Origin of the sequence: Nocardia sp. NBC_00403, from assembly GCF_036046055.1 — a bacterium.
GTDB lineage: Bacteria > Actinomycetota > Actinomycetes > Mycobacteriales > Mycobacteriaceae > Nocardia.
The window spans coordinates 4,995,237-5,050,998 of the sequence record NZ_CP107939.1; the positions used below are offsets into that span (position 1 = coordinate 4,995,237).

Here is a 55,762-nt window from a genome sequence, read left to right on the forward strand (position 1 = left end):
GCCCCGGCCGCATCACCGACATCGTCGCGACCGATGGCTGGAGCCGCGACCTCGCCGCCGCTGGGAACGATGTGCGTTCCAGCACCGCGTTTTTCGATGCGGTAGCGGCGGTCCGCGCGGCACTGCGCGAAGGCCACGACGCCGACGCCGCAGCGGCCGGACGGGACCCGCGATGAAAGCGGCGCTCTCGGCCGGTGCACTACCACTGCGGACGGTGCTGCCGCCGTTGGTGTTCGGCGTCGGTGGTCTGGCGCTCTGGCAACTGCTGACCGTCGCGGCAGGCGTGCCCTCGTTCCTGCTCCCCGCTCCGACCGCCATCGCGCGCGAGTTCACCGACAACTTCGGCCGCATCGTCGACGCCGCGAGCGCGACCGGGAAGAACGCGCTCATCGGACTGTTGCTCGGTGCGGTGCTCGGCATCGCCGCCGCAATGTTGGCCGTGCGCTTCCGGCTGGTCGATGGTCTACTCACACCGCTGGCCGCCGCCGCGGCGGCGGTGCCGATCGTCGCGCTCGCGCCGTTGCTCAATTCGATGTACTCCACCACCACCGACACACCGCGCCGCATCGTCGTCACCATCGTGGTGTTCTTTCCGATGTTCGTCAGCACCGCGCGCGGACTGCGCCAGGTTCCGCAGGTTCAGTCGGATCTGATGGCTTCCTACGCGGCGGGCGGCTGGCGGATCACCCGGACCGTCCGGCTGCCCGCGGCCATGCCGTACCTGTTCACCGGTCTGCGCATCGCCGCACCCGGAGCGGTGATAGCCGCGATCATCGCCGAATACTTCGGCGGTTTGCAGAACGGCCTCGGCAGCCGGATCACCTCTGCCGCGGCCAATACCGCATATCCGAGGGCCTGGGCCTATGTGGCGGGCGCCATGCTCGTCGGCCTGCTCTTCCTGGCCGCTGTCCTGCTGCTCGAACAACTCACCCGACGACCCCGCAACACCTTTTGGAGAACGAAATGACACCCACCCCCAGGCGATTGCGCGCCTGTCTGGCGCTGGCAGCGCTGGCCGCCGCGGCGCTGGCCGGCTGCAGCACCACCGAAAACGGCTCGACGACGACCTCCGACGGACTGGCGAAGGTCCGCCTGCAACTGCAGTGGTTCAAGCAGGGGCAGTTCGCAGGCTACCTGGCGGCGGTCGATCAGGGCTTCTACAAGGAGCAGGGCCTGTCGGTCGAGATACTCGACGGGGGCACCGACATCGTGCCGCAGACCGTACTCGCTCAGGGCCAGGCCGATTACGCCATCGCCTGGGTGCCGAAGGCGCTGGCATCGCGCGCGGCCGGTGCGGGCATCACCGATGTCGCACAGGTCTTCCAGCGCTCGGGCACCAAACAGGTCTCCTTCAAGTCCGACAATATCGCCGGACCGGCGGCGCTGCGCGGCAAGACCGTCGGAAACTGGGGCTACGGCAATGAGTTCGAGCTGTTCGCCGGCATGACCAAGGCGGGCATCGACCCGGCCAAGGACGTCAAGCTGGTCCAGCAGCAGTTCGATATGAATGCCTTCCTCGCCAAGGACCTCAACGCCGCACAGGCCATGTCCTACAACGAATACGCGCAGCTGCTGGAGACCAAGAACCCGGCAACCGGAAAGCTCTACACCGCAGACGATTTCGCCACGATCGACTGGAACGATGAGGGCGTCGCCATGCTCCAGGACGCAATCTGGGCGAACAGCGAAAAGCTGAAGGATGCCAAGTATCAGGACCAGACGGTGAAGTTCATCGCGGCCTCGCTGAAGGGCTGGGCCTTCTGCCGTGACAATGTCGACAAGTGCCGCGACATCACCGTCGCCGCGGGCAGCACGCTGGGTGCCACGCATCAGCAGTGGCAGATCAACGAGGTGAACAAATTGATCTGGCCCTCGCCCGCCGGCGTGGGGCTCATCGATCAGGCCGCCTGGGATCGCACCGTGAAGATCGCCAAGGAAACCCGTAACCAAGAGGGCGCCACGGTCCTGAAGGAGGATCCCGACGCCGGTGCTTTCACCAACGAGTACGTTACGAAAGCGCTGGACTTGCTGAAGTCCGGTGGAATCGACGTCACCGGAACGAGTTTCGCGCCGAGCCAGGTGACGTTGACCGAGGGCGGTAAATAGGTGGCGCGTCGGCCGAAGCCGAGCGCCGACGATCGAACGATGGATGCCGAAGGGCAAGAGCGGAGCGACCGGAGATGACTACCGATCACGTCTTCTATCCGTGGATGGCGCAGGGTGGCGCGAATCCGACGCCGATCACCGGTGCGTCGGGCTCGTGGTTCTGGGACGACTCCGGCAAGCGATATCTCGACTTCTCCTCCCAGCTGGTGAATGTGAACATCGGCCACCAGCATCCGGATATGGTCGCTGCGATCATTGCGCAGGCCCAGAAACTAGCCACCATCTCGCCGACGGTCGGCAACCAAGCGCGCAGCGAATTGGCCGGACTGATCGTCGAACGCGCACCCGGTGACCTGAACCGCGTGCTGTTCACTACCGGCGGTGCGGAGGCCGTCGAGCACGCGGTGCGGTTGGCGCGCAGCTTCACCGGTCGCACCAAGATGCTCGCCGCCTACCGCTCCTATCACGGCGGCACGGGTGTCGCCATCGGCTTGACCGGTGAGCCGCGGCGCTGGGGCGCGGAGCCGACCAATGTCGACGTGGTGCGATTCTTCGGGCCCTACCCCTACCGATCACCGTGGGACACGAGCACTCCTGAAGAGGAGACCGCCGCGGCGTTGAAGCATCTGCGTCAGGTGATCGAGCTGGAGGGTCCGCAGCACATTGCGGGCCTGATCTTGGAGACGGTGGTCGGCACCAACGGTGTGCTCGTCCCGCCGCCCGGCTATCTGGCGGGGGTGCGCGCGCTGTGCGACGAATTCGGCATCGTCTACATCGCCGACGAGGTGATGGTCGGCTTCGGCCGGGTCGGGGAGTGGTTTGCGGTACAGGCGTTCGGGGTCGAGCCCGACATCATCACCTTCGCCAAGGGCGTGAACTCCGGCTATGTCCCGCTCGGTGGTGTGCTGATCGCCGAGCGGATCGCGCAGCGCTATGACGACCAGGTGTACCCCGGCGGGCTCACCTATGCGGGTCATCCGCTGGCCTGCGCGGCCGGGATCGCCTCGATCGAGGTATTCGAGCGCGACGGCATTCTCGACCACGTGCGGTCGGTGGGAGCTGACGTGCTCGGAAAAGGCTTGGCGGAGTTGGCCACTCGTCACCCGAGCGTCGGTGAGGTACGTGGCCTCGGCTTCTTCTGGGCGCTGGAATTGGTGCGTGACGCGGATACCCGGCAGCCGCTGATCCCGTTCGCGGCCGCAGGCGACACCGCCGAGCCGATGGCCAGGGTGACCGCCGCCGCGAAGGCGCACGGACTATGGCCGTTCAACGCCGGCAATCGTTTTCAGATCGCGCCGCCGCTCACCACCTCGGCGGACGAAATCCGCACCGGCTTGGAGATCGTGGACGAGGTGCTGGAGGTGGCCGACGAATACGTCGGCGCATCCTGAACGGGTGTCAGTGCGGGGTCAATGCCACCACGACCCCGCCCTGCTGCCATGTCTGATAGATATCGGCCCGCACAGGTGTGCCGTCGGCGGCGAAACCGATGCCGTTGAACTTGGCATTGGCCCGGTTATCCTCGGCGATGATCTCGAACAGCCGCATCACATCCGGCTCGGCGGTGTAGACCACTGGATCGAACGACTGTGGCTTACCGCCGAGCGATACCTCGATCGGGCCGCCGGACTGGAGGTTCTTGACCCACGGTCGCAGCGCCGTTCCGATCAGGAGCGCGCCGTCGTGCCGGGTGTAGGCCACCGGTACGTCGTAGACCTTCCCGGACTTTCGCCCGACGACGTGCAATGTCGCAAGCCGCTTTCCGACGCCGCGTGAAAGTCCTGGAACCCGCAGCAGCGTTCGAATGAGTTTGTTGATCGCGCCTTGATAGGACGGGATCGGCTCCGGACCGGTTGTGGTCGGTGTGCCATAAGGATTTTCGGGTTTCGATTCGGCGCTCATGGTCCCAGTATCGAATCGGTTCGGACAGCGCGCCAGCGGACTCGACCGTCCGGTAGTCCATCCGACGGCCTTTTCCCGCTACATTCGATGCGTCCGACTCGGAACTCCTTCAGGAGCTGGCGTGACCGACACCGAAGATCGTCACGAGCTCGACACCGCGCCCGATGGGCGCCCGCCGCTGGCGACCACGAGCATCGCCGTCGTCGCCGCGGTTTCGGCGGGTGTGCTGCTGTTCTCCATCAGCCGCTACGACTACTTCGGTGACGAGCTCTACTTCCTCGCCGCGGGACGGCGGCCGTCTTTCGGTTATGCCGATCAAGGTCCGGTGCTGCCGATGCTGGCCCGGCTGATGGACACCATCGCGCCCGGGTCCTATTTCGTGTTGCGGCTGCCGGTGGTCGCACTGACCGTGCTGGCGACCGTGCTCTGCGCGATGATCGCCCGCGAGCTCGGTGGTGGTCGCGGCGCGCAACTGTTCGCCGCTTTCGCCTACGTCACCTCGCCGTTCCTGCTGTTGCAGGGCAAGATGCTCACCACCAACGCCGTCGACACCGTGCTGTGGGCGATCATCACCTGGCTGGTGGTGCGGTGGGTGCGCACGCGGCGCGACCGGCTGCTGCTGTGCGCGGCGCTGGTGACGGCAGTCGATATGCAGGTGAAGTGGTTGATCCCGTTCTTCTGGATCACCGTCGCGGTCAGCGCGCTGGTCTTCGGTCCGCGCGAGTTGCTGCGGCGGCCGCTGCTGTGGCTCGGCGGGCTGATCGTGGTCATCGCGACGGTGCCGACGCTGATCTGGCAGGCGCGGCACGACTGGCCGCAACTGGAAATGGGCATGGTGATCAGTGGTGAACAGGGAATTCTGGGTGGCAAGGTGATGTTCGTGCCACTCGCCCTGCTCACCGCGGGATATCTGGGCACAGTCCTGCTGGTGTACGGCGTGTTGGCCCTGCTGTGGCAGGTCTCGCTGCGTCCCTACCGGTTCCTCGCGGTGAGCCTGCTGTTGCTGTTCGCGATCTTCCTGACGATCGGCGGCCGTGTCTACTATGTGGCCGGAATGTACGGCGTAATGTTCGCGGCGGGCGCGGTCGGGCTCACCGAACTGGCCACGCGGTTGCGGCCTGCGCCGCGACGCTTGCTGACCGGCGGCGGCATCGCGCTCGCCGCGGTGGCGATGGCCTACATGCTGATGTCGACTCCGTGGCGGGACGCGGCACACGTCGATCCGCCCGTCGACGATGCCGAGGCGATGATCAATATCGGCGTCTACGGCGAGTTCGGCTGGCCGGAGCTGACGACGGCGGTCACCGATGCCTACGATTCGCTGACTCCCGACGAACAGGCCGGGGCCATCGTGGTGACCGATACCTATTGGCAGGCAAGTGCATTGGACCAGTTCGCCCGTGACCGGCTGCCCCCGATCTACAGCCCGAGCCGCGGCTACGGCTACTTCGGCACGCCGCCCGACACGGCGACGGTGGTACTTGCCGTCGGCGTCAACGAAGCCTTCCTGCGCTGGAACTTCGATCAGATAGCACCCGTCGGCAAGGTCGACAGCAGACTCGGCTACGAAGGCAACACCCAGAACGTCACCATCTGGAAGTGCACCGGGCTGCGCCACCCGTGGTCAGAGGTGTGGCAGGTTTGGATGCATCTGTGAGATCGTGGGGTACCGGATTTCGTTATGCGAGCTCGACCACCGGCCCCAGAACTACCCACGAAAAATGATCAAAGGCGACGCCGACTCGCCTGCCGCCGTCGCCTGCGACCCACATGGGTGATCCGTCGGGCCGGCCCTCGTGCCGGTACCAGTCGAGGAAGCCCTCGTGTGCGATTCCATAGATCTGGCCGTTGGCATCGTATGAACCGAAGACCTCGGTGTAGAACTGCCATCCGCTGCCGATCCGGCGGCCACCCTTACCTCCGGTCCAAGTGGCTGATTCGTCGGTCCAGCCGTCATGGCGATACCACCCCACATCGCCGTTTGCCGTAAATCCCATGCGGGTATCGCCTGTTCCGTCGCCATGAAGTTGCTATCGGTGGCCAAGGGGTGTGACCCGTCCGGACGCAACTGTGAAGGCGATAGTGTGCGTTCATGACTTCCGGGCAGACCGAGATCTGGCACAACCCGCGGTGCACCAAGAGCCGCAATGCCACCGCGTTCCTCGATGAGGCGGGCGTCGAATACACGGTCCGGCGTTACCTCGACGATCCGCCGACGACCGAGGAACTGCGCGCCGTGCTGCGGCGGCTCGGCGCGGAGCCGTGGGACATCACCCGCACCGGCGAGCAGATCGCCAAGGATCTCGGCATGTCCGGCTGGGGTCGCGGTGCGGCCGACCGGGAACGCTGGATCGAGGCGCTCGCCGCGAATCCGAAGCTGATCCAGCGGCCGATCGTGCTCACCCCTGACGGCGGCGGCGTGGTCGCGCGAGACGACGCCACCCTGCGATCGCTGGAGTGACACCGACGACGGTGTGACGCAGGGATCTCCGGCCCTGACGCGCCCGTGATCGCCGCCTCTCGGCCGTCGTCCGGACGCGGTAGGGTCGGCGAATATGAAGGTACAACTGCGCCATAACCCCGCGTCAACCATCGCGAGATGCTTCCTCGCGGGTGGTGAGCCGATGCGGGTCGAAAGCGGCGCCATGGTCGCGCATTCGGCGGGAGTCACGTTGCAGGCCAAGGCCGAAGGCGGGATTCTGGCCAGGTTGAAGCGCTCGGTGCTGGCGGGTGAATCGTTCTTCGTCTCCACGTTCACCGCGCCCCCGCAGGGTGGTTGGGTCGATGTGGCGCCCGCGCTGCCCGGCGACATGCTGAATCTGCAGATCACGCCGGACCGCCCGTTCTTCATCAGCCGCGGCGGCTGGATCGCGAATTCCCATGGCGTGCAGGTGGAAAGCAAGTGGGGTGGCTTCGCGAATCTGTTCGGCGGCGAGGGCGGCTTCGGGCTGCGCGCGCACGGCGACGGCGAGATCGTGGTCGGCGTTTTCGGCGCGATCGACGTCATCGATCTGCAGCCGGGAGAACCGATCACCATCGACACCGGACACGTGGTGGCCTACGACCTCGCGATGAACTTCACCATCCGCCGAGCGGTCTCCGGGCGGTCGATCCAGTCGCTGAAATCCGGTGAGGGCTTCGTGTTCGATTTCGTCGGACCGGGCCGGGTGCTACTGCAGACTCGCAATCCCGGCGCGTTTGCCGCATGGGCGGGATCGGTCGCCTCGTCGAGCTGAGCAGGCATTTCACGACCGGGTTACCTCCCGGACATCTCCCTCGTCGAGACTTCCAGCTTCGTCAATGTTCCACACCACACGAAGCTGGGAAAGAAATATGGAATTGCTCCAAGTCGTGGCCATGATCGTCGAATCCATCCTGAAGGTCGGCAGCGGCAGCGCCGGCTGATCTGCCGCGGCAGATCAGCCGACGTCATCCCGGCGGCCGTGGGATCCACCGTGGAGGTGGCTCCCTCCGGCCGCCGGGACGACCGGGGGAGTCAACCCAGCACGCCCTTGACGAGGATGCGCGTGTCGGGAACGAAAGGCCAGGTCGGGTCGGCCAGGTGGGCGGCAAGTTCGGCGTCGGTCCACCACCAGCCGTCGGCGATCTCTTCGGGCTGATGCCGCAGGGGACCGTCGTAGCGCAATTCATAGGCGAACAGATGGCAGCGCATCGGCCGGCCGTGCCATTCGCCGTCCCAGGAAGTCGTGCGCAGCAGCGGCAGGGTCGTACCCGCCGGCAGCGTGATGCCCAGCTCCTCGGCGAGTTCGCGGACCGCGGTCTGCGCGGGTGTTTCGCCGGGCTCGACGACGCCACCGGCCAGACAATCGTGCATGCCGGCGAACACCATTTTGGTGTCGGTGCGGCGGTGCACATAGATGCGCGTGCCGTCGCCGGATCGAACGAGCACACCAGCACTGGCGTGCCAGATTCCGTCACGGTAGACCGTGGCGCGATCGGCTGCACCGACTACGCTTCCTGCCTGGTCGTAGATCGCGATCATCTCCGAGTTCGATTGAGCTGACACCGGTCGAGAGTAACGTGAGTGCCGCACGCCACCTGGAGAGAGGATCGCCCCGATGGTGCTTCCGCGCGCACTGGCGAATTTCAACCGACACGTCACCAATCCCGCGGCGAACCGCCTCGCAGGCAAGGTTCCGCCATTCGGCGTCGTCGTGCACAAGGGTCGAAAATCCGGTCGCGCCTACCGAACTCCGGTCTGGGTCTTCGAAAGCGACGGCGTCTACCGTATCGCGCTCACCTACGGCCGTGATGTCGATTGGGTCAAGAACATCTGCGCCGCAGGTGCTTTCGAGCTGGAGACCAAGGGAAGGGTCCTCTCGCTCGTCGACCCGGTCGTCGAACACGACGCGTCGGCGACCTGGGCGCCGGTCGGCGTACGGCAGGTGTTGAGCACAGTCTCGGTCGTCTACCACTTGCAGGCGCGCACGGCCTAGCCCATAGCAAGGACCTCGAGTGCGCCGATAGTCCGCCTGCAATGCTTGACGTTGGGCAATGCGTGGACTCTCGCGCAGCAGCACCTCGTCTACCGGCGGCTAGACGCCGAATCGGCCTCCAAGGCACGACAAGTCGCACACACGTCTGCACCGTGCCGGGGGTGCGACCTACAAGGTCGTCCGCTACGGGGACGACTTCGTGGTCCTGGTCCACGGCAATCAACAACATGCCGACCCTGCCCGAACCGAGGTCGCCGAGATTCTTGCGCCGACGGGTCTGAACCTGTCGGAGAGAAAACCCGTGTGGTGCACATGGATTCGGGGTTCGACTCCTGGGTTCGCGCATCCAGCGTCGAACCGAAGCATGAACGACCCGATAGGTACTGGCATCGAACCACGCGAGTGCAGTTGCAGGATCAGCGCGGAAACTTCTCCACACCACTGGCGGATCGATCGTCCGCTCGGCCACCGAGGTGCACTCCAAACACGCTGCAAAGGACGAATACTCGCCGTTCGGCCGCGGCAGCCCCGATGGCAACGCCTCGGCGTTGAACACGTCGAGTTTGGATCTGCCATGAGCTCTGAATTCAAGGTTGACTTGGACCATCTCGATGAGATCGTGGCACGTCTGTCAGGGCTCGCTGGGTTCATAGGCGAGCATCTCGACGAGATCGACGACCGAGTCGCGACCTTGACCGGCAGCGGCTGGGAAAGCGTTGCCGCCCAGGCCTACTCCGAGGCACACACCCAATGTGTCGCTGGTGCACGGGAATTTGTCGAAAGTATGCGCGATATGAGTGATGCCGCCAGGGCAGCGCACGCCAGATTTCTCGAATTTGGTCATTCTGAGACTCGGCACTCGTGTGTCAGTTGAGCGAGCTGCGGATTCGTCAATCGTGTCAGTAAGTCTCGTCACGGCATGTCAGTGATTCCCCAGCGCTTCCCGAGCCGGGCTCCGTGTGGCCGGAATGTCAGTAGGTGATTCGTCACAACTGACACCGCAATCGCCGAGGAGGATGTGCCAGGTTTCGATGTCACCTTCTACTGGTGCCGCCTTGCGGGCGAAAAGGCGTCGAAGGGACTGTACTGGTGGTGAGCTTGGACAGGCCCCTCTCAGGATTCTGGCCCAGCTGGGTGCACCCAGCTGGAGGAATGACGCCTCGTACCGGGGATGAAGCTTCATCCTGCCAGTGGGTCGGCGGAGTACTGTGTGGCTGTCCACGGTGGCGCGCCGGTTGTGGGCGTGAGCGTCACCGTGATCTCGGTTTTGCCGGCGGTTGTCGACTCCGGCAGCAGGTAGGCGTCTTCCAGCCAACGGTGGATATCGTTGCTGCGGGCTTGAAGCCAGGTTCCGGCGGGTTTGTCGTCGACGAGTACCTGGGCGGACTGGTTGCCGGCGATCTGGTCGGAGATTCGGCGCAACACAACGCCGTGGTTGTCGGGACGTATCCGCAGCCGGAAGGTGACCCTGCCGCTTCCCACCTCGACCGTGCCGGGTACCGCGACCGCGTCCTCGGTCCCCTCGTACTGGCTGACCAGGTGGTACTGGGTGCTGTCGGGGTCGGCGTACGCATGCTGGGCACGACTGGCCGGATCGGCGAGATCGATGCTGTCGCTGCCGGTCGTCGCGGCGTCGGGCTGGGTGTAGAGGAAGGTGGTGGAGCTGTAGTCGGCGTCGATGAGGTCGCGTTTGCCGTGTTCCATCCCGAACCGTATCCCGGACCGATAACCGATGGCGTCGGCGAGCATCACCCGGTAGGTGGACAGGCAATAGTCGGGGCAGCCGGGACCGGCGTCGCGGTGGGCCGGCATCCCGGTGAATGGGGCGGTATAGATCGTGCCGCCGACCGGGAAGTGATCGGGCTCGGCCGGGTTGTCGGGATACCACTCGATATGCGCCAGGTAGTACCAGCCGCCCTCGTAGAAGTCCTCGGTCCCGGTGCCATACAGCTGCGGCGAACGCAACCCGTCCACATAGACGCGGTCGGCGCCTTCGAGGAAGGTGGGGACTGCGGGCGAGAACGAGGTCGGGGTGCGGGTGCCGCGCATGGTCTCGTTGACGCCGACGACCTTGCCGTGCCCGTGTTGATCGGCGAATATCCAGTCTTTGCCGGACGTGGTCGGCTCGGCGCGAGAGATGGTGGTGAAATACCCGACGCTACGGTTGTCCAGCGCCTTCGCCCAGCGGGGATCCGGCGCGGACGCGACGTCGGTCTGTACTCCGGTCACCGGATTCTTCGTAGTGTTGACCAGGCTTACTTTCGCGTCGTGCCCGTACGGCATCGGCCACCAGCTCGACATCCAGCCGTTCGGATCGGCCGCGAACAGCAACGACCGCACCGGTGCGGCACCCAATCCCGAGCCGAAGAATTCCCCGACCGGGGCATCGACGGTCTGGTGCCCGTCGAACGTGATCCGCAGCTGCAGACCGGCTCTGACCTCGTCGCTGTCGGTCGGCAGGCGCAACCGCAGCGCAAGGATACTGCCGGATCCGGTGGGCGTGGCGACTGGAACCTCGGCGCCGGGTGGGAGGTCGACGGTGTGGATGTCGTTGTGAGTGTCCGGCATCGCGGGTTTGGGGTCGCGGGTCCCGGCCGCCCGAAGGAGCGTCACCACGTCGTCGGCGCGGTCGGACGGATCGAAAGTCCGCACCCCGTTGGCATCCGGAAAATGACGATAGTAGACGTGGTAGTACTTCAACTTCGCTTGGACACTGATGCGCATCGAGTCGCGGTACGCCATCGGCACTTTGAGATACACCCCGCCCGCAGCCTGCTCGGCATTCGCTACAAGCGGGAACACGTATGGGGCGCCGAGCCGGCCGTCCACCACCGACTGCAGCGGCGCGTCCAGCACGGTTCGACCGTCGAGCTCGATCTGGATGTCCCCCATGGCCGATACATCACCTCGAACACCGTTGACATCATTGGTGAACCAGATCGAGGAGATCTCGCCCGCGCCCGCGTCTTGGGCGATCACACATCCCGCACCGCCGGTGCTCAGACATCCCCCGCTGCCGTTCTGATTGCCGGTGTACGCCTCGTACGTGCCGCCGGAACGATCGAAACTGGAGAACTCGAGTGTCCGAGATCCGCCCGGTAGATTCGGCAGTCGATCCAGCCGGCGGTAGGTGTCCCAACCGACCAGCGGCGCTTCGGATTCGGTGTGTTCCGCTGTTTTCGGGTCGGGCGTGCCGACGCTCGGTGCACTGCATCCGGCCACCAGCACGGCCCCGACAGCAGGCCCAGCCAATACACGCCACCACCGACTCCGCCTCGACATCATTGCCATACCTTTCGCTACTTCCTTCCGACGCGTCAACGTGAGCGAAACAACTTCACTTCGACCACAAGAGTCGCCCCTGCGGTACCACCACCGTCGGGAAGCCACACCGTGCGGGCGCCGCACCCCGACAATCACAGCGGCACAAAGCGATCCGACATTCTGGTGTGCAGTACCACAGTTGAAACCACAGAGCCGAAAGATCTGGGGCGCGTATAGTTTCGTCGCCTGCGGGTCCGTCGAGCGACCTCCATGTGCGGCTATTTGACCGCCCCCTCCACAAGCCCGGAGATGAACTGCTTCTGCGTCAAGAGAAATACGACGAAGATCGGGGTCGTCGCCATGGTCAGGGCCGCAAACAACTGCGGATAGTTTGTCTGTCCCATCTGCTGGCTGAAGTTCAGTAATCCGACCGGGATTGTTCGGACGCTGTCGGACTGGGTCAGTGTGAGGGCGAGAATGAATTCGTTCCAGGTGTTCAAGAATGTGAGGATGACAATCGTGGCTATTGCGGGGCGTGACAAAGGCAGGCATATCCATACGAATATCTGTCCTAGGTTGCAGCCATCCAACCGTGCGGCCTCGTCGAGTTCGGCTGGAAGGCCCTGAAAGAACGAAGTCGCGAACACCACAGAAAAGGGAAGCGCACCAGCAGCATACGGGAGGATGAGTCCCCAATAAGTGTTGATGATGCCGAGATTCGCTTCGAGCTCGTACATGGGGATGATGAGCAGTTGCAGTGGCATGAACAGGGTGATGATGAACAACCCGAAGATCACTTTGCCCCCGATGAACCGGGTCCTCGCCAAGGCGAAGGAAAGAGGAAGCGAGAGAACGAGGACCAGGAGCACGCTGAACCCGGTCACGATCACGCTGTTCAGCAGATAGCGGCCGATGTTGCCGACCGACCATGCATCGAAGAAGTTCTGGAAGTCCCAGTTGGAGGGCAGGCCCCAAAGGTTCGCGAAGAAGGTGCTCTGCGTTTTGAACGCGCCGAGTACCATCCAGACCAGCGGATAGACGAATAGGGCGCACAACAGGATCAGCGCGACTGCCCTGGGCATTCCGAATATAAATCTGCGCTTACGACGGGTTTTCCGCGCCGGTTCATTCGCAGCGGTCGCCAGGCCCGCGGCGGGAACGGCGACACCGGTGTCGACCATCAATTCGTCCCCTTTCATGCGTTGTAATCCGAACGAAGCAGCCGGATCTGGATGAGGGTGACGACGGCCACGACTACGAACAAGACTGAAGCAAGGGCGGAGGCGAACCCGTACTGCTGCACGTCGAATGCCTGTCGATACATGAATGTCATGACGGTGTCGGTGGATCCGTCTGGACCGCCTTTCGTCATGACGTAAACGAGATCAAAGACATTGAAGCCGCCCGCGATTGCGATGATGAGGTTCAAACCGATCATCGTGCGCATGGACGGCACCGTCACGTGGAAGAACAAGGCGATTCGCCCCGCACCATCGACCTTGGCTGCTTCGTAGAGTTCGGGTCGCACGGCCTGAAGGCCGGCGACGAATAGGATGACGTGATAGCCCAGCCACTTCCACACGTCGACGGCCATCACCGAGCACAGAGCCAAGCCGGGCTGTCCGAGCCACGGCGTGGTGTGCGGCAAGCCGAGCGCGCCGAGCGTTCCGTTGAGAAGGCCCTGGTTTGGGTCGAGAATGAAGGTCCACAGTACACCGACGGCCACGAACGACATCAGTACCGGTATGAAGATGACGGAGCGGAATAGGGCCACACCACGAGTACGTCGTGCAACGAGCAGCGCGATGAGGAGCGCGAGCACGACCTTGGCGACGCCCGTTCCGATCGCATAGATCGCCGTGTGCTCGAGCGTCTGGTATGTCTGCGATGATGTGAAGACTTGTTTGTAGTTCTGTACGCCAGCGAATACCTTGGGGCCGAGGCCATCCCAGGAGAACAGGCTGTTCGCGAAGGCGTTGACCAATGGCCACAGCATGAAGATCGCGAAGAGCGTGAGCCCGGGCAGCGCCATGATCAGCGCCCAGGGGTCGAAGTGGAACCGGCGGGACCGCCGCCGTGGTACGTGCACAGCTTGCGTCTGCGCTGCCATCGGTTCTTCCTGAGGTTGTCGGTGTCTGGGGTTGGTGCCGACCAGTGAGGGTCGGAGCGGTATCGACCTCGGCAAGGCGTCGCATCACGTGTGTACGGTCGACGAGAACGGCAAAAGGTGTGCCCGGCGCAGAAGGTCGGCAACCATCAGCGGTCGATCGAGGCGGTCGTGGAGCGGGCACGCGGCGACGGTGCGGAGGCCGTACAGACCGTTTTGAGACGACTGTGCGGACTCGCGCAGCAGTGCATCAATTGAATTTCCATCCGCCTGACTTGGCTTGGGTGAATGCGTTCTGCACGTCTTGCGACGCCTGCTGCGGTGTTCTCGATCCGGAGACCACACCGACCATGTTGTTCTGGTAGGCGGCGGTCACCTGCTTGGGCCAGTACCAGTCGAGGTAGGTGCTCGCGGTCGGGACAACGTCGTTCATGAGCTGGGTCTGCAACGTCGTGGATGCCGGCGGCTTGACGGATTTCACTGTCGGCAGGCAGATGGCCTCGCCTCCGGACAGGAGCTGCCTGTCGACAGCGGCCGAAGCCATGTACGTCACCAACTTGTCGGCGAGAGTCTTACGGATCGGGTTGATCTTCCCGTATCTGGCGGCGACGACACCGGCTCCGCCGAATCCTGTCGACGTTACGCCGGGCACGAAATTCGGGAACGGGAACGCCTTGACATCCATCGACGGCGCCTGCTGCACGATGGTCGATATGTCCCAGGAACCGCCGAAGAACATCGCCGCCTTGCCCTGAGTGAACAGTGAGACCGCAGCTGGCTCCTGCAGACCCTGCCACCCGTTGGCGAAGACATCACCGGCACCGAGCCTGGCCATCTGGGCCAGGGCCTGGGTGTACTCCGTCGAATCAAACGCGGGACTGCCGGTTTGCAACGTGTTGAACGTCGTCTCCGTCGAGGTGTTCTTCGTGGTCTGCTGAAGCATCTGCATCATCCACATCGGCCAAAGGTATGTCTGGCCGCCCGGCACGCTGACCGGTGCCACCCCAGTGCCCTGCAGTTTTTTCGCGTCGGCGATGAGGTCGTCGATCGTCTTCGGCACTGTGAGTCCGTACCTGTCGAAGATCGCCTGGTTGTAGACGAACGCCGTCACGTTCACACCACCGACCCCGACCGCGTAGAGGTTCTCGTTGATGGTGAAAGGCGCGTAAGCCGCCGGAATCAGGTCACTGGTGTCGACGTCACCTCCGAGAGAGCCCACGAGCCCGCGGCTCTGCAAGTAGCGGATGTCCTGCCCGTTGGCGAGCAGGACATCGATTTGGCTCCTGCTGTTGACGGCGGGGGTGAACTGCTGGATGAAGCTCGAGCTCGGATAGCTGACGACAGAGATCGAGACGCCGTTCTCCTTGCCGAACTCGTCGAGGACCTTCTGGTAGTTCGGGTTCCCCGGATCTGTGCTGTAGACGACGAGGTGCTTGGCGTCGCCGTCCGATGAGGAACATGCTGTGACACCGATAAGCGCGGCAACGCTCGCGACAAGCGCGACCACCGCACGGAACCTGGATATGGCCACTTCTAACTCCAGCATCGGGGGAGTGGAACTGTTCGATAGCCCATCCGGCAAACGTTTGCCGAGATGTGTGCTCTATCCCAACACGGCTTGCGGAAGACGGCATGTCCAGCCTTGGGAACACTGGCGGGTCAGCCGGTAACCGTGCGCAACCTGCTGGAGTCGCGGATGACGAGCTCGGGCTCGAGGACTGCGTGCAGTGGATCGTCGTCGCCACGGACGCCGGCGACGAGATCTGGCACGGCGATCTCGGCCATGTCGTCGACCGGCTGCCGCACGGAGGTGAGCCCGCTCGCCTGGGCGATAAGCGTGTCGTCGAAGCCTGAGATCAAGATGTCGCGGGGCACGGACAGGCCCTGCGCCGTGAACTCCTGAAGTGCGCCCAGGGCGATGAGATCGTTCGCGCAGATCACGCCGTTCACTTCCGGCCAGAGGCGCCGTACCTTGTGGGCAGCGTCGCGGCCCCACTCGACAGTGAAATCTCCGACCAGGACTCGTCCTGCCGCTGCGGGATCCTTGTCGGGCGCGATCTGCAGAAACGCCTCCTGACGTTCCCATGAGGTGGCGACGGAGGGATCGGAGCCGAGGAACGCCAGATGGATGCGGTTCTGGGCCACCATATGATCGACGAGGAGTTCAATCGCTGCACGTTGATCCATGCGCACATACGCCTTCTGCTCATCGACGACGCGGTCGAGTTGGATCACCGGAACTGTCTGCGCCGCCATGTCGATCGTTGCTTTGCTCAGAAATCGGTGGCTCGCCGAGATCAACAGTGCGTCGATCCGTTTGTCGAGCAGAAGTCGCACACTTTCGGCCTCGAGGTCGGCGCTGTTCCGCGAGTCGACCAAGAGAAGACCGAAGCCGGCGCCACGCGACCGTTCCACGACAGCCTGCACGAGCGACGGGAAGAACGGATTGGTGATGTCGGGGACCACGAGGCCGAGGGTTCCGGTCTCCTGCCGTCTGAGGGACCGGCCGACAGCATCCGGACGGTACCCGAGCAGCAGCGCGGCCTCCTTCACACGCGCGGCCACATCGGGGTTCACACGACGGGCGCCCGTCAGGGCTCGCGACACGGACGACGTGGACAGGCCAGCGACCCGCGCCACGTCGTGGATCGTCACCCTACGTTGCAGCGTCATGACACTACCTTTCTGTCGCCCGGGCATTGTCACGAGCGCTTCGGTAATACTACTGTGCCGAAGCACATAGGAAAACGTTTGCCCAATGCAACCAGGCCGCGAAGGAGCCACCGTGGAACCCGAACGTCGCTCTCCTGCGGGCACGGTCGTCGCAGTCACCACCAGCCAGTTCCGGAGTCAGCTGCGCGACCGCTCGCGGACTCGTGCGATGCGCAAAGGCCGGCGTCACCGCGGGGCGTGCGACCGTCTCGCCAGTCGCTGTGGTCCGCGGCGGAAGCCAGTTGCGCGGATGGCTGCTCGGCAACATCTTGGCGACCATCGGCGTGGTCGTGCAGGATGGGAAAGAAAGATATGAGCGGCGATATCCGCGGGCTGGAGAGCGACTCGACGAGGGTGGGAATAGCCGCGGACACTGGGGCGCTGGTGGCGTACGTCGATGTCGGCTCAGGGTGGAGCGTGGTCGGACGGGAGCCGCTCGGTATCTCGTTCCGCCTGCTCCTACCGCTCGAAGGACGACGAAACAACTCCGTGTTCGGCGTCCACCAACGACCGCCGTCTATCGAGGCGGATGGAACGTCGATCGAGCTGCGCTGGAACGGCGTGCGGTCGCAGTTCGGCGGAGAGCACGACATCCGGATCGTGCAGCGATACCGTCTTGATGGCCGTCGGCTCACGGTCGAGACAAACGTCGACAACAGATCGGACCTGATCGTCGAGAACGTCTTCTCGCCCTGTATCGGTGACCTCCGGCCCGCGCCGGGTGACACCCGGCTCGAATCGATCGGTCATGACTACGGCGCCGGGAGCCGACAGCGGCTGTGGCCCACCTATGAGAACAACGTCGGCTATTTCGGAGTCGATGTGCCGACTCAGCTGTCGGAAGGCAACTACGGAACGCCGGCCGCGCCATACCGACTCATCCAAGGAGATGCTCACGGTCTGTACCTGGGTGTGGCGAACAGCAGCACCGAGCTCGTCGCCTGGCATTCCGAGCTTTGGCCCGGCTACGGTGACTCGCTCGAGGCGACTGTGCCCGAGACCGACGAGATCGACGGTCATCCCGTGGCGATCACCTACGCGGCAGTGCATCTGCCGTTCATCCGTCCGGGAGAATCGCGCGATCTGACACCGCTGTTCCTGGAGGTCTATGACGGCGACTGGCACGTGGGAGCCGATATCTACAGGAAATGGCGAGACATGTGGTTCCGACGTGCGTCCGCGCCCGAATGGGCGCGGGAGCCGCACTCCTGGCTGCAGATTCAGATCAATTCACCCGAGGACGAACTACGCCTGCCGTTCGAGCGGCTCGTCGAGGTGGGGCGTGAATGCGCCGCAGCCGGTGTGGCCGCGATCCAGCTCGTGGGGTGGAACGACGGCGGCCAGGATCGCAACAACCCGTCGCATCAACCGGAGCCTCGGCTCGGCGGTTTCGACGCCCTCGCAGCCGCGATCGCCGAGGTACAGACGCTCGGTGTAAAGGTCATCCTGTTCGCCAAGTTCAATTGGGCAGACCGGTCGACGGCCGCATTCCGTGAGCACTTCATCGACCACGCCGTCAAGGATCCGTACGGCGACTATTACATGCACCCCGGATACAGATACGAGACGGTCACGCAGATACTCGATATCAACACCCGACGCCTGGTTCCGATGTGCTTCCTCTACGAGACCTATCTCGAGGAATGCGCGCGACAATTCCAGATCATCGTCGACTTGGGCGCTGACGGGATGCTTTTCGACGAGTGCCAGCACCACTCGCCGACACTGCTTTGCTTCGACGAACAGCACGGCCATCGCTACGGTGCGCCGACATACGCGAACGATCGTGAGCTGATTCATCGCCTCGACACCCAAGCGCCAGAGGATTTCCTCTACGCGGGCGAAGGGATCTACGACTGGCAGTTCGATGCGTACACGGTCTCCTATCACCGCAGCGAAGACCGACACCATCTCCCACTACATCGCTACACCCAGCCGCACGCGCAGTTCATGACCGCTGTCACCGGCTTCAACGACCGCAACATGATCGCTCAATGCCTGCTGTACCGCTACATCGTGAGCTATGAGCCGTTCAACTTCAAAGGGCGGCTACCCGACTTCCCGAGCACCGTGGCGTACGGCGGTCGAATGGATGCATTGCGTCGAGAAACGCGGGCCTGGACGTGGGACGGCCGCTTCACCGACACCGTCGGAGCAAGTGTCACGCACGCGAACGGGCGAGCGCACCACCCGTACACGGTCTTCGAGGCCGAGGACGGCAGCCACGCGGTTGCCGTCGCGAACTACGACCCCAGCCCGACTTCTGTCACTATCCGCGTCGACGGATACGACGGGCTGCTCTTCGCCAAGGCAGTCGACACCGACGAATGGCTCGAACTCAGCGGTGGACGGTTGAATCTCGGTCCTCGCTCCGCCGCGGTCGTTCTGCCGCGGGTGCCGTAACGATCAGCACGAAATGTCTGCCGTCGGTGACCAGCCGTTACAGGGTCGTGACACCCGGCAGCAGAGCATTGCGTTCCCGCAGCCAGCCCACCGCGCCCGCGAGCAGGACCTTCGGGCCGTCGCCGGTCATCCACCCCTGATCAGCGATCCACTCCAGCAGCTCGGCCTCGACCTGCGCGAACGAGACCACCCCGCCCTGGGCTGGGTCTCCCAAGCGTGTTCGAACCTGGTCTTCTCCCGGTCGATGTAGGACTTCACGCACGACGGATCCGCGATCTCCAACTGCTCGGCCAGATAATCGACCAGCTCACCAGGAACATCGAGCGGATCAGGCAAAAACATCCCCAAGTACCGAACAGTGACCAGCTGAAGCGCGAATCCCAGGCGATTCGAATCCCGCCGGCGGCCCGCGATCAGCTCCCGATCCTTTGTTGTCGAGATAAAAGAACTGCTCCAGCTCGACCCTCGACAGCACACCGAACTGGCCGTACCCGGCCCCGCCCTCATCACCCACAAAACCGACATGCAACCACCACACGCCCGCCAGCACCCGCCGATCCAGCGAATTAACCTCCACAGCAAAGCGTTTCGGTCGCCAGCACCCGCTAGCGCCAGTTTCCGTTCAACTGGACCCCTCATGCCGAAACGCGGTGGTGCCAGCTGCGGGTCGCGCCACGTCAGGATCTTGTCGTTGATCGTGAGTATTCCGGCGCCGAGGAAGACATGATCGGCCAACAGCATGGAACTGGTGAGGTGCGAGCCCAGCGAGCGCCCGTGCCGAGGTGGTCCGCGCGCTGTCGAGCCGCGTACTACGTGCAGGCGCGCCCGGCTGGCCCCATGCCGCCCCACCCGGGAAGTAGGGCGGCGTAAGTGCTTACCGTCGGCGTCGGTTCGGCTTAACGCCTGGCTTGGGAGCGGTGTTTGCCCGCGCCGCTGCGACTCGTCGTGCTTCGGTGGCCGATTCGGCGTCGAGCCGTCGGTAGACGAGGTGTTGCTGCGCGAGAGTCCACGCATTGTTCGACACCCAGTACAACAGGATCGCCACCGGCAGCAGCGCGCCACCGACGATCGCGCCCGCGGGAAACACCCACAGCGACAACGTGTTCATGAGCGGCAGCTGGTTCGTGCTGGGGTCCTGCCGTGTGATGGCAGCTCTGGCGGTGAAATGTGTTGCGACAGCGGCGATCAGCATTAAGGGAATCGCGACTAGAGCAACGGTTGAGGCGAGGCCGACTGTATTGGCCAACGTTGCCGACATCGGTGCACCGAACAGTTTGGCCTGCATGAAGGATTGCACGTCCGCGGCGGTGAACATGTAGTTGGGTGTGACGGCATTCTGGGCAGCCGTCATCGGGGCGGTAGGCGTGAGGAAGGGCAGGTGCCCGGTCGTGCCGGTGCGGTCGAAGGACCGCAGCACGTGGAACAGGCCGAAGAACACCAGACCCTGTCCGAGTATCGGCAGACAGCCTGCGAGCAGGCTGACACCGTGCTCTTTGTGCAGCTTCCGGATCTCGATCGTCTGCCGTTGCCGGTCGTCGGCGTATTTCTTCTTCAACGCCGTGATCTGCGGTTGCAGGCGCTTGACCGCGGCTTGGGTGCGCGCTTGTTTCAGGAACGGCAGAAATAGCGCCGCGCGCAGGGTGACGACGAGAAATACCACCGCAAGGACCCAGGAGAGCCCGCTGTCCGGGCCGAGGATCACGCCGAATGCGGTGTGCCACATCCAGAGAATGGCGGACACGGGGTAATAGATGAAGTCGAGCATGACGGAATACCTGACTGCGAAACGTGCGAGCGCGCACGGGAATGGGAATGGTCAGCCGGAATGCCGACGACACCACGCACCGGGTGCGAGGTGGACGTCAGGCGTCGGCGAGACCGGGCGCTCGAGGTCGCGGCCGACCCGCAGTGTCAGGATTGCTCTGGCGCAGAAAGGAACCCCGTCGCCGGCGTTGCGCGGAAGGCGGCGGGCCGGATCGGGCGACAAGTAGCGGCAGCCTGCGGGTGGTCTGCAGCGCGATGAGCGCGAAGACCACCGAAGCCGCCACCACGCCGAGCAAGGCCAGTGAGCCGTGCTCGTTGGTGGGTGCCACGATCAGCGCGAGCGCGGGGAGGACGACTGCGAAAACCGCAAACGTCGAGAGCTGGACCCGCGCGAACATTCCCCGAGCGTACCCGGTCGGTGTTGCGACATCGCGCTGTGTGCCGAATCTTCGAGCGCGTCGTGTCGGCGAACACATGCGCCGAAGTTATGGTTCGCGGGAGCTCCACACAGGTGTCGAAGGTTTGACCGGTGATTGGAGGGGTGCGCATTGAGTTACGAATCTGGCCCCGACGAATCGACTCGCGGTGGCGGCGCCGAATATGGGGTTCCTTTCACACGTGCGGGAATCTCGCAGCCCGTTAGTCGGCAGCGGATGCCGGAAGCCGTCCGTTCGGCCCAGGTGGCCGCCTGGTCTCTCGGCGCATTCGGAGCCGCACTCACGACCATTGCTTGGCGAGCCGAGAACGTCGAATTGGCGGGCGCCATGGTATTCGGATATTTCTTCGCCTGGCTGCTTGCCGTCGTTGCGTTCGTATTCGGTATCTTCGGTCGACCGGTCCAGGTGATCGGTGTCGCTCTCGCTGCGGTCGAAGCCTTCGTATGCCTCGGGCTGGTGGCGATCGGCCCGTTGACGGGCTTTCTCGGTCTCGGCCTGTCGGTCACGGTCCTCGTGCTGCTCTGCAAAGGCGAATCCACGGCCTGGTTCACCCGGGACCGTTGATCCCTAGGGCTACGGTTCGTCGCCGAGATCCCAGTCGACGTGGCTGCCCAGCGCCGTAGGGGGCAGACCGAAGATGCGGCGACAGGCGCGGGTGAGCTGGGCGCTGTCGGCGTAGCCCGCGGCGCGGGCAGCAGCGGTCAGGTCGTCGCCGGATCGGACCCGGGTCACGGCGACGTGCAGGCGCAACCAAAAGATGTAGGGACGCATCGGGATTCCCATCTGTTCGGTGAACAGATGTGTCAGCCGGGTCGCCGAAATACCGAGCCCGCGGGCGACGTCGGTGCCACGGACCGGGCCGTTGCGAATCAACGTGGGAAGCAACCCGAGCGCTTCGGTCACCGCGGCATGCCGTGCGGGGTTGCCGCTGTGGTGCTCGTCGTGCTGGAGATCTCGGACGACATCGGCCACCATGTCGGCCAGTGCCGCTCCCGTTGGATCGACCGGCAGTGAGTGGGCGCTGTCTGCCCAACCGTAGGTGTGCGCCCTACGGTCGGCGGCCGCGCCCGCGGCGGTCTCGGGATCGAGGTAGATCGCCGTGCCGCGCTCGGCGCCCGCGGCGATCCGGTGCGGCGCGTCGGCGGGGACGATCACGTGGGTGCCCTGATGGCGAATGCCGCTGGCGTCCACCACGATTACCGGGGTACATGCGGCGACGATCTGCACGGCGTGATGGGCATGCAGTGTGGTCGGGCCGATCGAACCGCCGAAGGCGAGCACGCCGGCCCGCAGCAACGCGCTACCTTCGCTGCGAGCGTCGCCGGGTGGGCCGACGGCAGCGCTCGCGGATCGAGGTGAGGTCGAGGTAACCAGAGCCTTCATCATCGGATGCTCCCGGCAGACTGCGAATCCCGGTTCGGATCCCCCGCCGAGACTATCCCGGGCGCACGGCGGTTGTCAGGATATCGGCGACTCGATCGAGGAACTCGGTGACCACAGGCCGGGCCACGGGGGTTCGGGAACCGGGTGCGCAACGCGAGGCCATCGTCGCTGCGGGTGAACCACAACTGCACGTCGTCCAGCGGTGTGCTGCGGCTGAATTGCGCTGCGTTGCGTGGACGGGACCGAATGGTGTCGCATCGTGAACCTCCGTACGGCGCGAAACTGTACGGCGTGCAGGCATTGTCGAGCCTGGTGGCGAGCAGTGCACGGAGCTCGTCCCGATAACCTGCCCGGACGGCAGGCTGTGCGCCGAGCCGGATATCGGTGTCGGGCACCAGATGCACCGACACCGCCCGGCCTCCGCAGGCGAACCGAAGCAGCAGTGCAGTGAGTCGTGGCGCGGGATTCATGCCGCGAATGCGGCTTCGGCGCGGTCGCATCGATCGGTCCCGCGACGCCGAAACCGGCGGCCGGCCAGGGGGTTGGCCGCTGCCTAGCTGCCTCGACACCTGTGCAGGCAATTGCTCGCACACCGACCCGACGAATGGTCACGGGGCGAAGTCGGCGGACTCCAAGCGGCGAGCCAGGCGGGCTGCGGAGAGAGTCATGGCGTCTGCGGGCCGATGCGGGTCCAGGCCCGTGAGTTCGTGGACACGCGAGAGGCGGTAGGTGACCGTGTTGCGGTGCACGCTGAGCTGACGTGCGGTGGCCAGCTGATTGAAGCCGTTGTCGACGAACACTTCGAGCGTCTCGGCCAGCATCGGCTGCGCATCCAGCGGCGCGAGCACCGAGGCCAGTCCCGGTCGGGCCGTGTCACTCGCTGCGACGGTGTACTCGAATTGCAAATGTTTTCTGCGGCACAGTATTTCACGGCGCACTAGGCAACGGCCGAGTTCCGCGAGCACCCGCGACTCGGCGAACATCGCGGGAATCTCGGCACGCGACCGGGCAGCGCAGACACCCACCCAGTACGGCGGCGGCTGTCCGGGAAGCTGGGCGGGCATGCGCGCGGTGAGGGCGGTCAGCGTCGCCGCGCCGTCATCGCCCGGTAGTAGCGGAATGAGAGCGGTCCAGCCGCCCGCGTCCAGGCGCAGGAACACCCCGGGGATGGCCTCGACCCGGTGCCGCAGTGCGGCTGTGGGCCCGCCTCGGGTGCCGCACAGGCGGAACACCGCGACGAGGAAGGCGTCGGCTACCGGGATCACCGGGTCATTGGCCCATTCGATCGGGTCGCGGCCGGTGAGCAGGGCATCGGCGATGCCGCGCCTGCGCTCGAGCAGCTCCCAGCGCGGATCGTGCGAACGCTGGGTGGCGCCGCCGGCAATGCGCCCGGTCACCAGCGTGACGTACTTCAACAGCACCAGCGACGCGTCGAGCAGTAGCTCGCGCTCGGCCGGCGGGGCCGATTCGCGCAGCCGCTCCCAGAGAAAGGACGCGCCGAGCCGGTAACGGTCGAGCACCTCCGGCAGCGGTGTGCCGTCGCGCATCCGCTCCATCGCGAGCTCGACGAGCCCTCTGGTGTCTTCCTCGGACGGCTCCGCGCCGCTGCGCAGATACTCGAAGAACAGGTCGACATTCAGCTTCGTTCCATGGGCGAAGTCGGTCTCGACCAGGGATTGCGGCAGCTGCTGATAAGGCGGGAGCACGGTATAGAACCCGTCGATCATCGACGCGACCCTGCGGTGCCAATCGTCGAACACCGGCATGGTCCGGGGCGCCCGCAGCCGGTCGGCTCCGATGAGCGGGGCATTGCCAGGATCGCTCATCTACTCCTCCGGGTCCGCGCTGACATCAGTGCTGTCCTCCGTCCCGGACTACGTCGAGTACAGGGACTCGATCGTATCCGTGTAGCGGGTGGCGATCGGGATTCGCCGGAGTTTGCCGGTGGCGGTCAGAATGTCGCTGCCCGGCTCCCACACCTCGGTGAGCACGAGGTATTTCTTGATCTGCTCCACACGGGAGAGCTTGCTGTTGGCGGCCGCCACGCCTCGTTCGATCGCCGCAAGCACCTCTGGGTTCTTCGCCAACTCGGCGACGGTGGCTGCGGCGAGCTGGTTGCGTTGCGCGAACGCAGTGGTCAGATCGGGGTCTAGGCAGATCAGCGCGGTGTTGTAGGGGCGCTGCTCGCCGATCACCACGACAGTGCCCGCCAGCGGGCAGTTCTCGGTGACCGTGTTCTCGATATTGGACGGCGACATGTTCTTGCCCGCCGCGTTGATGATGAGTTCCTTCTTGCGGTCGACGATCGAGAGGTAGCCGTCGGCGTCGATGATGCCGATGTCGCCGGTGTGCAGCCAGCCGTCGGCATCCACCGTCTCCGCGGTCTTTTCCGGGTCGTTGCGGTAGCCGCGCATCACCATCTTGCCGCGGATCAGCACTTCGCCGTCGTCGCCGAGTTTCACCTCCGCGCCAGGCAGCGGCCTGCCGACGGTGCCGATCTTGACCCGCTCCGGCCCGCTCAGCGTTGCTCCCGCGGTGCATTCGGTCATGCCGTACCCCTCGCACAACGGCAGACCGAGACCGAGGAAGAATTCGTGCACCTCCGGCGGAATCGCCACCGATCCGGTGACTGCGACGCGCGTGCGATCCAGGCCGAGGCGAGTGCGGATGGGGGCGAGCACCAGGAGCTCGGCGAGCCGGTGCCAGAGTCGATCCAGCGGGCCGAGGGTACGGCCGTCGGAGATTGCGCGAGCCTTTGCGCGGCCGACGCCGATCGCCCAGAGCACCAGTCGGCGCTTGATCGGGCGCTCGGCGTTGAACCGATCCTCCAGAGCACCTTTGACTTTCACCCACACGCGCGGTACGCCGAGGAAGACTGTCGGATGCACCTCGGTAAGGGCATCCGCCACCTTCCCGAAAACGGCGACGGTGGTGATCTCGCCGCCCTCGAGCATGGTCAGATAGTGTGCGAACCACCGGTTGGCGGCATGCGCGTCGGGCAGGTAAGAGATCACCCGATCGTCCGGTCCACCGCCGCCGAATTGTTCGATGACACGGGCGTTTTCGATGAAGTTGGTGTGGGTGAGCTCGACGCCCTTGGGTGGCCCGGTGGTGCCCGAGGTATAGACGATGGTCAGTAGATCATCGGGTTTCACTGCGCGCCAGGTGGTGTCGAAATCGAAATCCGCCAGTGGCGCTGCCTCGACGGCCGAAAGCGCAGTCGTGCCGTCCGGTGCTTCGTCGACGCAGATCACGTGCTCGACCCGGTTGCCGTGCTCGGCGGCCTTGGCCGCCGCCGCAAGGATTTGTGGCACGAACTGGCGCTCGCAGATCACCACCTTGTTGCCGGCGTTGCCGAATTGGTAGGCGAGCAGGTCGATGGGGTTGGTGTTGTACACCGAGAACGGGGTGCCGCCGGTGTGCAGAACGGCGGTGTCGCACAAATGGAATTCGGGGCGGTTGGTCATCATCAGCGCGACCGTGTCGCCGGGGCGCACGCCGAGTCCGGCCAGCCCGGCGGCGATGGTGCGCACTCGATCGGCATAGGCCTGCCAGGTGATCGTGAACCCGCCGCCCATGGTGCGCAATGCAATGGCGTCGGGATACTTCGCGGCATTCGCCTGGAATGCGGCACACAGTGTGTCCGGACGGACCGCGCCCGCCGGGACTGTCGATGAAACCAAGACCCAACCTTCTGCTCACATCTGGTCGAGGCGCACCGTCGTCCTGCGAGTCGGTCGACCTCGTTGGCATCTCTCACCTCACCGCATGGCCGAGCAGTGGCACCAGCGGCAAACACCAAGACTGTTGCCCGCCGCCTTGTGCATTCGACCAAATTCATGTGCTCGACGGCTCGATTCCGCCCCGGTCACCCGGAGTTCATGAACTGGATCACATCACCGGTGACATAACGGGCGGACCCTGGATTGCATTGCGGCATGGTGGCGCGGCTCGCGGGCGGCATCCATGCCGGTGGGTGCGACTCGGGCTGGGTTCGATATCGGGATGGTGCCGGACGTGGGGTGCGTCGGAGTCGTGTTCGTTTCGCGCGCAGGTCGCTGTGTGCCGTCGAGATCAGCGTGTGGTGCGCGCAGCTACGGGCGGTGGAGTTCCACTGCGAGTGAGAGCAATTCGGCCATGTGATCGCCGTCGGTGCAAGCGAGCCGAATGGCCTCGGGGATCGGAAATGCGCACACCTCGATGATGTTCTCGGCATCGTCGGGATTGCTGGGCGCGGATTCCAGGACGACGTCGGCAGCGCACCACAGCCACGCCTTGTGCGGGTGCGGCTGCCAATCGCGGTAGGGCGCAGGATGATCGGAGGTCGCATAGTGGGCGCCGAGCCACCGGACCGAGCCCACCGGCCGGGCACCCGCCTCCTCGCGCAGCTCACGCCGCATGCACTCGTCGATGCTCTCGCCCGCCTCGCGGGTGCCGCCCGGGACGAGCCACACGTCGCGGTCGTCGCGGCACAGCACGATTTCGTTGCCGACGAAACAGACGACATGGATGTTTGTCACGAGACCATCGGGCGGCGGGTCGGTCGAGAACTGGACGTCCAGACCGCCCCACTCCCAGCGAGTGGGGGTGTGCAGCAAGGGATACCGGTCGGCGAGTGTCACACCGACGACGGTAGCTATTCGGTGCCGGTTCTGCCGATCTGCATATGAATATGGTTGAAATGCGCCTCGCGGCCGTTCTTGGCGGGCAATGGGTGCGACGCCGGGTGGTCTGGGTGCATGATGAAGCTGCTGTCGCCGATCGTGGTGGTGACGCCGGCGGGGTCCGCGCCGTCGGAGGTGTCCTGCCATTCAGTGGCGATGAAGCCGTAGACGCTGCGGAAGAAATCGGCGATGAACATATTGCCATCGGGGTCGTCGCCGAGCGGCTGCGCGTCGACCTCGTCGAGGCGGTAGTGCACGTTGCCGCCGGCGCCGGGCGGCCAGCTACCGCCAGGAGTTGCGGAGGTGGCGACGGTGCCCCAGTGCTTCGTCACGGTGATCGTGCGCATCACACCGCCGACCGGCATCGTCACCCCGGCGAAGTCGCAGGCCCGGCCTTGACCGTGGCAGTCGGTGCGCGGTGAGCCGTCGGCGTTGAATCCACCGCCGTCGAGGCCGAAATGGACCATGTCGGTCACGCCGAAGTTATTGGAGAGGAACTGGCAGAATCGCACTATTGCCAGTGCGTTTCGCGGATCGAGCCGGTCCGGTGCATTGGGCGTGTTGTTATGGTTGCCGTTGCGGATGATAACCCCGGCAACATTGCCCGGCATCAAGTTTCCGGTGCTGGGATCATGGCCCTCGAAACTGACCATGCTCGGCGACGCCGCGCCCTCGAACAAGATCAAGCCGTCGGTGGCGAGGCTTTCGAGTTCAGCGAAAGCATCATCTTTACTAATTGCGCGTGCCGGATCCGACATGACGCTCCTCCAGGTGCCGATGGAATTGATACGTCGACGCGAGATCGGTGACGCAGGGTAAGAATCCGGCGCAGTCCCGTGGAGGGCACGAGTAGCTGCGTACTCGTATTCCGGTCCGCCGCTACCCCGGCGGGCAGGCGGCGCTGGCTGGTCGCGTGGATATCCAGGCGTGCGGTTATGTGATCGGGCAATGATGCGAGCGCGTTGTTGGCTTGCCGTTCGGCCGTGATCGGCCGACCACATGACAGGCTTTCGGCGGAAGCCTTGTGCAGGCAGGTTCGGTGCGGGAATATGTGTGCCTGAAGATATGGCCGCGGGAGGTGGTCGAATGAACGGAGGCGATGCAGCGCATGTGCTGACGGCAAGAATTGTCATGGCCCTTGCCGCGGATTCCGATACCGACCAGGTGGACCGTCTGGCACGGCAATTGCGCGCGGAACTGTCCGAACTCGATGTCGATTCGGTGGCACTGGTTCGCGACGGTCTGGTGCCGTATGCGGCGAAGTCGGCCGACCCTGTCACAATCGGCGCGCTGGTTGTCGCATTGAGTGCATCCGGCGGAGTATTCACCGCGCTGATCGAGACGCTGCGTGACTGGCTCAACCGGCAGGCCGCGACCCGCAAGATATCGGTGACAATCGACGGTGACACCATCGAACTGGAGCGTGCGACGGCCGACCAGCGTGGTGCACTGATCGAGGCATTCCTGGTGCGGCACACCGCAGAAGGGCGACGGTCACCGGCCTGATCAACGAGGCACATCACCCGGGTCGGTGAGGCGGTAGGCGATTTCTACAAACCGGGTCCGCTCGACTATGTCGGCCTCGCGATCGACAGCAAGGGCCGGCTGTACACCGGATCGGCGGCAAAGGTGAATGGCCCACCGGCGAGGCTCATGGCCTACAGCTTCTGCGGCGCGAGGCAGGATTTCGCGGGCCTCCGCAACCCGAGAGCCGTGGCGGTAGACCAATCGGGTGCGATCTATTTCGGCGGCGACGATATCGTCTACAAACTGCCGCTCTGGGGCGAGAGCGGGGTGCCGACCCGCCTGCCGTTGAGCGGCCTCGTCGAGGTGAAGGGCCTTGCCGCCACCACGTACGGCGGCGTCTATATCGCCGACAACGGCGGTCCGAACATACCGGTCGAGTGGTCCATTTCAGCGGCTGACCACACTGGTCAGCGTTCGCGAGTGAGCGCGCGGTAACTGGTATTCCACAGCCACTCCACCGGCCCGCGCTCGAAGCGGCGCAGCCAGAAGTGCGCGAAGGCGACGATGATCAGCGCGACCAGCAGATAGATGCCGACCGTGAACGGGATGCGCGTATCAGGAGATACCCGGGCGGCGAGGCCGAAACCCCAGCCGTAGCACAGGATCGACGCCACCAGGTTCTGCAGGATGTAGCAGCTCAGCGCGGTGCGGCCGACGTCGGTGAGGCGGCGGCCGAGGAATCCGACACGCGGGCGGTGCAGAGAGAACTCGGCCACCAGTGCCAGGATGCCGAACGAGACGAACGGTGCCGTGCCGTATCGGGTGAACAGCAGCATGTCACCCCCACCGAGTACACCGACGATCAGATCCAGGGGAGCCGCCACCACGAGCCCGGCGATCATGAGCCGCTTGCGGATTCGTGCGCCTTCGGGTCGAAAGACTCCGGCCCGGAACAGCCGAGCACCGGCCAGGAACAGCGCGATCGACATGGGGAACACGAAGATCGCCTCGAATCGGAACATGCCCGCGTTCTCCAGCCGGAACAGCACCAGATCCCAGAACGACCCGTCGGCATAAGGATTCGGGTCGAGCGCCTGTCTCGGCCCCGAGTCCTGACGGGAATCGAATGCCATGCCGACCGCGATCGACGTCAACATCGTGAGGTGGATGCCCGCCGCGACGATCAGCCAACGACGTTGCGCGCGTGTGCTTGCCGCGAGGATGAAGGCGACGACCAGTCCGGTGAGCGCGTACCCCATCAGCACGTCGAACTCGGCGATGAATAAGAAATTCAGCAGTCCGTCGAGGAAGAGTAGCCCGGCCCGCCACGGATAGCTGCCCGGCCAGCGGCGGCCTGCTCGCGCGGCCGAACCCTGCTGGATGGCGAGTCCGATGCCGAACATGATGGTGAGCAGCCCGAGGAACTTACCCTGCGCCACCTGCTGCATGACCCGCTCGACCCACATCCAGCCGGTCGCGTCGGTGTGCAGCTCGTCGAGGTAGCCGACGAGGCCCTCGACATCGGTGAGAATCCAGATGTTCGTGCCGAGCGTGCCGAGGATGGCGATGCCGCGCAGCACATCCAGCGCGACGACTCGCGAGGGCGCGGCGGGAGTCGGTGCTGCCATGTTCGGCTCGTCCGCTTTGCGGTATTGCCCCGCGGTATCCGAGCGGGAATCGGCGATCGATTCGGTCATGGTCCGAATATCCCGTTCACCAGGTCCCGGATGGGTCCTCCGTAAGTACCACCCACGGTATGAGATCGAGGTCCGCAGGATGGCCGATGCCCTCGATCGAGCGCAGATGCCGACGACGGACTTTCGCCGTCCCGGGGACACAGGGGCCGCAGCCACATTCGTCCAAGTGCGGAGACTGTCGACGGCCTTCGGCGACTGCACACTAGGCTCGTCGCTATGCAGCGCATCATCGGCATCGAGGTCGAATACGGCATCTCCACTCCCACCGAGCCGTCCGCCAACCCGATCCTCACCTCCACCCAGGCGGTTCTCGCCTATGCGGCGGCGGAGGGTGTGCCGCGCGCGAAGCGAACTCGATGGGATTACGAGGTGGAGTCGCCGCTACGCGATGCGCGCGGCTTCGACCTGAGTCGGATGAACGGGCCTGCGCCGGTGATCGACGCCGACGAGGTAGGTGCGGCGAACATGATCCTCACCAACGGCGCCCGACTGTATGTCGACCATGCCCACCCCGAATACTCCGCACCCGAGGTCGTCGACCCGATGGACGCGGTGATCTGGGACAAGGCAGGTGAACGTGTGATGGAGGCCGCGGCGCGGCATGCGTCGAGCGTGCCGGGCGCACCGCGGCTGCAGTTGTACAAGAACAATGTCGACGGCAAGGGGGCCTCCTACGGCACCCACGAGAACTATCTGATGAGCCGCGAAACCCCGTTCAATCAGATCATCGTCGGCCTGACCCCGTTCTTCGTGTCGCGTCAGGTGATCACGGGTTCCGGTCGGGTCGGTATCGGCCAGTCCGGTGACCACGCCGGGTTCCAGCTGTCCCAGCGTGCCGACTACATCGAGGTCGAGGTCGGCCTGGAGACCACGCTCAAGCGCGGCATCATCAACACCCGCGACGAGCCGCACGCCGACGCCGACAAGTACCGCAGACTGCACGTCATCATCGGTGACGCCAATCTGGCCGAAATGTCCACCTACCTCAAGGTCGGCACCACCGCGCTGGTGCTGGACCTGATCGAGGCGGGCGAGGACCTGTCGGATCTGCAGCTGGCCCGCCCCGTCACCGCGGTGCACCAGATCTCGCACGACCCCACCCTGCGCGCCACGGTGGCGCTCACCGACGGCCGCGAGCTCACCGGCCTGGCCTTGCAGCGCATCTACCTGGATCGGGTGGAGAAGTACGTGGCACGCAGCGCCAACGACGATCCCCGGGTTCGCGACATCATCGAGAACTGGGCGATGGTGCTCGACCTGCTCGAACGTGATCCGATGGAATGCGCCGATCTGCTCGACTGGCCCGCCAAGCTGCGTCTGCTCGAGGGGATGCGCAAGCGTGAGGGCCTGAGCTGGGCCGCACCCAAACTGCACCTGATGGACCTGCAGTACTCCGACGTGCGGCTGGACAAGGGGCTCTACAACCGCCTCGTGGCACGCGGATCGATGAAACGTCTCGTCACAGAGCAGCAGATTCTCGATGCGATGACCAAGCCGCCCACCGACACTCGCGCCTACTTCCGCGGTGAGTGCCTGCGCCGCTTCGGCGCCGATATCGCTGCCGCGAGCTGGGATTCGGTGATCTTCGATCTCGGCGGGGATTCGCTGGTGCGCATCCCGACGCTCGAGCCACGCCGCGGGACAAAGGCGCACGTCGGCAAGCTGCTCGACGGCGTCAACACCGCCGCCGAGCTTGTCGAACAGTTGACCACCTGAGTGAGATCCGGTGTCGACTCGGCCGCACATCGGCTCGGAATACGACACCGTGTCGGTGTCGCTGGGTAGTGTTGAAGGACGAGCACGGACATTGCTCATGATCAGGGCCGTGCTCGGACCATGAGCCCTGGTCATGATGAGGACAGAGGAGGTCGGCTGCCATGGCACAAGAGCAGACCAAGCGCGCCGGGGGCGGCGACGAGGATGAGGGCCCGGAGGGCGTAGACGCCGCCGGACAGGAGCGCCGCGAGAAGCTGGCGGAGGAGACCGACGACCTGCTCGACGAGATCGATGATGTGCTCGAGGAGAACGCGGAAGACTTCGTTCGTGCGTACGTGCAGAAGGGTGGCCAGTGACAGCAGGTGACCCGCTGCGTCTCCACCCGGGACACGCTCTCTCGTCATTCACCGAACATCTCCGCATGCATGCACCGGAACTGTTGCCCGGCAACAGATTCGCCGCGATAGAGGGTGCCACCGGAAGCTCCGGTGGCACCGCCGCGAAGGACCTGGCTCCGCACGGGACCACCATCGTCGCGGTCTCCTATCGCGGTGGCGTGCTGATCGCCGGTGACCGGCGGGCCACCATGGGAAACCTGTTGGCCAGCAGGGACATGGAGAAGGTGTACATCACCGACACCTACTCGGCGGCAGGCATCGCGGGCACCGCGGGCATGGCCATCGAGATGGTGCGGCTTTTCGCGGTGGAGCTCGAGTACTACGAGAAGATCGAAGGCGTCTCGCTGACCTTCGACGGTAAGGCGAACAAGCTCTCGAAGATGGTGCGGGACAACCTGCCCGCGGCACTTCAAGGTCTTGCGGTGGTCCCGGTACTCGTCGGCTACGACGAGTACGCCACCGATCCGGACAAAGCGGGCCGCATCGTTTCCTACGACGTGGTCGGCGGCCGCAGCGAGGAACGTTTCGGCTACACCGCTGTCGGTTCCGGTTCGAATTTCGCCAAGTCGTCGCTGAAGAAGCTGTACGCCAAGGGAATCGACGAGGACCGCGCACTGCGCATCGCCGTCGAGTCGCTCTTCGATGCGGCCGACGACGACACCGCCACCGGCGGTCCCGACATCGTGCGCGGCATCTATCCGACGGCGATCGTTGTCAACGAGGAGGGTGCCGATCTGGTGCCGGAGGAGCGTTTGGCGGAGATCGCGCGCGGGATCGTCGCCGACCGCGAGGCCGCGGAAGAAGGGAGTGCGCAAGCATGACACTGCCGTATTACGCGTCGGCCGAACAGATCATGCGCGACAAGACCGAACTTGCGCGCAAGGGCATCGGTCGTGGTCGCAGTGTCATCGTGTTGGTGTACGACAAGGGTGTGCTGTTCGTCGCCGAGAACCCGTCGGCGACGCTGCACAAGGTGAGCGAGCTGTACGACCGCGTCGGGTTCGCCGCGGTGGGCAAGTACAACGAGTTCGAGGCGCTGCGCCGCGGTGGCATCCTGCAGGCCGACCTGAAGGGTTACCAGTACGACCGGCGCGATGTCACCGGTCGCGGCCTCGCCAACGCCTACGCACAGACCCTCGGCACGATCTTCACCGATCAGCTCAAGCCATATGAGGTGGAGATCTGTGTGGCCGAGGTGGGGTATCCGGAGCAGACGCCGACCTCGGTGCTCTACCGGATCACCTTCGACGGTTCGATCGTGGACGAGCGCGAATACGTGGTGATGGGCGGCACGACCGAGCCGATCCTCACCGCATTGAAGGCGTCCTACCAGCCCGGTCTCGACCTGTCCTCGGCCGTCGGCGTGGCCGTCAAGGCGCTGACCGCGGGGGTTCCCGAGGGTGCGGACAAGGAGAAGCGTGTACTCGGGGTGAGCTCGCTCGAGGTCGCCACACTGGAGCAGGCCCGGCCGCGGCGGGCGTTTCGCCGGGTTTCGGACACCGCCCTGGAAGGGCTGCTGGCCGGCAGTAAATCGGGCAGCAAGAGCAAGGCCGCCGCAGCGACCGCCGCGGCGGAAGCGGAGGACGCTCCGAAGTCGGAGTGATCGTCGCCTGATCCGGTCGTCGAGGCCCCCGGTGTTCCGTCCCGCGGAGCGCCGGGGGTTTCGTTCGTCGCCGGTACTTTTCCGTCGAATGTTGCGCCGACGTGCAAAATCGTTGTGAAGACGTATGCATCCGGGTTGTCCGCACTCCCACGCGGGTACATGACATGGCTGTAATGTCGATAGTGTGCAGCGACGAATCATGGGGATCGAGACCGAATTCGGTGTGACGTGCACCTTCCACGGACACCGCCGGCTCAGCCCTGACGAGGTAGCCCGGTATTTGTTCCGCCGGGTAGTTTCCTGGGGCCGTAGCTCGAACGTGTTCCTCCGCAACGGTGCTCGGCTCTACCTCGATGTCGGGTCGCATCCGGAGTACGCCACGGCCGAGTGCGACAACTTGGCTCAGCTGGTCACCCATGACAGGGCGGGCGAGCGGGTGCTGGAGGAGCTGTTGATCGACGCCGAGCAGCGCCTCGCGGAGGAGGGCATCGGCGGTGATATCTACCTGTTCAAGAACAACACCGATTCGGCGGGCAACTCCTACGGTTGTCACGAGAACTTCCTCGTGGTCCGGGCCGGTGAATTCTCCAGGATCTCCGATGTGCTGCTGCCGTTCCTGGTCACCCGTCAGCTGATCTGCGGGGCGGGCAAGATCCTGCAGACGCCGAAGGCGGCCACGTTCTGCCTGTCGCAGCGTGCCGAGCACATCTGGGAGGGTGTGTCCTCAGCGACCACACGGTCGCGGCCGATCATCAACACCCGCGACGAGCCGCACGCGGACGCGGAGAAATACCGCCGTCTGCACGTGATCGTCGGTGACTCGAACATGTCCGAGACCACCACCATGCTCAAGGTCGGCACGGCCTCGCTGGTGCTGGAAATGATCGAGGCGGGGGTCTCGTTCCGCGACTTCGCGCTGGACAACCCGATCCGCGCCATCCGTGAGGTCAGCCACGACCTGACCGGCAAGCGTCCGGTGCGGCTGGCGGGCGGCCGGCAGGCCAGCGCCCTGGATATCCAGCGCGAGTACTACGCACGCGCCGTCGAGCACCTGCGCAACCGCGACCGCGATCCCCACGTCGACCAGGTCGTCGACCTGTGGGGGCGGACCCTGGACGCGGTCGAGGCACAGGACTTCGCGAAGGTCGACACCGAGGTCGACTGGGTGATCAAGCGCAAGCTGTTCCAGCGCTATCAGGACCGCTACGGCATGGAGCTGTCGGATCCGAAGATCGCCCAGCTGGATCTGGCTTATCACGACATCAAGCGCGGCCGCGGTGTCTTCGACCTGCTGCAGCGCAAGGGCCTGGCCAAGCGGGTCACCGAGGACGAGGCCGTGGACGCCGCGGTCGACACTCCGCCGCAGACAACCCGGGCCAAGCTGCGCGGCGACTTCATCACCGCCGCGCAGGAGGCGGGTCGCGACTTCACCGTCGACTGGGTGCACTTGAAGCTGAACGACCAGGCGCAGCGCACCGTGCTGTGCAAGGATCCGTTCCGCTCGGTCGACGAGCGTGTCGACCGGCTCATCGCCTCGATGTAGCGAGCAGCTCGACAGCGGGCCCGGGTTCTCGGCACCCAGGCCCGCTTGCTGGTCTACGAAAACTCTCGTGGCCGAAGCGAACAGTGGTGGCTAGGACTCGGTCAGATACCGCTCGACCTTCTCGACTTTCGTGATCATCGCGTCGGTGACGCCGGGCCGGATGTCGGCCTTGAGCACCAGGCTGCACCGCGGCGCGACCGCGAGGATGGCGTCGGTGGCCTGCTTTACGACACGCATCACCTCGTCCCATTCGCCCTCGATCGTAGTGAACATGGCGTCGGTGCGGTTCGGCAGTCCGCTGGCCCGAACCACCCGGACCGCCTCGGCCACGGCTCGGCCGACGTCGACGCCGGTGCCGAGCGGAGTCACGGAGAAAGCGACGATCATCCGGTAAGTGTGACACGTCCGTAGCGCGCGAATAGTGCGCCGCCGCTCCGTTGCGCCGCCCGGCCCATTACCCTGTTCGGGTGGCGATATCCAAGGTCGAGCGGCTGATGAATCTGGTCATCGCGCTGCTGTCGACCCGGCAGTTCTTGACCGCGGAGCGGATTCGGGACAGCGTCGCCGGCTACGAGGAGTCGGTCAGCGACGAAGCGTTCAGCCGGATGTTCGAGCGGGACAAGAACGAGCTGCGTGACCTGGGCATTCCGCTCGAGGTAGGGCCGGTGAGCCGGTACTCCACGATGGAGGGCTACCGGATCAACCGCGACGCTTACGAGCTGCCCGAGATCGATCTGACCAGCGAGGAGGCCGCCTCCGTCGCGGTCGCCGTGCAGATGTGGGAGTCGCCGGAGCTCGCCGCAGCGGCCGAGGGCGCACTGCTCAAGCTGCGCGCGGCCGGAATCCACGTCGAGACCGATGCCGCGGTGGCGTCGGTGCCCGCGGTGCCGGCGCGGACCCGTGGCTCGGAACCAGTGCTCGGCAAACTGCTGACGGCCATCGACGCGGGGCAGGCGGTCCGGTTCGAACACCGCGGCGCGGTCAACGCGCCCTATCTCATGCGTGATGTGGAGCCGTGGGGTGTGGTCACCCACCACGGCCGCTGGTATCTCGTCGGCCACGACCGGAACCGGAACGCGGTGCGCAGCTTCCGGCTCTCGCGGATCGGTGACGATGTGACCGCCTACGGGCCGCCGAACGTGGTCAGCAAGCCGGACGGGGTGGACCTGCGTGCCATCGTCGACACCGTCACCGGCAGTGCCCCGGTGACCGGCTCGGCGACCGTGTGGGTGGCCGACGATCGCGGCCGGGAAATCCGCAGGCTCGGCCGGATCACCGGCGACCGAATGATCGGTGCACGTCACGGTGTCGTGGTGGAGCTGCCCGTCCGCTCCCGCGACTGGTTGGCCCGGTTGATCACCGGGCTCGGACCCGATGCGGTGGTGCTCGCGCCCGAGGAACTGCGCGCCGATGTCGTCGCGAGACTGCGGTCGGTCTTCGATCGCACGGAGGTGACAGCGTGAGCTCACGGTTGTCGGTTCGGCTTTCGCGGTTGCTGAACATGATCCCGTATTTCATCGCCCATCCCGGCATCAGCGCCGCCGAGGCGGCCGTCGATCTCGGCGTCACCACCAAACAGCTGATGGGCGATCTGAATCAACTGTGGATGTGCGGGCTGCCCGGTTACGGACCCGGCGACCTGATCGATCTGTCGTTCTCCGAGGAGAGCATCGAGGTCACCTTCTCGGCGGGCATCGACCGTCCGCTGCGGCTGACCTCCACCGAGGCCACGGCCTTGCTCGTCGCATTGCGGTCGATCGTGGACATGCCCGGCATGGTCGATCCGACCGCGGCGCACGCGGCGATCGCGAAAATCGAATCGGCCATCTCCCACGGTGGATCTGCCGAAGGCGTGGGGCTGGGGGAGTCGTCGAGCGCGCCGGTCGAGGCGCCCGCGGTGGCGACGGTGCGTTCTGCGCTGGCTCGCCAGCATGCGCTGCGACTGGTCTACTACTCGGCCAGTCGCGATGTGGTGTCCGAACGGGTCGTCGATCCAATCCGAATCGTCTTGGTGGACAACAACAGTTACCTTCAGGCGTGGTGCAGGCAGGCAGAAGGGGTGCGGCTGTTCCGGTTCGACCGGATCGAAGCGGCCACCGAATTGGCCGAGCAGGCACGCCCGCCCAGTCATGCGACCGAGGAGTCCGCCGCACTCGACCTGTTCCAGGACGATCCTGCGGTTCCCTTGGCTCGCTTACGGATTCGCGGCGACTACGGCTGGGTGCTCGACCAGTATCCGATGCATCGGCTGGCCGTGCATCCCGATGGCAGTCTCGAGGCGACCATGCGGTTCGCCACCCTGGATTGGATGGCGCGGTTGCTGCTCGGCTTCGGCTCGGGTGTCACCGTGCTCGGGCCGCCCGAGTTGGTCGCCGCCGTGCGTGAGCGCTCGAATGCCGCGCTCGCGGCGTACGAAGAAGTCGGATCAGAGGAAGTCGGGCCGGTGTGACCTGTCACGTGATGGTGCTCGGCGCTGGCAGTATCGGCACCTTCGTCGGCGGCAAGCTGGCGGCAGCAGGCGCGGATCTGACGTTCGTCGGCAGGCGTCGCGCACTCGATGAGATCAGCGGGTTCGGGCTGCACCTGACCGACCTCGACGGCGGCGAGGACGTGGTGGCCGCAGACGGGTTCCGTGTCGCCACCGAGCCGACGGACGTCGGGTCGGCGGACCTGGTGCTCGTCACCGTGAAATCGGCGGCGACCTCCGAGGCGGTGCGCGAGTTGGCGGGCAAGATTCGCCCTGGCACCGTGGTGTTGAGCCTGCAGAACGGGATCGGCAACGACACCGTGATCCGGGATGTCCTGCCCACCTGCGTGGTGCTTGCGGGCATGGTGATGTTCAACGTCGTCCATCATGCGGACGGTCGCTTCCATCGCGGCACCGACGGCGGGCTCGCCGTGCAGGACGATCCGGCATTGGCGCACTTCGTCGAGCTCTTCGCGCAGGCCGGGCTGCCGCTGCGCCGTCATCCCGACCTGCTGCCTGTGCAGTGGGCGAAGTTGCTGCTCAATCTCAACAATCCCATCAACGCACTGTCCGGCAGGCCGCTGCGCGAGGAACTCGCCGACCGGAATTACCGCCGCTGCCTGGCGCTCACCCAGGGCGAAGCGCTCGCCGCGATGAACAGAGCGCGAATTCGCCCGGCCCGGCTGACCCTGCTCCCGCCGCACCTCATGGTTCGGCTGCTGACCGTTCCGGACGGGATCTTTCGCCGGGTGGCGGGTCAGGTGCTGGCCATCGACCCGGTCGCACGCTCGTCGATGGCCGACGATCTCGCGCTCGGCCGCAAGACGGAGATCTCCTGGCTGTGCGGCGAAATTGTGAGCCTCGGCGCCATGGTCGGTGCACCGACACCGGTGAATCAACGACTTATCGAATTGATCGTGGCCGCCGAACACGGCGACCGGCGAACCTGGACGGGCCCCGAACTGTGGGATCAGCTGCGGACCGCGGCCGCCACCGCCCGGGGTTGAACGCTGGGCAAACGAGTACTGACGCGGGAGTTCGCCCACGTCATGGTCCGGTAGCATCAGAGCTACCACATTCTTGGGAGGTTAACCATGGGCAGTCTGAGCATCTGGCACTGGCTGATCATTGCCGGGCTCTTCGTGATGTTCTTCGGCGCGAAGCGGATGCCCGACGCCGCCCGCAGCCTGGGTCGGTCGTTGCGCATCTTCAAGAGCGAGGTCAGCCAGATGCAGAGCGAGAGCACCGCGCCGGCGAGTCCGGCCCCGGTTCAGCAACCGGTCCAGGAGCTGCCGCAGGCGACCATCGCCCAGTCGCAGGCGACCGCCGCGGAGCCCCAAACCACGCCGAAGTCGGTCTGAGTCGAGCTTCAGCGCCGGGGTGAGTTGCACTCACTCCGGGCATAGCGCTGTTGCCCGCCGAATCGACGGCGCCGCCGCCGACGCGGGCACATCCAACCCAGGGGCCAACACACCACCATGCGAATCCCGTTCGATCCTCGGCACAGCAAGCGCAGGACGAATCCCGACGGCACCATGTCGTTGGTCGAGCATCTGCAAGAGCTGCGCAGCCGACTGCTGATTTCGATCGCCGCAGTCCTGCTGACCACGTTGTTCGGTTTCTTCTGGTATTCGCATACGATCTTCGGCCTGGAGAGTCTCGGCGACGTTCTGCTCGGGCCGTATTGTTCGCTGCCTGCCTCCTCCCGAGCCTCGCTCACGCCCGACGGCGCCTGCCGATTGCTGGCAACCGCCCCGTTCGAGCAGTTCATGCTGCGTTTGAAGGTGGGCATGACGGCGGGCGTGGTGCTCGCCGCGCCGATCTGGCTGTACCAGTTGTGGGCGTTCATCACCCCGGGGCTGTACGCCAAGGAGCGCAAGTACGCGGTCGGGTTCGTCGCGTCCGGCACCGTACTGTTCGCCACAGGCGCGGTGCTGGCTTATGTCGTTGTCGCCCATGCGTTGAGCTTCCTGCTGAGCATCGGCAACAACGCGCAGATCACGGCGCTGAGCGGTTCACAGTATTTCGGGTTCATCATTCAGCTGCTGATCATCTTCGGCATCAGCTTCGAAACACCCTTGCTGATCGTCGGATTGAACCTGGTCGGGGTGCTGACCTACGCCCGACTGAAGGCCTGGCGACGCGGACTCATCTTCGGGCTCTTCGTCTTTGCCGCCATCGTGACTCCGCAGGACCCGTTCTCGATGCTGGCGCTTGCCCTGGCGCTGACCGTCTTGTTCGAGGTGGCCGTGCAGTTCGCTCGGGTCAACGATCGGCGTCGCGCACGCAAGGAAAGTGAAAGTCTTGCGGCGCTGTCGGATGAGGAAGCATCCTCGCTCAGCGGCCCCGAGCCGATCCGGCCCGCCGAGTCGATCGTCGAACCGACAGAGAAATCCGGGCGACCGATGTCGGACTACTCCGATACCCTCTGACGGTGTTATATCACCGGTCGCAGGTAGGCGAGCTGGCAAAGTTTTCTGCCGAGCTGAGTTTCACTCTGGATCCATTTCAGCGCGACGCCTGTGCGGCCCTCGAGGGTGGGCACGGCGTGCTGGTGTGTGCGCCGACCGGTGCGGGCAAAACTGTCGTCGGTGAATTCGCGGTGCACCTGGCGCTCGCTGCGGGTGGAAAGTGCTTCTACACCACGCCGATCAAGGCGCTGTCCAACCAGAAGTTCGCCGATCTCACCGAGCGGTACGGCCGCGATCAGGTGGGTCTGCTCACGGGAGACCAGTCGATCAATCCGGATGCGCCGGTGGTGGTGATGACCACCGAGGTGCTGCGCAACATGCTCTATGCCTCCTCGGATGCCCTGCGCGGGCTGGCCTTCGTGGTGATGGACGAGGTGCACTACCTCGCGGACCGCTTCCGCGGCGCGGTGTGGGAAGAGGTCATCCTGCACCTGCCGCCCGATGTGCGGCTGGTCAGCTTGTCCGCGACGGTCAGCAACGCCGAGGAATTCGGCGCGTGGATGGAGACCGTCCGGGGCGACACCGCCGTGGTGGTCGATGAAACGCGCCCGGTACCGCTGTGGCAGCACGTGATGGTCGGGCGGCGGATGTTCGACCTGTTCGACACCGACTCCAGCGAGCAGAAGATCCTCGTCGACGAAGACCTGGTCCGCTATATCCGGCAGCGTGAGAGCGCGGATCGGATGAACAGCTGGGGTGGGCCGCGCAACGGTCGCGGCGGTGGGCCGCGCCGAGACTTCCGCCCGCTGCCACGGCCGGAAGTGCTCGCCAAGCTCGACGACGAAGGGCTGCTGCCCGCGATCACCTTCATCTTCAGCAGGGCGGGCTGTGACGGCGCGCTGGCGCAGTGCCTGCGCTCCCGGCTGGACCTGAGCAGGGACGACGAAAACGAGGCGATCGACGCCATTATCGAGAGGCACACCGGAGATCTGCCGAAAGACGATCTCGAGGTGCTCGGTTACTGGGAGTGGCGGGAGGCGCTGCACCGCGGGCTTGCCGCGCATCACGCCGGCATGCTGCCCGCCTTCCGGCACACTGTCGAAGAATTATTCGTACGTGGGCTCGTGCGGGCCGTATTCGCTACGGAGACACTGGCATTGGGCATCAATATGCCCGCGCGCACGGTGGTGCTGGAGCGCTTGGTCAAGTACAACGGTGAGTCGCACGCCGAGCTCACCCCGGGCGAATACACCCAGCTCACCGGCCGTGCGGGCCGCCGCGGCATCGACGTCGAGGGCCACGCGGTGGTGCTGTGGCAGCCGGAGGTCGACACCAGTGCGGTGGCCGGTCTCGCCTCGACCCGGACCTATCCGCTGCGCAGTTCGTTCCGGCCCGGCTACAACATGTCGATCAACCTGATCGACCGGATGGGTGCCGCGGAGGCCCGCGCCCTGCTCGAGCGCTCGTTCGCACAGTTCCAGGCCGACCGTTCGGTGGTGGGGCTCGTGCGTGGCATCGAACGCAACGAAGACCAGTTGCGCAAGCTGCGCACCCAGCTCGGCGGCGCGGACGGTGAGTTCCTGGAATACATTTCGCTGCGCGATCGGATCAAACAACGGGAACGGCAGCTCGAACAGCAGAACCGTTCCGACCGCCGCGGCGCTTCGGTGAGCTCGTTGACATCGCTGCGCCGCGGTGATGTGGTGGCGATTCCGTCTGGGCGTCGGGCCGGGCTCGCGGTCATCCTGGAGCCGGATGCCACCCCGGGCGACCCGCGCCCGCTGGTGCTCACCGAGGACAAATGGGCGGGCCGGGTATCGGTCGCCGATTTCCCTGTGCCCGCGAAGGCGCTCGGTCATATGCGTCTGCCCCGCCGGGTCGATCACCGGACCGCGAGCATTCGCCGTGATCTGGCCTCGGCGCTGCGCAGCACCGGCATCTCGGTGCCCGGCCGCCAGCGGCGTGGCCAGCGATCCAAGGCGGCTGAGGATCGGGAACTGGACACACTGCGGCGTAGCCTGCGCTCGCATCCGGCGCACACCCGCGCCGATCGCGAGCAGATGAGTCGGGTCGGTGAGCGCTACAACCGGTTGGCGCGCGAGACCGAGACCATGCGCCAGAAGGTTGCCGCGACGACGAACTCGCTGGCCCGAACCTTCGATCGGATTCTCGCACTGCTCGAAGAGCGTGGTTTCGTGCACGAAGGCGAGGTGACCCCGGACGGGCGCAGACTGGCCAGGATCTACGCCGAAAGCGACCTGCTCGTCGCCGAATGCCTGCGCCAGGGACTGTGGCGTGGGCTCGGGCCCGCCGAGCTGGCCGCCGTCGTGTCCATCCTGGTCTACGAATCACGCCAGGAGGGTGGATATCTCGGCGTAAGCGGGCCGACGGAGCCGATCCGGCGGGCGGTCGGCGGCACGGTCGGCGTGTGGACGCAGTTGCGTTCGGACGAGGCGCGCCACAAGCTGCAGCCGACCCGTGAACCGGATCTCGGATTCGTTACCGGCGTGTACAAATGGGCGCGTGGCGATGGGTTGGCCGAGTCGTTGCTGGCCAGCGGCGATCGGGGCACCCCGCTATCGGCGGGCGATTTCGTACGCTGGTGCAGGCAGGTGATCGACCTGCTCGATCAGATCCACAGCACCGCCGACGACCCGGAGGTTGCCGGGACCGCGGCGAAGGCGGTGCGGGCAATCCGACGGGGTGTCGTTGCGGTGGACGCGGCGTAGCCGATTCGATTGTGATTTGATTTCTTTCGCGTACCGACCGTGGCGGAGGAGTCGGACAGGATCGGTTCGGAAATGGGAATGGTCCTGTTCTGCGACGAGTCTCACGCGGGGGGCTACCGTATGTACAACGATGCGAGTGGAGGCAAGCAGATGAGCGGCCCGTACGGACCGAACGACGCCCCTGGTCCCGGGGAGGGACGCAACGACCCCACCCAGCAGTGGGGCGGACAGCAGACACCCGGTGGCGCGTCGCCGTCGCCGTGGGGTGGCCAGCAGCAGACGCCGCAGACTGCGCCGCCAACCCAGCAGTGGGATCAGTCGCAGCCTCCGCAGCCGCAGTGGGGTCAGCAACCGAGCCAGCCGAATCAGCCGCAATGGGGTCAGCAACCCGGCCAGCCGAATCAGCCGCAATGGGGTCAGCAACCCAGCCAGCCCAATCAGCCGCAGTGGGGCCAGCAGCCCGGCCAGCCGGGTGCGCAGGACTGGGGACAGCAGCAGCAGCCGCCGCAGCAGGACTGGGGCCAGCAAGGTCAGCAGCCGCAGTGGGGCCAGCAGGGTCAGCAGCCGCAGTGGGGCCAGGCTCAGCAGATCCCCACACAGAGCGGTGGCAAGGGCAAAGGCCTGATCATCGGCCTCGGTGTCGGGGCGCTCCTTGTGGTCGGCGCCATCATCGCCCTGGTACTTGTGCTGACCAGCAAGGACGAGCTGGACAACACCGCGGTGCAAGACGGCGTCAAGAAGGTGCTTTCGGACTCCTACGGCATCCAGGACGTCGCCGATGTGTCCTGCCCCTCCGGCCAGAAGGTCGAGGTCGACGCAACCTTCACCTGCTCCCTGAAGGTCAGTGGTGAGCAGAAGAAGGTGACCGTCAAGATTACCAGGGACGACGGCACCTACGAGGTCGGCCGTCCCAACTGACTCGGGTACCGGGACGCTCGCGCTGCGGCGCGAGCGCCCGGTGAGTCATCGAGGCCTGGGCGGAATGCTGCCTGGCCACATCATTTCACCGGCATGCTGAGGTGCGAACTCCGCCCGACTCCGCTGTGCGATGTGTCAGGAGGCGTTGGCCGCCGCCAAAGCGGTGACCAGGCGCGCGACGGGGCTTTCCGCGTTGTATTCGGTGGCCAGTTCGCGCAGACGTTGCGGGTCCGCCGGAGTTGTGGGGAGCGTATCCGGTCGCGAGAGTTCGACTTCGGCATCGCAGACCACGCGGACCACAGAAGCGGCGGCTTTCAGATAGGTATCGGCGGCCCGCAGTTTGGCGCGCACACCCTGCGAAAGATCCGCGGCCGGATCCTCGAGGGCGGCTTGCAGCGCTTCCAGTGAACCGAATCGCGAGATCAAGAGCGCGGCGGACTTGTCACCGATGCCCGCCACCCCGGGCAGCCCGTCCGATGCGTCACCGCGCAGTGTTGCCATGTCCGCGTAGGCCCGTCCCGCATTCGCCAGGGGCACACCGTATTTCGCGGCGACTTCGGCGGGGCCGAACAGTTCGGCCTTGGCCAGTCCGCGACCCGCGTAGAGCACGCGCACCCGCGGTGCAGGCTCGTCGCGCACCAACTGCAGCAGGTCGCGATCACCGCTGACGACCACCACCGGGTCGGTGTGCTCCCGGGTGGCGAGCGTCCCGAGCACGTCGTCGGCCTCCAGCCCCTCCGCGCCGCCCGTCGCGATGCCTGCCGCAGCCAGCACCTCCAGAATCATCTCGACCTGCGGGGTGAGCCGATCCGGCACCTCCTCGGCGCCAGGAGCGGCGGCCATCGAGGTGTCGAGCCGGTGCGCCTTGTACGAGGGCACCAGCTCTACCCGGAACGCAGGCCGCCAATTCAGATCGAGACAGACAACCAACCTGCTCGGCGAATGCTTGGTGATGAGCGACGCGACCATGTCGGTGAAACCACGCACCGCATTCACCGACCGGCCGTCGGGTGCGGTGATCTTCTCGGGGATCGCATGGAATGCACGGAACCATAGGCTCGCTCCGTCGAGCAGTAGGAGAGGTCCACCGGAAGTCGCGGCTGAAGTCACGCTGGTGAGGCTACCTGCCCATCCCGACAAGCCTCGGTGATTGCGCTCCCGACCCGGCTTTCGGCACCGATAGTCCGGGTCGGGAGCGTGAGCACTGCGCTCAGGGCAGGCGGCGGAGACCCGTGTCTACGGGCTGAGTTCGACGTGCTCACGCGGCAGTCGTACCCCGCGCCGCCGATCCATGAACGGTGTTGCGCCGCCACAGGTCGGGCGAGCTCGCGTCCAGGGGTTGCGGTTGCAGAAGCGGGGTAAACGGCCTGTCGGGCAGCGGTGGCGGGTAACGTCGAGGGGTATGAGCTCGCACACGGAGTCACGATTCGCGGCGGATGTCTACGGTAATCGGCTCGAGCGGGCCGTCGAACTGATGCGGGCCGCTCATCTCGATGCCCTCCTGATCACGCCGGGGCCGGATTTGCGGTACCTGATCGGGTCGGCGGCCGAGTCCTTCGAGCGGCTCACCTGCCTGGTGATCCCGGCCGACGGTGCTGCGCCCTCGGTGGTGATCCCGAAGTTGGAGCTGGCGTCGCTGGAGGGTTCGGCGGTGGGCGATCTCGGTTTGCCGGTGTTCGATTGGGTCGACGGCACCGATCCGTATCATCTGGTGAAGTCGGCGCTGCATGTCGGTTCCCGGGTCGCCGTCACCGATGCGATGCCCGCACTGCACCTGCTGCCGTTGGCGGAATCCTTTAGCGGCCTGCCGGTTTCGGCTACGCCCGTGCTCCGTGAAATGCGCATGGTCAAGGACGCCGCGGAGATCGACGCGCTGCGCAGGGCCGGAGCGGCGATCGACCGCGTGCACGCCAGGATGGGTGAGTGGCTGCGCGCCGGGCGTACCGAGGCAGAGGTGCGTGCCGACATCGCGGCCGCGATCGTCGAGGAGGGCCACACCGCTGCCGCGTTCGTCATCGTGGGCAGCGGGCCGCACGGTGCGGACCCACACCACGAGGTGTCGCAGCGGGTAATCGAACAGGGTGATGTGGTCGTGATCGATATCGGCGGTCCGGTAGAGCCCGGCTACTACTCCGACTCGACCCGCACCTACGTGCTCGGCGAACCGAGCCAGGATGTGGCGGTGCAATTCGCCGAGCTGGAACAGGCCCAGGCCGTCGCGGTCGCCGCGGTCCGCCCCGGCGTGACCGCCGAATCGATCGACGCCGCGGCGCGAAACCCGTTGACCGCCGCCGGGTTCGGCCCCGCCTTCGTGCACCGCACCGGTCACGGCATCGGCCTGTCCGTGCACGAGGAGCCGTACATCGTCGCGGGCAACGACCTGATCCTGCAGCCGGGTATGGCATTCAGCATCGAACCCGGCATCTACTTCCGTGGTGAGTGGGGCGCCCGGATCGAAGACATCGTCGTGGTCACCGAGGACGGCTGTGAGTCGATGAACAATCGCCCACACGGGCTGACGGTGTTGTAAGCCCGGGCACTGGCAGCCGCCTGCGGCGGCGTCGCCCTGCAGTTGGCCGAGGTGCGGGTACCTCAGTTCGGGGTCGTGAGTGTGCTGCTCGACAACACTCGCCGCACCTGAATTGCGATCACCACGCGGGTCGGGTTCTCTCGGGGCACGCGGTAGCGTCCGGCGTAGCGATCGACTGCTTCGGCGACGCTGTCGGGGTCGTCGAGGACGGTTGCCGGACCTTCGAGGGTGAGCCAGCGAATGCCGTCCACCTGGCTGACCGCCGCGTACCCGGACCGGCGCACATTGCGCACTTTCACCGATCCGTCATTGGTGATCACCCGCGCGAGCCCGGCCTCGGGATCCCAGGTGAACCCCACCGCGACAACGTGCGGGGTGCCATCTGCTCGCAACGTGGTCAGCGTGGCGAGGTGCCGCTCGGTGACGAACTCGAGTGCGGTCGGGGACAGCTGTGCTGTGCTGGTCGGCATCCCACGACCGTAGTCGTGGTCGATGTGGAAGCCGGTGGCGACCGTCGTGACCGGGCGGCACTGCGGTTACCTGGAATCATCGGTCCGCGAACGTGCTGTCGAGTTGTCGGATGGTCGGCGCAAGGTGCGCAGCGGGGGGAGAGCAAACTGTGTGCATGGGATTGCGAGGTGGCGGGATTGCCGACGGGCCGGTGCTGTTGCTCGGTGGGCGCAGCGAGATCGGGCTCGAGGTGGCCCGGCGGTTGGCGCCGGGGCGGGTGGTGATTCTCGCGGCGCGGCGTAGCGGCGAGTTGGCCGAGGCGGGCGCGGCTGTGCTGGCTGCCGGTGCGACGGCGGTACATTGCGTCGAGTTCGATGCCGATGACACGGCGAGTCACCCCGCGTTGCTCGAGAAGCTTGCGGCCGAGCATGGCGGACTGGGGGTGACCGTGCTCGCGTTCGGGGTGCTGGGAGATCAGGCGCGGGCCGAGCAGGATCCGGCGCATGCGCTCGCGGTGGTGCACACCGATTTCGTCGCACAGATCAGTGTGCTCACCACGCTGGCGAATCTGCTGCGTACGCAGGGCAGCGGCCAGATCGTCGTGTTCAGTTCGGTCGCGGGGGTGCGGGTGCGCCGGGCCAACTACGTGTACGGCTCGGCCAAAGCGGGACTCGACGGTTTCGCCGGAGGGCTTGCGGATGCGTTGCACGGCAGCGGTGTTCACCTGCTGCTGGTCCGCACCGGGTTCGTGATCGGACGGATGACCGAGGGTATGGACCCGGCGCCATTCTCGAGCACGCCGGACCAGGTCGCCGTGGCCGTGGTCAACGGTCTCCGTCGCCGCGCAGGTCGGGTGTGGTGCCCGCGCATACTGCAACCGGTGTTCTTCGTCATGCGCCTGCTGCCACAGGCAGTGTGGCGGCGGATGCCTCGGTGACCGGGCCCACACCCGCTTCTGGATCGACTCCCGGATCTTCTGGGAGCGATCAGCCGGAGGCCGTGTTGGGTACGGCGCGGCCGGGGAGTGCATCGATTCCGGTCGCCGGATCGGCCCGCCGGCCGCCTCGGAGTGTCGAGCGCGAAGCGCGGCCGAACCCGGCGCGGTCGGCGGCCGAACCGATCAATCCAGCCGAAATATGTTCTGTTGCACCGGGTATCGATACCGAGGTTGCCGTGGCGAATGTCGTGTCGTGGACGGGCCCGGTGATATCGGTTGTCGGGATCGGAGCCGACGGGTGGGACGGGCTCGGGCGGGCAGCGCGGGAGGCGATCGCCGGATGCGCGGTGTTGTTCGGAGCGGAGCGCCAGTTGGCTTTGGTGCCAGTCGATCCAGCGATTGAGCGGGTGGCATGGCCGTCGCCGTTGGTGCCCGCGTTGCCCGGGTTGTTCGAGCACCACGCGGGCGCTCGTATCTGTGTGCTGGCCAGTGGCGATCCGATGTTCTACGGAATCGGAGTGACGCTGGTGCGACTGTTCGGCGCTGCGGCCTTGCGGGTGCTGCCGCAGCCCTCGTCGGCTGCGTTGGCATGTGCCCGGTTGGGGTGGGCGCTTGCCGAGGTGCCGGTGGTCAGCGCGGTCGGTCGGCCGGTGGAGGCAGTGCTGCCGGAGCTGGCGGATCGGCGGCGGGTGCTGGTGCTCAGCGCGGATGAGCACACGCCGGAGCGGATCGCGGAGCTGTTGCGCCGCAACGGATTCGGTGAGTCGACGGTGACGATACTCGCACAGCTGGGTGGCCCGGACGAGCGGGTTCGAGCGGCCACCGCGCAGAGCTGGGATCTGCCTGCGGGCGATCCGCTGAACATCGTGGCGATCGAATGCGTCGCGGATTCGAAGGGCCCGCGTGCCACGAGGATCCCGGGCCTCCCGGATGCGCTGTTCGGTGGCGGCGGGCAACTCACCAAAGCGGAAGTGCGGGCGCTGACCATTGCGGCCCTGGCGCCCGCACCGGGAGAGCTGCTGTGGGATGTCGGCGGCGGCTCGGGCAGCATCGCCATCGAATGGTGTCGTACACACCCGGGTTGCCAGGCGGTCGCCTTCGAACGGCTCGAGCACCGGAGGCGCCAGATCGCCGACAATGCCACCGCCCTGGGTGTCCCGCAGGTCGTCGTGCGTGGGGAGGTGCGCACCGAGGTCGGATCGACCGAATCTGCCCCTCCTGACGCGGTTTTCGTCGGTGGTGGGATCACCCAGGATGGCGTACTCGAGACATGCTGGTCGTACTTGCGCCACGGCGGCAGGCTCGTCGCGAACGCGGTGACCGCGGAATCGGAGGCGCTGCTGCTGACCTGGGCAAAAACCCACGGCGGTGAATTGCGCAAGTTTCAGATTTACCGGGCGGAACCATTGGGGACGTTCACGGCATGGCGCCCACAACTGCCGGTGACACAGTGGTCGGTGCGCAAACAGGGCAAGGACTCGCTGTGAAAGCCTCGATCGGAACGGTGATGCAGGCCGAGGTGAACAGGTAGGGTCGGGCCCGAGATCCGAGCGTGATCGGAAATCCGGTTCCTGATTGGGAGATTGATGAAGTACAAAAAGTTTGCCGCCACCTCGCTGTTGGCCATCGCCGCCACGGGTATCGCGGCCGGCACATCCGGTGCCGCGCCGGCGGCCCCGGCGCCCGCGGTGCAGAACCAGACGACCTCACCGACTGTCACAGGCGAGGACCAGACCGTCGGCTATGCGGTGCAAATCGTCGACAAGTCGATCGTGACCACTCTGACCGGTGGTGCGTTCAGCCTCGATGCCGACCAGAAGTACGTCACGGTGAAGAACGAGGCTGGCGTGGTCGTCACCTCGATCCCGCTCGCGGCCAAGGTGGGCGAGGGGGACGTCATCCCGATCGCGGCCACCATCGATCCCTCGACGCAGCGGCTGACGCTGACGCCGGAGGTCAAGCCGACCGCTGCCGCGCCGTCCGCGGCCGAGATCAGTGCGTCGCAGGACTGGTTCTTCGCCGAACTGCAGCGCGCATCGCTCGGTGCCCTCATCGGCGCCGTGATCGGGTTCTTCTTCTTCGGCATCGGCCTGCCGGTGGGTGCGCTCATCGGCCTGCTCATCGCGGGCGGACCGAACCTGATCAACGCGGGCATCGCCTACTTCAGCGGTCAGCCCTGAAAATCCTGATTCTGGGCGGTACCCGGGAAGCCCGGGAACTCGCCGAAATCGCGTCCGGCGAGCGGGGATTCGACATCGTTTCCTCGCTCGCCGGACGCGTCAGCGACCCTCTGCTGCCCGAAGGCGTGGTGCGGATCGGCGGCTTCGGTGGCGCGGACGGCCTATGGGAGTGGCTGGTGGCCAACGCAATCGAGGTGGTGATCGATGCTACGCATCCGTTCGCGGCAACGATCAGCATGAACGCAGCCACTGCGACGGCGCGGGCGGATCTGCCGTTGCTGCATGTGCGTCGGCCCGGCTGGTCCGCGGGGCCGGGGGACAAGTGGATCCGCGTGCCCGATCTCGAGGCCGCCGCGGCAGCCGTTGCGGGACTGGGCGATCGAGTATTCCTGACGATCGGTCGGCAGGGGGTCGGCGCCTTCGCCGGCCTGACCGAGCCTTGGTTTCTGATCCGCGCGATCGACCCGCCGGTGGGCAACCTGCCGCCACATCACGAATTACTGCTTGCACGTGGCCCTTTCGCGGTCGAGACCGAATCGCGGTTGCTGGCATCGCACCGCATCGACGTGCTGGTCACCAAGGACAGCGGGGGAGATCACACCGACGCCAAACTCGTCGCGGCTCGCGGCGCGGGTATTCCCGTCGTCATGATCGACCGCCCCGCGCTCCCGGCCGACGCGATCGTTGCGGCGAACGTGCCGGACGCCGTGCAGTGGTTGCGCGCACAGTCCGCTTCCCGCGCCTGAGTGGTGCTTACCCGGGGCTGTCAGCGGCCGAGCAGGCTCGGCAGGTGGTCGAACCATTCGAGTACCGCACGCTCGTAGCCGATGCCGAACTCCAGCGTGGCGCGCTGGTGTGGCGGTTTCCCGGTGCAGTCCTGGGCGAGATAGCGGGTGAGTCGTTGCTGGTGGATCTCCCGGTTCGCGGCGATCATCTGGTCGAGGTGATCGGGGTCGAGGTGTTCTCCGAAGGACATCGTCAGTAGCAAGGGCACTCGAATTGTCTCGCCGCCCGGATCTCGGGCAATCCACTCCAGGAATGCTTCGCGGCCCGCATCGGTGATCTGATAGGGGGTTCGCTCCCGTGCTCCCGTCTCGCCCTTCTCGACCAGCCCGGACGCATCCATCGAGGACAACTCGCGGTATACCTGGCTCTGGGTGATCGTCCAGAAATCACCGATACGGTCCTGTGCAGCGGACACCAGATCCCACCCCGACATCGGGCTCTCGTGCAGAAACCCGAGGAGTGACGCGGCTGTGGAATTCAGCGGTTTGCGTTGTGTCGCGGTATTCGTCAACGGACAGCTCCTTCGCTCTCAACGTTCCATAGTGGAATGTTATACGACCGGCAACGGGTGAGCGAATGCGCTGTCCGCGATTCATCTAGGATGCAACTTGTGTCTAAGACGTATTCATCGGCCGAGCGCGCATTTCATGAGGTGAAGGAACGCATTCTCACCGGCATGCTGCCGGGCGGCGAGCTGATCAGCGAGGGTGAGATCGCCGCCGACCTCGACATGTCCAGGACACCGGTCCGCGAGGCGTTCCTGCGGCTCGAGGCGGAGGGGTGGATGAAGCTCTACCCCAAGCGCGGTGCGCTGATAGTGCCGATCCCGCCGGCAGAGGCCGAGCACGTGGCCCACGCCAGGTACGTCGTGGAGACCGGGGCCGTGCGTGCACTGGTCGCTGTTGATCGCTCGACGCTCGACGCAGCCCTGCAGGATTCACTCGACCGGCAGCGGGAGCTGGCCGACACCAAGGACTTCGCGCGTTTCGCCGTGGTAGACACCGACTTTCACCGCACTTACGTCGTCGCTGCGGGCAACCCGATGCTCACCGGCTTCTACGATTCACTGCGCGAACGGCAGCGGCGGATGAACAGTGTTGCGCTGCACCGTGGTTCGACCGACATAGACAAGATCATCGAGCAGCACGCGCGGCTGGCCGACCTGATCGGAACAGGCGATGCGACAGGCTTCGCCGCCGCACTCGTCGAGCATCTCGCGGGCGTGCACCAGCTGGAACTGAGCGGGCTGTGATGGCAACGCTCACCACCATCGACGCCCGATCACCCGCGCGCGAGACCATCTCGAGGCAGTGGTGGGGCGTTGCTGCGGCCATGTTCGCGATCGCCTGGGGCGGAAACGAATTCACCCCGCTGCTGGTGATGTACAAGAACAACGGACTGCCCGTCACCACCGTCGACATGTTGTTGTTCGAGTACGTGCTCGGCATTGTGCCCGCGCTGCTGATCGGCGGCCCGCTCTCGGACCGCTATGGCCGTCGCGCGCTGCTGCGTCCCGCGCCGCTGATCGCTGCCATGGGTTCGCTGTTGCTGGCATTCGGCTCAGGGTCCGTGCCGATGCTGTCGGCCGGACGGGTGCTGTGCGGGGTGGCGCTCGGTCTGCCGATGGCGGTGGGCAGCAGCTGGCTGAAAGAGCTCGCCCAGCCACCGTTCGGGCCCGAACGGCCCGCGGGAACCGGCGCGCGACGTTCGGCGATGAGCCTCACGGGTGGCTTTGCTGTCGGTGCGGGGGTGGCAGGCGTGCTTGCCCAGTGGGCGCCGCTGCCGAACACCCTCGCGTATCTGATCAACGCAGTGTTGTGTCTGATTGCCACGGCCTGGGTGGCGCGCGCACCGGAGACACTGGTCCCGCAGGAGAATCCGGGCCGTTTTGTCGAGGCCCTGAAGGTCCCTGCCGCTGCACACCGCCGATTCCGGCACGTGGCACTGCCGGTCGCGCTGTGGCTGTTCACCTCCGCCGCAACGGCGTACGCGGTGATGCCGACATTGATGGCACCGCGCGTGCACGATGCACCGATCGCATTTTCGGCACTGATCACCGTCATCACTCTCGGCTGCGGCTTCGCGATCCAATCGGCGGCCCGGCGCATCGACCGCCCGGGCACTGCCCGCGCCGCAGTGGTGGCGTTGATTCTGGTCGTCGCAGGAATGGTCTCGGCGGCGTTGGCATCGGCAACTCTCACCCTCTGGTCCACTGTCGTCACCGCAATCGTCCTCGGTGCCGGATACGGCATCGGCCTGGTTGCCGGCCTTCAGGAGATCGAACGAATCGCCCGCCCCGACGACCTGGCCGGCCTCACCGCGGTCTTCTACTCGGCAAGCTATCTCGGTTTCGGTGTTCCCGCCCTCCTCGCCTTCCTGCACGAGGCCGCGGGCCTCGGCTACCCGACGATGTTCGCCGTCGCCGCGGTCGCCGCAGCCGGCTGCCTGGCAGTGGTTGCCCGGAACTACCGAAGCTGACCGGTCTGTCCGCCTGACGCTGGGTAGCCGGGCGCGGTCGGTCGATCAGCGTTGGTAGCGCCGCGAGGTGTAAACGCGCGGGCCGTCGTCGGTGTCCCTCGATGCGGTGGTGGATGCGCCGATGATGAGCAGCGTGCGCATGTCGACCTCGGCGGGGTCCAGTTCGGCGAGTGGTACCACCCGGACCGACTCGGTGGGGCCGCCGACGTCGCGGCCGATCACCACCGGGGTGTCGGGCTTGCGGTGTTCGAGCAGCAGATCCCGCATCGCACTGACCTGCCAGGTGCGTTGGGAGGAGGCCGGATTGTAGATCGCGATCGTCATGTCGGCGGCGGCCACGGCCGAGAGACGTTGGGCGACAACCTCCCACGGCTTGAGCCGGTCCGACAGCGAGATCATCGCGTAGTCGTGGCCGAGTGGCGCGCCGACTCGGCTGGCCACGGCGTTGGCGGCGGTCATGCCGGGCAGTACCCGCACCGGCACCCCCTCCCACTGTGGGTCGGCGGATTCTTCCAGCACCGCCGCCGCCATGGCGAACACTCCGGGATCACCCGAGGAGACCACCACGACCTGCGCGCCCTGCTTGGCCAAATCCAGTGCCATAGCGGCACGCTCGGATTCCACGCGATTGTCGCTGGCATGTCTGCGCTGCCCGGGGCGCGCCGGCACGCGGTTGATGTAGGTGGTGTAGCCGACGAGATCGGTGGCCTCGGCGAGGGCTTTGCTCACCTCCGGCGTGGTCCAGTCCGCCGAGCCGGGACCGAGTCCAACCACGACGACTTCTCCCGGCAGACCGTTCGACGGTGCGGCGGTCGGTCCGGTTGCGACCCGGCGCTGCGTCTGCTTGCTACTCGCCAGGCGCAGTGGGGTAGTCGGCTGCGGGCCCGGCACCAGGGTGATCGAGAAGTACGGCACCTCCGCGTCGTCGACGTCGGCTGCGCGGAGGACGCGTTGACGATCGGAGCTGGCGCGCTCGATGTAGTAGGCGCCGTCGAGTCGTCCGGAATCCGAGAGCGCTTGGCGCACACCGGGGTAGGTGCGTCCGAGTTTCATGATGGCGGCCGCTTCGGTGTCGCGGAGGCGGCGGGTGAGCTCGGCGGTCGGCATGGTGCCCGGCAGTACCGTGAGCACCTGTTCGCCTTCCACCAGGGGGGTGCCCAGAGCCGCGGACGCGGCGCTGACCGAGGTGATGCCCGGAATGATCTCGGCATCGAATCGGTCGGCGAGGCGGCGGTGCATGTGCATGTAGGAGCTGTAGAAGAGCGGATCGCCCGCCGCGAGCAGCGCCACCGAGCGGCCCGCTGCCAGATGTGCCGCCAGACGCTCGGCGGCCTGCTCGTAGAACTCGTCGATCGCGCCCTGATATCCGCCGGGATGGTCGGTGGCCTCGGTGGTCACCGGATAGACGAGGTGCTCCTCGAGCTGACCTTCGCGCATGTACGGGGCGGCGATCGCGCGTGAGATGCTGCGGCCGTGCCTGGCGCTGTGGAAGGCGATCACATCGGCCGCTGCGATGATCCTGGCCGCCTTGACCGTCACCAGTTCCGGGTCGCCCGGCCCGAGCCCGACACCCCACAACTTGCCGTGGACCGTGCTGTTGGTCATTCCTGTTCGCTCGCAATCGCATTCAGCGCCGACGCGGTGATGGCGCTGCCGCCCCGCCGGCCGCGCACGGTCAAGAATTCGACCCCACCGAAGTCGATCAGTGCATCTTTGGATTCGGCGGCGCCGATGAAGCCGACGGGAATGCCGAGAACCGCCGCTGGGCGCGGCGCGCCGGCATCGAGCATGTCCAGTAGATGGAACAGTGCGGTCGGTGCGTTTCCGATGGCGACCACCGCGCCGTCGAGCCGATCCCGCCACAGCTCGAGCGCCGCGGCCGACCGCGTATTGCCCAGTGCGGCGGCAAGTTCCGGCACGCGCGGATCTGTCAAAGTGCAGAGCACATCGTTATCGGCGGGCAACCGTTTGCGTGTAACCCCCGACGCCACCATGTTGGCATCACACAGAATCGGTGCACCGGTACGCAGCGCGGTGCGGGCCGCCGCCACTACCCCGGGCGAAAAGGCCACGTCCTGTGCGAGATCCACCTGTCCGCACCCATGAATCATTCGCACCACCACCTGTGCCACATCCGGCGGGAACGCGGTCAGATCCGCTTCGGCGCGGATCGTCGCGAACGAGCGCCGATAGATCTCGGCCCCGTCGGTGAGGTAGCTGGCACGCACGTCGGACATGCCGACCACCCTAGGA

The 55,762-nt window shown here is 65.7% G+C and carries 56 protein-coding genes and 1 pseudogene (1 of these 57 running past the window's edge); 32 read left to right on the plus strand and 25 right to left on the minus strand.

The features are described from left to right. The 4 genes from OHQ90_RS22145 to OHQ90_RS22160 form a co-directional block, all read left to right on the plus strand. On the plus strand, positions 1-176 hold the 3' portion of the coding sequence (locus OHQ90_RS22145) for an ABC transporter ATP-binding protein (RefSeq protein WP_442941485.1). Its footprint begins 631 nt before the window's first position; the window shows 176 of its 807 coding nt (coding positions 632-807); its start codon lies beyond the left edge, outside the window; the stop codon is at positions 174-176. After that, entirely contained in the window at positions 173-967 is a 795-nt protein-coding gene (locus OHQ90_RS22150) for an ABC transporter permease (protein ID WP_328400388.1), read from the plus strand. Before OHQ90_RS22145 ends, OHQ90_RS22150 begins: the two co-directional genes overlap by 4 nt. Further along, positions 964-2,106, plus strand: a complete 1,143-nt coding sequence (locus tag OHQ90_RS22155; protein WP_328400390.1) for an ABC transporter substrate-binding protein — start codon at positions 964-966, stop codon at positions 2,104-2,106. Before OHQ90_RS22150 ends, OHQ90_RS22155 begins: the two co-directional genes overlap by 4 nt. Positions 2,107-2,180: 74 nt before the next feature. Continuing rightward, positions 2,181-3,497 carry an aspartate aminotransferase family protein gene (locus tag OHQ90_RS22160; RefSeq protein ID WP_328400392.1) on the plus strand — a complete coding sequence of 439 codons (1,317 nt, stop codon included), beginning with the start codon at positions 2,181-2,183 and terminating at the stop codon, positions 3,495-3,497. 7 nt (positions 3,498-3,504) lie between these two features. Here the strand turns inward: OHQ90_RS22160 and OHQ90_RS22165 are convergent, their stop codons facing one another. Further along, on the minus strand, positions 3,505-4,008 hold the full coding sequence (locus OHQ90_RS22165) for a nitroreductase/quinone reductase family protein (RefSeq protein ID WP_328400394.1): 504 nt from the start codon (positions 4,006-4,008) through the stop codon (positions 3,505-3,507). A gap of 121 nt (positions 4,009-4,129) precedes the next feature. On the opposite strand from OHQ90_RS22165, the gene OHQ90_RS22170 reads away from it, so the two are divergent. Next, positions 4,130-5,665 carry a glycosyltransferase family 39 protein gene (locus tag OHQ90_RS22170; protein ID WP_328400397.1) on the plus strand — a complete coding sequence of 512 codons (1,536 nt, stop codon included), beginning with the start codon at positions 4,130-4,132 and terminating at the stop codon, positions 5,663-5,665. A 22-nt stretch (positions 5,666-5,687) separates the two neighbouring features. On the opposite strand, the gene OHQ90_RS22175 is transcribed toward OHQ90_RS22170, so the two are convergent. Further along, entirely contained in the window at positions 5,688-6,005 is a 318-nt protein-coding gene (locus OHQ90_RS22175; protein WP_328400399.1) for a hypothetical protein, read from the minus strand. A 95-nt stretch (positions 6,006-6,100) separates the two neighbouring features. Here OHQ90_RS22175 and OHQ90_RS22180 point away from each other — a divergent pair, with 95 nt between their 5' ends. Next, positions 6,101-6,469 (plus strand): arsenate reductase family protein, encoded by a 369-nt coding sequence (locus OHQ90_RS22180; RefSeq protein ID WP_328400401.1) that lies wholly within the window; start codon positions 6,101-6,103, stop codon positions 6,467-6,469. 94 nt (positions 6,470-6,563) lie between these two features. Continuing rightward, complete coding sequence (locus tag OHQ90_RS22185) at positions 6,564-7,244, plus strand: TIGR00266 family protein (protein WP_328400403.1); 681 nt, start codon at positions 6,564-6,566, stop codon at positions 7,242-7,244. Positions 7,245-7,504: 260 nt separating this feature from the next. Here OHQ90_RS22185 and OHQ90_RS22190 read toward each other — a convergent pair whose 3' ends face one another. Next, on the minus strand, positions 7,505-8,011 hold the full coding sequence (locus OHQ90_RS22190) for an NUDIX hydrolase (RefSeq protein WP_328413030.1): 507 nt from the start codon (positions 8,009-8,011) through the stop codon (positions 7,505-7,507). Between the two features lie 76 nt (positions 8,012-8,087). Between OHQ90_RS22190 and OHQ90_RS22195 the strand changes: the two genes are divergently transcribed. Both OHQ90_RS22195 and OHQ90_RS22200 read left to right on the plus strand, forming a co-directional pair. Continuing rightward, complete coding sequence (locus OHQ90_RS22195) at positions 8,088-8,465, plus strand: nitroreductase family deazaflavin-dependent oxidoreductase (RefSeq protein WP_328400405.1); 378 nt, start codon at positions 8,088-8,090, stop codon at positions 8,463-8,465. A 574-nt stretch (positions 8,466-9,039) separates the two neighbouring features. Then, complete coding sequence (locus OHQ90_RS22200) at positions 9,040-9,339, plus strand: WXG100 family type VII secretion target (RefSeq protein ID WP_328400407.1); 300 nt, start codon at positions 9,040-9,042, stop codon at positions 9,337-9,339. A gap of 305 nt (positions 9,340-9,644) precedes the next feature. Here OHQ90_RS22200 and OHQ90_RS22205 read toward each other — a convergent pair whose 3' ends face one another. The 5 genes from OHQ90_RS22205 to OHQ90_RS22225 form a co-directional block, all read right to left on the minus strand. After that, positions 9,645-11,747, minus strand: coding sequence for a glycoside hydrolase family 172 protein (locus OHQ90_RS22205; protein ID WP_442941486.1), 2,103 nt, complete (start codon positions 11,745-11,747; stop codon positions 9,645-9,647). Positions 11,748-12,007: 260 nt separating this feature from the next. Beyond that, the gene (locus OHQ90_RS22210; protein ID WP_328400410.1) at positions 12,008-12,928 is read right to left on the minus strand and encodes a carbohydrate ABC transporter permease; all 921 of its coding nucleotides are present in this window, start codon (positions 12,926-12,928) and stop codon (positions 12,008-12,010) included. Next, positions 12,925-13,839, minus strand: coding sequence for a carbohydrate ABC transporter permease (locus OHQ90_RS22215; protein ID WP_328400412.1), 915 nt, complete (start codon positions 13,837-13,839; stop codon positions 12,925-12,927). The genes OHQ90_RS22210 and OHQ90_RS22215 overlap by 4 nt, the downstream gene beginning before the upstream one ends. Before the next feature lie 247 nt (positions 13,840-14,086). Next, positions 14,087-15,382, minus strand: coding sequence for an ABC transporter substrate-binding protein (locus OHQ90_RS22220; RefSeq protein ID WP_328400414.1), 1,296 nt, complete (start codon positions 15,380-15,382; stop codon positions 14,087-14,089). 113 nt (positions 15,383-15,495) lie between these two features. Beyond that, complete coding sequence (locus OHQ90_RS22225) at positions 15,496-16,620, minus strand: LacI family DNA-binding transcriptional regulator (protein WP_328400416.1); 1,125 nt, start codon at positions 16,618-16,620, stop codon at positions 15,496-15,498. A gap of 225 nt (positions 16,621-16,845) precedes the next feature. On the opposite strand from OHQ90_RS22225, the gene OHQ90_RS22230 reads away from it, so the two are divergent. Further along, the gene (locus tag OHQ90_RS22230; RefSeq protein WP_328400418.1) at positions 16,846-18,951 is read left to right on the plus strand and encodes a DUF6259 domain-containing protein; all 2,106 of its coding nucleotides are present in this window, start codon (positions 16,846-16,848) and stop codon (positions 18,949-18,951) included. Positions 18,952-18,988: 37 nt separating this feature from the next. On the opposite strand, the gene OHQ90_RS22235 is transcribed toward OHQ90_RS22230, so the two are convergent. The 5 genes and pseudogenes from OHQ90_RS22235 to OHQ90_RS22250 all read right to left on the minus strand — a co-directional run bounded on the left by OHQ90_RS22235 (position 18,989) and on the right by OHQ90_RS22250 (position 21,113). Further along, positions 18,989-19,165 carry a DUF4158 domain-containing protein gene (locus OHQ90_RS22235; RefSeq protein WP_328400420.1) on the minus strand — a complete coding sequence of 59 codons (177 nt, stop codon included), beginning with the start codon at positions 19,163-19,165 and terminating at the stop codon, positions 18,989-18,991. Between the two features lie 17 nt (positions 19,166-19,182). Next, positions 19,183-19,368, minus strand: a pseudogene (locus OHQ90_RS39470) (DUF4158 domain-containing protein); the annotation flags it as partial. After that, on the minus strand, positions 19,280-19,501 hold the full coding sequence (locus OHQ90_RS22240) for a hypothetical protein (RefSeq protein WP_328400422.1): 222 nt from the start codon (positions 19,499-19,501) through the stop codon (positions 19,280-19,282). The pseudogene OHQ90_RS39470 and the gene OHQ90_RS22240, both read right to left, overlap by 89 nt. A gap of 324 nt (positions 19,502-19,825) precedes the next feature. Next, a complete protein-coding gene (gene yidC / locus OHQ90_RS22245) occupies positions 19,826-20,716 on the minus strand; it encodes a membrane protein insertase YidC (protein ID WP_328400424.1) in 891 nt (296 codons plus the stop codon). 97 nt (positions 20,717-20,813) lie between these two features. After that, positions 20,814-21,113: a DUF6412 domain-containing protein gene (locus OHQ90_RS22250; RefSeq protein WP_328400426.1), complete on the minus strand. Its 300-nt coding sequence runs from the start codon at positions 21,111-21,113 to the stop codon at positions 20,814-20,816. Positions 21,114-21,263: 150 nt separating this feature from the next. Between OHQ90_RS22250 and OHQ90_RS22255 the strand changes: the two genes are divergently transcribed. Further along, complete coding sequence (locus OHQ90_RS22255) at positions 21,264-21,716, plus strand: hypothetical protein (protein WP_328400428.1); 453 nt, start codon at positions 21,264-21,266, stop codon at positions 21,714-21,716. A gap of 9 nt (positions 21,717-21,725) precedes the next feature. Here OHQ90_RS22255 and OHQ90_RS22260 read toward each other — a convergent pair whose 3' ends face one another. From OHQ90_RS22260 to OHQ90_RS22280, 5 genes are all read right to left on the minus strand, one after another. After that, the gene (locus OHQ90_RS22260; RefSeq protein WP_328400430.1) at positions 21,726-22,538 is read right to left on the minus strand and encodes an AraC family transcriptional regulator; all 813 of its coding nucleotides are present in this window, start codon (positions 22,536-22,538) and stop codon (positions 21,726-21,728) included. Between the two features lie 605 nt (positions 22,539-23,143). Then, the gene (locus OHQ90_RS22265) at positions 23,144-24,361 is read right to left on the minus strand and encodes a PucR family transcriptional regulator (RefSeq protein WP_328400432.1); all 1,218 of its coding nucleotides are present in this window, start codon (positions 24,359-24,361) and stop codon (positions 23,144-23,146) included. A gap of 48 nt (positions 24,362-24,409) precedes the next feature. Continuing rightward, entirely contained in the window at positions 24,410-26,218 is a 1,809-nt protein-coding gene (locus OHQ90_RS22270) for an AMP-dependent synthetase/ligase (RefSeq protein ID WP_328400434.1), read from the minus strand. 411 nt (positions 26,219-26,629) lie between these two features. Further along, complete coding sequence (locus OHQ90_RS22275) at positions 26,630-27,157, minus strand: NUDIX hydrolase (protein ID WP_328400436.1); 528 nt, start codon at positions 27,155-27,157, stop codon at positions 26,630-26,632. Between the two features lie 14 nt (positions 27,158-27,171). Next, positions 27,172-27,957 carry a hypothetical protein gene (locus OHQ90_RS22280; RefSeq protein ID WP_328400437.1) on the minus strand — a complete coding sequence of 262 codons (786 nt, stop codon included), beginning with the start codon at positions 27,955-27,957 and terminating at the stop codon, positions 27,172-27,174. A gap of 328 nt (positions 27,958-28,285) precedes the next feature. Between OHQ90_RS22280 and OHQ90_RS22285 the strand changes: the two genes are divergently transcribed. Together OHQ90_RS22285 and OHQ90_RS22290 are read left to right on the plus strand one after the other, a co-directional pair. Then, entirely contained in the window at positions 28,286-28,705 is a 420-nt protein-coding gene (locus OHQ90_RS22285; RefSeq protein ID WP_328400439.1) for an effector-associated constant component EACC1, read from the plus strand. Positions 28,706-28,852: 147 nt separating this feature from the next. Next, positions 28,853-29,161: a hypothetical protein gene (locus OHQ90_RS22290; protein ID WP_328400441.1), complete on the plus strand. Its 309-nt coding sequence runs from the start codon at positions 28,853-28,855 to the stop codon at positions 29,159-29,161. On the opposite strand, the gene OHQ90_RS22295 is transcribed toward OHQ90_RS22290, so the two are convergent. Continuing rightward, on the minus strand, positions 29,134-30,294 hold the full coding sequence (locus OHQ90_RS22295) for a DUF418 domain-containing protein (RefSeq protein WP_328413032.1): 1,161 nt from the start codon (positions 30,292-30,294) through the stop codon (positions 29,134-29,136). The two genes, OHQ90_RS22290 and OHQ90_RS22295, sit on opposite strands and share 28 nt — an antisense overlap. A gap of 285 nt (positions 30,295-30,579) precedes the next feature. Between OHQ90_RS22295 and dop the strand changes: the two genes are divergently transcribed. The 5 genes from dop to pafA all read left to right on the plus strand — a co-directional run bounded on the left by dop (position 30,580) and on the right by pafA (position 35,623). Then, complete coding sequence (gene dop, locus OHQ90_RS22300; protein ID WP_328400443.1) at positions 30,580-32,079, plus strand: depupylase/deamidase Dop; 1,500 nt, start codon at positions 30,580-30,582, stop codon at positions 32,077-32,079. A 161-nt stretch (positions 32,080-32,240) separates the two neighbouring features. Beyond that, positions 32,241-32,435, plus strand: a complete 195-nt coding sequence (locus tag OHQ90_RS22305) for a ubiquitin-like protein Pup (RefSeq protein WP_019047503.1) — start codon at positions 32,241-32,243, stop codon at positions 32,433-32,435. A gap of 65 nt (positions 32,436-32,500) precedes the next feature. After that, positions 32,501-33,298 carry a proteasome subunit beta gene (gene prcB / locus OHQ90_RS22310; RefSeq protein WP_442941153.1) on the plus strand — a complete coding sequence of 266 codons (798 nt, stop codon included), beginning with the start codon at positions 32,501-32,503 and terminating at the stop codon, positions 33,296-33,298. Continuing rightward, positions 33,295-34,080: a proteasome subunit alpha gene (gene prcA / locus OHQ90_RS22315; RefSeq protein WP_328400448.1), complete on the plus strand. Its 786-nt coding sequence runs from the start codon at positions 33,295-33,297 to the stop codon at positions 34,078-34,080. The genes prcB and prcA overlap by 4 nt, the downstream gene beginning before the upstream one ends. A 184-nt stretch (positions 34,081-34,264) precedes the next feature. Continuing rightward, entirely contained in the window at positions 34,265-35,623 is a 1,359-nt protein-coding gene (gene pafA, locus OHQ90_RS22320) for a Pup--protein ligase (protein ID WP_328400450.1), read from the plus strand. Between the two features lie 90 nt (positions 35,624-35,713). On the opposite strand, the gene OHQ90_RS22325 is transcribed toward pafA, so the two are convergent. Beyond that, positions 35,714-36,010: an MTH1187 family thiamine-binding protein gene (locus tag OHQ90_RS22325; protein ID WP_328400452.1), complete on the minus strand. Its 297-nt coding sequence runs from the start codon at positions 36,008-36,010 to the stop codon at positions 35,714-35,716. An 80-nt stretch (positions 36,011-36,090) separates the two neighbouring features. On the opposite strand from OHQ90_RS22325, the gene OHQ90_RS22330 reads away from it, so the two are divergent. From OHQ90_RS22330 to OHQ90_RS22360, 7 genes are all read left to right on the plus strand, one after another. Next, positions 36,091-37,086 carry a helix-turn-helix transcriptional regulator gene (locus OHQ90_RS22330; RefSeq protein ID WP_328400454.1) on the plus strand — a complete coding sequence of 332 codons (996 nt, stop codon included), beginning with the start codon at positions 36,091-36,093 and terminating at the stop codon, positions 37,084-37,086. Continuing rightward, positions 37,083-38,072 carry a helix-turn-helix transcriptional regulator gene (locus OHQ90_RS22335; RefSeq protein ID WP_328400456.1) on the plus strand — a complete coding sequence of 330 codons (990 nt, stop codon included), beginning with the start codon at positions 37,083-37,085 and terminating at the stop codon, positions 38,070-38,072. The genes OHQ90_RS22330 and OHQ90_RS22335 overlap by 4 nt, the downstream gene beginning before the upstream one ends. Then, entirely contained in the window at positions 38,069-39,097 is a 1,029-nt protein-coding gene (locus OHQ90_RS22340; RefSeq protein WP_328400458.1) for a 2-dehydropantoate 2-reductase, read from the plus strand. The genes OHQ90_RS22335 and OHQ90_RS22340 overlap by 4 nt, the downstream gene beginning before the upstream one ends. A gap of 87 nt (positions 39,098-39,184) precedes the next feature. After that, complete coding sequence (gene tatA / locus OHQ90_RS22345) at positions 39,185-39,451, plus strand: Sec-independent protein translocase subunit TatA (protein WP_328400460.1); 267 nt, start codon at positions 39,185-39,187, stop codon at positions 39,449-39,451. Positions 39,452-39,568: 117 nt separating this feature from the next. Continuing rightward, positions 39,569-40,522 (plus strand): twin-arginine translocase subunit TatC, encoded by a 954-nt coding sequence (gene tatC, locus OHQ90_RS22350; RefSeq protein WP_328400462.1) that lies wholly within the window; start codon positions 39,569-39,571, stop codon positions 40,520-40,522. Positions 40,523-40,524: 2 nt separating this feature from the next. Next, positions 40,525-43,230 (plus strand): DEAD/DEAH box helicase, encoded by a 2,706-nt coding sequence (locus OHQ90_RS22355; protein WP_328400464.1) that lies wholly within the window; start codon positions 40,525-40,527, stop codon positions 43,228-43,230. 150 nt (positions 43,231-43,380) lie between these two features. After that, positions 43,381-44,148, plus strand: a complete 768-nt coding sequence (locus OHQ90_RS22360) for a DUF4333 domain-containing protein (RefSeq protein WP_328400466.1) — start codon at positions 43,381-43,383, stop codon at positions 44,146-44,148. A gap of 135 nt (positions 44,149-44,283) precedes the next feature. Here the strand turns inward: OHQ90_RS22360 and OHQ90_RS22365 are convergent, their stop codons facing one another. Next, the gene (locus OHQ90_RS22365) at positions 44,284-45,258 is read right to left on the minus strand and encodes a 5'-3' exonuclease (protein WP_328400468.1); all 975 of its coding nucleotides are present in this window, start codon (positions 45,256-45,258) and stop codon (positions 44,284-44,286) included. Positions 45,259-45,550: 292 nt separating this feature from the next. Here OHQ90_RS22365 and OHQ90_RS22370 point away from each other — a divergent pair, with 292 nt between their 5' ends. Continuing rightward, positions 45,551-46,678, plus strand: coding sequence for a M24 family metallopeptidase (locus tag OHQ90_RS22370; protein WP_328400470.1), 1,128 nt, complete (start codon positions 45,551-45,553; stop codon positions 46,676-46,678). A 62-nt stretch (positions 46,679-46,740) separates the two neighbouring features. On the opposite strand, the gene OHQ90_RS22375 is transcribed toward OHQ90_RS22370, so the two are convergent. Next, positions 46,741-47,148, minus strand: coding sequence for a PPOX class F420-dependent oxidoreductase (locus OHQ90_RS22375; RefSeq protein WP_328400472.1), 408 nt, complete (start codon positions 47,146-47,148; stop codon positions 46,741-46,743). A gap of 155 nt (positions 47,149-47,303) precedes the next feature. On the opposite strand from OHQ90_RS22375, the gene OHQ90_RS22380 reads away from it, so the two are divergent. The 4 genes from OHQ90_RS22380 (at position 47,304) to OHQ90_RS22395 (ending at position 50,991) form a co-directional block, all read left to right on the plus strand. After that, a complete protein-coding gene (locus OHQ90_RS22380) occupies positions 47,304-48,065 on the plus strand; it encodes an SDR family NAD(P)-dependent oxidoreductase (protein WP_328400474.1) in 762 nt (253 codons plus the stop codon). A gap of 236 nt (positions 48,066-48,301) precedes the next feature. Next, positions 48,302-49,552: a precorrin-6y C5,15-methyltransferase (decarboxylating) subunit CbiE gene (gene cbiE, locus OHQ90_RS22385; RefSeq protein WP_328400476.1), complete on the plus strand. Its 1,251-nt coding sequence runs from the start codon at positions 48,302-48,304 to the stop codon at positions 49,550-49,552. A gap of 99 nt (positions 49,553-49,651) precedes the next feature. Beyond that, positions 49,652-50,245 (plus strand): hypothetical protein, encoded by a 594-nt coding sequence (locus tag OHQ90_RS22390; protein ID WP_328400478.1) that lies wholly within the window; start codon positions 49,652-49,654, stop codon positions 50,243-50,245. After that, positions 50,242-50,991: a cobalt-precorrin-6A reductase gene (locus tag OHQ90_RS22395; RefSeq protein WP_328413034.1), complete on the plus strand. Its 750-nt coding sequence runs from the start codon at positions 50,242-50,244 to the stop codon at positions 50,989-50,991. The genes OHQ90_RS22390 and OHQ90_RS22395 overlap by 4 nt, the downstream gene beginning before the upstream one ends. 20 nt (positions 50,992-51,011) lie before the next feature. On the opposite strand, the gene OHQ90_RS22400 is transcribed toward OHQ90_RS22395, so the two are convergent. Further along, positions 51,012-51,542: a PadR family transcriptional regulator gene (locus tag OHQ90_RS22400; RefSeq protein ID WP_328400480.1), complete on the minus strand. Its 531-nt coding sequence runs from the start codon at positions 51,540-51,542 to the stop codon at positions 51,012-51,014. Between the two features lie 90 nt (positions 51,543-51,632). Here OHQ90_RS22400 and OHQ90_RS22405 point away from each other — a divergent pair, with 90 nt between their 5' ends. Beyond that, positions 51,633-52,283 carry a GntR family transcriptional regulator gene (locus tag OHQ90_RS22405; RefSeq protein ID WP_442941154.1) on the plus strand — a complete coding sequence of 217 codons (651 nt, stop codon included), beginning with the start codon at positions 51,633-51,635 and terminating at the stop codon, positions 52,281-52,283. Further along, on the plus strand, positions 52,283-53,509 hold the full coding sequence (locus OHQ90_RS22410) for an MFS transporter (protein WP_328400484.1): 1,227 nt from the start codon (positions 52,283-52,285) through the stop codon (positions 53,507-53,509). Before OHQ90_RS22405 ends, OHQ90_RS22410 begins: the two co-directional genes overlap by 1 nt. 45 nt (positions 53,510-53,554) lie before the next feature. On the opposite strand, the gene cobJ is transcribed toward OHQ90_RS22410, so the two are convergent. Then, positions 53,555-55,114, minus strand: coding sequence for a precorrin-3B C(17)-methyltransferase (cobJ, locus tag OHQ90_RS22415; protein ID WP_328400486.1), 1,560 nt, complete (start codon positions 55,112-55,114; stop codon positions 53,555-53,557). Next, positions 55,111-55,746, minus strand: a complete 636-nt coding sequence (locus OHQ90_RS22420; RefSeq protein ID WP_328400490.1) for a precorrin-8X methylmutase — start codon at positions 55,744-55,746, stop codon at positions 55,111-55,113. The genes cobJ and OHQ90_RS22420 overlap by 4 nt, the downstream gene beginning before the upstream one ends. Positions 55,747-55,762 lie beyond the last annotated feature (16 nt).

What these genes read in the sequence shown, in the direction of transcription:
- OHQ90_RS22150 (WP_328400388.1), top strand. Translation starts at nt 173, where the DNA reads ATGAAAGCGGCGCTCTCGGCCGGTGCACTACCACTGCGGACGGTGCTG.
- OHQ90_RS22155 (WP_328400390.1), top strand. Translation starts at nt 964, where the DNA reads ATGACACCCACCCCCAGGCGATTGCGCGCCTGTCTGGCGCTGGCAGCG.
- OHQ90_RS22160 (WP_328400392.1), top strand. Translation starts at nt 2,181, where the DNA reads ATGACTACCGATCACGTCTTCTATCCGTGGATGGCGCAGGGTGGCGCG.
- OHQ90_RS22165 (WP_328400394.1), bottom strand. Translation starts at nt 4,008, where the DNA reads ATGAGCGCCGAATCGAAACCCGAAAATCCTTATGGCACACCGACCACA.
- OHQ90_RS22175 (WP_328400399.1), bottom strand. Translation starts at nt 6,005, where the DNA reads ATGGGATTTACGGCAAACGGCGATGTGGGGTGGTATCGCCATGACGGC.
- OHQ90_RS22180 (WP_328400401.1), top strand. Translation starts at nt 6,101, where the DNA reads ATGACTTCCGGGCAGACCGAGATCTGGCACAACCCGCGGTGCACCAAG.
- OHQ90_RS22185 (WP_328400403.1), top strand. Translation starts at nt 6,564, where the DNA reads ATGAAGGTACAACTGCGCCATAACCCCGCGTCAACCATCGCGAGATGC.
- OHQ90_RS22190 (WP_328413030.1), bottom strand. Translation starts at nt 8,011, where the DNA reads ATGATCGCGATCTACGACCAGGCAGGAAGCGTAGTCGGTGCAGCCGAT.
- OHQ90_RS22195 (WP_328400405.1), top strand. Translation starts at nt 8,088, where the DNA reads ATGGTGCTTCCGCGCGCACTGGCGAATTTCAACCGACACGTCACCAAT.
- OHQ90_RS22200 (WP_328400407.1), top strand. Translation starts at nt 9,040, where the DNA reads ATGAGCTCTGAATTCAAGGTTGACTTGGACCATCTCGATGAGATCGTG.
- OHQ90_RS22205 (WP_442941486.1), bottom strand. Translation starts at nt 11,747, where the DNA reads ATGTCGAGGCGGAGTCGGTGGTGGCGTGTATTGGCTGGGCCTGCTGTC.
- OHQ90_RS22210 (WP_328400410.1), bottom strand. Translation starts at nt 12,928, where the DNA reads ATGAAAGGGGACGAATTGATGGTCGACACCGGTGTCGCCGTTCCCGCC.
- OHQ90_RS22215 (WP_328400412.1), bottom strand. Translation starts at nt 13,839, where the DNA reads ATGGCAGCGCAGACGCAAGCTGTGCACGTACCACGGCGGCGGTCCCGC.
- OHQ90_RS22220 (WP_328400414.1), bottom strand. Translation starts at nt 15,382, where the DNA reads ATGCTGGAGTTAGAAGTGGCCATATCCAGGTTCCGTGCGGTGGTCGCG.
- OHQ90_RS22230 (WP_328400418.1), top strand. Translation starts at nt 16,846, where the DNA reads ATGGGAAAGAAAGATATGAGCGGCGATATCCGCGGGCTGGAGAGCGAC.
- yidC (WP_328400424.1), bottom strand. Translation starts at nt 20,716, where the DNA reads ATGCTCGACTTCATCTATTACCCCGTGTCCGCCATTCTCTGGATGTGG.
- OHQ90_RS22250 (WP_328400426.1), bottom strand. Translation starts at nt 21,113, where the DNA reads ATGTTCGCGCGGGTCCAGCTCTCGACGTTTGCGGTTTTCGCAGTCGTC.
- OHQ90_RS22260 (WP_328400430.1), bottom strand. Translation starts at nt 22,538, where the DNA reads ATGATGAAGGCTCTGGTTACCTCGACCTCACCTCGATCCGCGAGCGCT.
- OHQ90_RS22265 (WP_328400432.1), bottom strand. Translation starts at nt 24,361, where the DNA reads ATGAGCGATCCTGGCAATGCCCCGCTCATCGGAGCCGACCGGCTGCGG.
- OHQ90_RS22280 (WP_328400437.1), bottom strand. Translation starts at nt 27,957, where the DNA reads ATGTCGGATCCGGCACGCGCAATTAGTAAAGATGATGCTTTCGCTGAA.
- OHQ90_RS22285 (WP_328400439.1), top strand. Translation starts at nt 28,286, where the DNA reads ATGAACGGAGGCGATGCAGCGCATGTGCTGACGGCAAGAATTGTCATG.
- OHQ90_RS22290 (WP_328400441.1), top strand. Translation starts at nt 28,853, where the DNA reads ATGGCCTACAGCTTCTGCGGCGCGAGGCAGGATTTCGCGGGCCTCCGC.
- OHQ90_RS22295 (WP_328413032.1), bottom strand. Translation starts at nt 30,294, where the DNA reads ATGGCAGCACCGACTCCCGCCGCGCCCTCGCGAGTCGTCGCGCTGGAT.
- dop (WP_328400443.1), top strand. Translation starts at nt 30,580, where the DNA reads ATGCAGCGCATCATCGGCATCGAGGTCGAATACGGCATCTCCACTCCC.
- OHQ90_RS22305 (WP_019047503.1), top strand. Translation starts at nt 32,241, where the DNA reads ATGGCACAAGAGCAGACCAAGCGCGCCGGGGGCGGCGACGAGGATGAG.
- prcB (WP_442941153.1), top strand. Translation starts at nt 32,501, where the DNA reads ATGCATGCACCGGAACTGTTGCCCGGCAACAGATTCGCCGCGATAGAG.
- prcA (WP_328400448.1), top strand. Translation starts at nt 33,295, where the DNA reads ATGACACTGCCGTATTACGCGTCGGCCGAACAGATCATGCGCGACAAG.
- OHQ90_RS22325 (WP_328400452.1), bottom strand. Translation starts at nt 36,010, where the DNA reads ATGATCGTCGCTTTCTCCGTGACTCCGCTCGGCACCGGCGTCGACGTC.
- tatA (WP_328400460.1), top strand. Translation starts at nt 39,185, where the DNA reads ATGGGCAGTCTGAGCATCTGGCACTGGCTGATCATTGCCGGGCTCTTC.
- tatC (WP_328400462.1), top strand. Translation starts at nt 39,569, where the DNA reads ATGCGAATCCCGTTCGATCCTCGGCACAGCAAGCGCAGGACGAATCCC.
- OHQ90_RS22360 (WP_328400466.1), top strand. Translation starts at nt 43,381, where the DNA reads ATGAGCGGCCCGTACGGACCGAACGACGCCCCTGGTCCCGGGGAGGGA.
- OHQ90_RS22370 (WP_328400470.1), top strand. Translation starts at nt 45,551, where the DNA reads ATGAGCTCGCACACGGAGTCACGATTCGCGGCGGATGTCTACGGTAAT.
- OHQ90_RS22375 (WP_328400472.1), bottom strand. Translation starts at nt 47,148, where the DNA reads ATGCCGACCAGCACAGCACAGCTGTCCCCGACCGCACTCGAGTTCGTC.
- OHQ90_RS22380 (WP_328400474.1), top strand. Translation starts at nt 47,304, where the DNA reads ATGGGATTGCGAGGTGGCGGGATTGCCGACGGGCCGGTGCTGTTGCTC.
- OHQ90_RS22390 (WP_328400478.1), top strand. Translation starts at nt 49,652, where the DNA reads ATGAAGTACAAAAAGTTTGCCGCCACCTCGCTGTTGGCCATCGCCGCC.
- OHQ90_RS22405 (WP_442941154.1), top strand. Translation starts at nt 51,633, where the DNA reads ATGCAACTTGTGTCTAAGACGTATTCATCGGCCGAGCGCGCATTTCAT.
- OHQ90_RS22410 (WP_328400484.1), top strand. Translation starts at nt 52,283, where the DNA reads ATGGCAACGCTCACCACCATCGACGCCCGATCACCCGCGCGCGAGACC.
- cobJ (WP_328400486.1), bottom strand. Translation starts at nt 55,114, where the DNA reads ATGACCAACAGCACGGTCCACGGCAAGTTGTGGGGTGTCGGGCTCGGG.
- OHQ90_RS22420 (WP_328400490.1), bottom strand. Translation starts at nt 55,746, where the DNA reads ATGTCCGACGTGCGTGCCAGCTACCTCACCGACGGGGCCGAGATCTAT.